Raw genomic sequence first — 57671 nt, 5'->3', positions numbered from 1 at the left:
ATAGCGCGGGCATGTTGCAGCATCTCTGGGCGGCAAACATAAACGTGTGGCTCGGCATCTTCCAGAAAGTAGGCGATTTCGCTGTCGGTATAGGCGGTATTCAGCGGTAAATACACCGCGCCGACCTGAAGGCAGGCAAGATACAGCATCACGATCTCAGGGCTTTTGTCGACCTGTACGGCCACTCGGTCGCCCGGTGAAACGCCCAGCTCAAGCAGGGTACTGGCCATTCTTCGACTGGTAGCGAGAACATCGCTGTACCGGTAGCGCTTGCCGTTGAGCGTATCCATCAGCACCTTATTGGGCTGACGTTCAAAATGCGGATAGAACTTGAGATAAAGATTGTGGTTCATGAAAGGGTCCTTTTTATTATCCAAAGCGCTCGCTGTTAGGCGTTCGCTTCACTGTTGAAATACTGGCCTGCCTGATTGGCTAAACGGCGAATGTCATTGGCACATACCACGCTATGGTTGCGGGTATAGGCTTCGTGGTTTTGCTCAATACGCTCCAACTGATAGAGGTAGTTAACCATCAGGCCGTGGGCCTGTTGCAGCCCTTTGGATGAGGTGTCACCCAACCAATTCAGCCGATGAAGGCTGGCACCATTGCCTAAATGAAAACGCGCGACCGGATTGAGCGGTTGGCCACTACGGTGCTTGGCCTCGGTTAAGTAATAGGCGGCCAGGCGCATGAACTCTTTATGCGCGGCGGCGGGCAGCTCGGTTGCTTCATGATCCTGTAAAAAGGTGCTTAGCGTCTCTGACAGTACCAGTGACTGCGAGGCTCGCTGCTCGGCGAGCCAGTCGGCGAAACCGGGTACCGGCGAAAGCGTGACAAAGTTCTTAAGCTGCGGCAGCTCGCGGCTAAGTTCCTGTACGACTTGCTTGATCAAAAAGTTGCCGAACGACACCCCTTTAAGTCCTGCCTGACAGTTGCTGATGCTGTAGAACACCGCAGTGTCGGCTACCTCTAGCGGCACTTCTTCGCCATGTTCCAAAATACGCTGAACGTTGTCGGGGATGCCTTTGCAAAGCGCCACTTCCACAAAAATAAGCGGCTCGTCGCCGGTGGCCGGGTGGAAAAAGGCGTAACAGCGACGGTCGTCTGGATCAAGGCGGCGGCGCAGGTCGCGCCAGTCGCTGATGGCATGCACCGCCTCGTATTGAATGAGCTTTTCCAACACGGCGGCGGGCGTATTCCAATCGATGCTTTCCAGCACCAGAAACCCCCGGTTAAACCAGGAATTAAACAGATGCGAGAAGTCGCTGTTGAGCGCGGCAAGCTCTGGCGTATGGCGCAATTGCTTGAGCAAGTCGGCACGCATCTTGACCAGCTCGAAGGTGCCGCCTGGGCAAAGGTTCAAACGGCGCAATAAATCCTGACGACGCGGTTCACAAGCGTTAAACAGCTGTTCCAACGCGGCGTTATCCTCCGACGCACAGTACGCTTTATAGGCGCTATGGATGGCGCTAGGCTCAGCAGCATAGTCGCTGGCCAGCAGCGAAAAGAATGCCAGTCTCTCTTCAGGCGCCAACTGCTGATAATGAGTGAGCGCACGCTGGGCGGTCATTATCTGGGAGGCTTCACCGCCACGCTCCATCAGCGTTGCACAGGCTGATGAGAGAGCTTGCAGGTGCGCACCACTGCTTTGTGCGGTGTTAGACGCGTTACCCAAGAGGCGTGTACGCGTACTGATATTGGAGAGTAGCCCTTGAAGAAACGTCATGTTCACATTCATGCACATCGACCTCTGGATGGGCGGTCCCTTGGCAGGGCACGCTTGACGGCGTAGAGAAATTTATTAGGCGCCTTGTTATATATAACAAATAGAGGTTTAAAATATTTAGGTCAAGCATGGCAGGGGTAGACATAAGGTGAAGGCTTGGAGAAAAGCGCGTGAGAATAGCGGGTTAGCCAGCAAAAAAGGACAGGCAGAGAAGCCTAATAAGAGGGCTGCTGTACGAGTGAACACTGGTGAAGGAGAAGCGTTGTATCACCCGTGCAGCAGCATAAAAAGCAGACGCGTGTTAGTGGATTGCGATGTTATACAGGGTCGCGGTCAACATTAAGTGGCGACCATGCCTGGCGCACGGGCATGATTTCCAGGCGATTAATATTAATATGCGCGGGCAGCGTGGCGAGATAGTAGAGCTGCTCGGCAATATCTTCGGCCTGAAGCGGCGTAGTACCGCGATACAGAGCATCGGAGGCTTCCTGATTGCCTTTCGTGCGCACCAGGGTGAATTCGGTTTCCGCCAGGCCTGGGGCAAGGTCGGTAACCCGTACGCCAGTGCCTAATAAATCGCAGCGCAGGTTGTAGCTAAACTGCTGAACAAACGCTTTGGAGGCGCCGTATACATGGCCGCCAGGGTAAGGCCACTGGCCTGCTACAGAACCAAGATTCAAGATGCTGGCACCTTTACCATGCGCCAGTAGCAGTGGCATCGCGGCGTGAGTGACGTTGACCAGCCCGGTGATGTTGGTATCAATCATGGTATGCCAGTCGTTGAGGTCGACCTGCTGCGCAGGCTCGGGCGCCAGTGCCAAGCCTGCATTATTGATCAAGCAGGTGAGCGGCAAAAAGCGCTCGGGTAAATTGCTGATAGCGTTGGTGACCGCGTCGCTATCGCGTACATCCAGTGTCAGGGTTAATACCGGCACCTGCTGTGAAAGCTCGCTCTCAAGCGCTTTCAAGCGCTCTTCCCGGCGGCCTGTCACAATCAATGACCAGCCTGCTTTTGCAAAACGCATGGCGGCGGCCTTACCAAAGCCGGATGTTGCACCGGTAATTAAAACGCTGGGCATTGCGAAGACTCCTTTATTGGGCGGACACAATAGATTCAGCCCTAATGTAGCCTGTTTTGCTTGGCTTCTTGAAGGCTTAATGGCTATTTGCTTGATGCCAATAGATTAGCCCAACTGACGACGCCAGCGATTCTCGATGGTATCAAGCTCGGCCGGACCGTAGTGAGCGCTGCTTTGGCCTGAATAATGCCCCCAGAGCTGATCGCCTAAGTCGTAATGCCACCACTCACTAGGTAAGTTAGTAAACCCTTGGGCGGCCATAGTGTGGTAGAGCAAGCGCCTATGGCCCCGGGCTTGACGCTGCGATTCATTAAGGCTTCCCAGTTGTTCAAAATGATCCGTATGTGAAGCTGGCAGCGTCTCATCAAACAGTGTGCCCATATCTAACGGCACACCATCCAAGCCGCAGAGTGTGATGTCAACCGCCCCTCCTGTTAAGTGAGGGCTGGGAGCACTGCTATCCCGGCTAGGTATTGAGACAAACTCGCGGGTGCGGCATAAAAGCTCGCTATCGCTCAGCGTAGGTTCACGATGACGAATCGCCTCCTGTAGCGTTTCGAATAGATACTGTTGAACCCGCCAAGGGCGCCAGCCGTCTAGCACAATCAGCCCGATATCTTTGGGCAGGCTACGAGCAGCAGCTACCAGCGCGCGGTAGACACCTTCACGTACAAAGCATTCGTTCACGGCGCCGGGTATACCCAACCGGGCATAGGCGGGGAAGACGCGAACCGATGGCGAGGCCAGACTCATGGGAAGCAGGCGTTCTCCATTATCGGCAATTGGCAGGCGGCTCACCTGCTCCCAGTGAGGAGCAGGATGGCTTGGAATCGGCGACAAGGCCTTATCAGAGAGCAAATATGCAGACATTGTCTTATCCAAAAGAGGTGGGTAGCCACAGTGCTAGCGCAGGGAAAAAAATAATTAGCAACAGCACGGCGATAGCCGTTAGTACAAAGGGCCAGATTGTTCTGAATAATGAGACAATTTCCAGTCGGCTGACCGCGGCGGCTACGAAAACACAGGCACCCAAGGGCGGAGTGATTAAGGCGATTGTAATATTCAGTGTAATAATTACACCTAGGTGCACCGGGTCGATACCTGCCATCATGGCGACCGGTGCAAAGATAGGAGTTAGCAGCATCAGAGCTGATACCTCTTCCATGAACATGCCCGTCAGGAAGGTAATCACACTAAGCAGGAGTAATATCATGACAGCATTGTCGATATAGGGCGTAAGCAGAGAGACAAACTGCGCGGGCACCTGAGCGTAGGAAAGTAACCAACTGATGGTTGCTGAGGCGGCCATGATCAGAAAAATGGCGCTTGTAAGACGCGCAGTATCTGCTATTGCCTGCCAGCAGTGGCGCAGGTGTAAATTACCCAATACCACACCGCATAGCCCGACATAAAGCGCTGTAAGCGCTCCGGACTCGGTAGGCGTCACAAATCCTAGAACAATGCCTGCAACGATAATAAAAGGTGCCACTAGCGCTGGAAGGGCGACAATAAAGGCAATCAGCAGCTGATACAGTGACGGCAAATTGCCACTTTTAGGCAGTCTGTGACGCCAAGCGTACCAAGCATTCATGCTCATGAAGGCAATGCCTAGCAGAAGGCCCGGTATAATACCGGCTAGAAACAGATCCCCTACTGAGGTGTTGGTTAGCGATGCATACAGAATCATGAAGATGCTGGGTGGTATAATCGGACCGATTAACGAGCTGCCTGCTGTCAAACCGGCTGCAAACGCCCGTGAATAGCCTTCTTTCTCCATGGCCGGCACCAGCAACGAGCCGAGCGCAGAGGTGTCTGCCACGGCGGAGCCGTTAACGCCAGCGAAGAAAACGCTAGATACCACGTTGACATGCCCCATGCCTCCGCGCAGATGGCCGACCAATAGCCGCGCAAGGCCCATCAGGCGTTCTGTCAGGCCGCTAGCATTCATCAGATTACCTGCCAAGATGAATAGCGGAATCGCCATCAAGGAAAAAACGTTGATGCCACCAAAAAACTGCTGCGGCATCATACGTGGAATCATGGAGGGGTCGACAAACATAAAGCCAACCAGCGCTGTAACCAGCAGCGAAATAAATAGTGGTAAACCGAGTAGCACATGGACTAAAAAAACGCCCAGCATGGTAATAATCATGCCCTGTCCTCCACGGTTTTAAGCGGGGCGGGACCATAGAGCAGGATATGCCAAGCCAGCAGGGCAAACCCCAATGGCAAGGAAAGCAGAGGCACTGAGCGGCTGATACCTAGACCCGATGTAGTAAACATATTAACCGATAGCGCGTAGCGGTAGCTGACCCAAGTGCCACCGACGGCTAGAAATAGTGTAAGCAGCCACTGGTACAGGTTTAAAAGACGTGCCAATGGCGCCGGCAAGAGCCGTTCCAGCAGACCAACCCGCATATGTCCACCTTCAGACCATACGGCGCCAGCGGCGATCATTACGGTAGCAATAATCAAAAAGCGTGATAGCTCGTCGGTCCAGATGGGAGCACCGCCTGCGATATAGCGGGTAAAGACGCCGTATAGAATGGCGAGCACATTCACTGATAGTAGCAACCCAGCTAGGGTAAGCGTGACCGGGCGGCTAATGGCCAGTATATGGTGGCGAAGCGTGGTCAACATGATGATATTCCCGACAACACGAAAGGGAAGGGCCGACATTAATCGGCCCCGATAATTACGCGTCAAGCAGCTGGTTAATCGTTGAGCTCACCCATGTCGGCATCTTCAAGCGCCATATCTATCCAGTTTTGACCAATGCCACGCTCCGCCAGCCACGCCAGATAGGCGGGCTGACCCACGGTACGAAATGCTTCCAGATCCTCTTCTGAGGGGCGAATCACCTCCATGCCCTGCTCCTCAAGGTAGGCGATACGCGAGTCTACCTGGGACTCATTGGTTTCACGGGCATTCTGGTTGGCTTCGTTCACCGCTTCCATAAACGCCGAGCGTAACTCATCGTCCCAGCCAGCGATCATCGCGCTATTGCCCACCAGGAATTGGTCGGAGTATTGAATATTGGCAAGCGTCAGGTAGTCCTGCACTTCATAGAGACTAGCAAGCGCGATATACATCGGCGGATTCATCTGGCCGTTGGCAACACCAGTGCGCAGCGCCATGTAAGTTTCTGTCCAAGGGATAGGCGTGCCCGATGCGCCAAAGGACTCATAGAGGGCGACTTGGCTTGGGTCCATTGCTCTGAAGCGTAGGCCTTTGAAATCATCCGGATGGCTGATTGGCCGTTCACTGTTGGTAAACGCCAGAAACCCGCCCTCTTCTACAACGGCGAGCATGTCTATACCCGCTCGGTCTTGAAGAGTGTCGCTTAAGGCTAGCCAGTAATCACCTTCATCGAAAAATGTCCGGGCCGCATCGAAATCTTCAAACAGAAACGGAATGGAGCTCACAAATATCTCATCGACCAGAGGGGAGACGCCCGCAAACGATGCGATATTGAGCATGGGCGTATTCATTGTCTGCTCCATGCGTTCCTCTTCTCCGCCCAGCATGCTGTTCGGGAAAAGTTGCAGTTTGATCGCGTCGTTGGTTTTCTCTTCGACAAGCTCTTTTAGGTTGGTGGCAAATACGTGAACTGCATTTTTCTCAGGATCTGGAGCACCGTTATAGCTCAAGTTAATGCTCGTGGCGGCACACGCGTTTCCGATCAGCAGTACAGAACCAAGCATACATGCGCCCGTAAGTAATTTGGGCATAAAGTGAGACGTTAACATTAAGATCTCCTTGTTTATAATATAAACGGCAGTTATCAGGATGTATCTTGCTAGAGTGTTTTTATGATTGACGTAAGAAGACTAAGCATTGATGTGTTGACTATTCAATACTTAAAGTGTTGTCTTTAACGCAACAGGCGGGGCGCATTACTGGAAAAAAAACGCATGCCTTTATTAAGGTGTTTCACGCAGGCATGCCCGGCAACAGTGAGTTCTTGGCCTAGGAGGCTGACAATCTGTGCACGCGCATCATTCATCAATGAATATTTCATGGGCAGACTAGTAATTTCGTTACGCTCAATCTCATCAATAATGGTGAGTTCGGGCATGAAGGTGACACCAATGCCTGAGCGTACAAAGTTCTTGAGTACGGCTACCGAATTTGTATGGAGACGTGCCTCAAGGTGAACGCGCTCATGGTGGGCCACCATGTTGACCATTTGGCGCATCCCAAAAGGGTTATCCATAAGGCCTAGCGGCCAAGGGAGTAAATCGTTCAAGTTGATAGGGCGGTGCAACGTGCAAAGTGGATGGCCAGGAGGCACAATTAGATCCAGCGGCTGACAGGTTTCCACATGGCAGTAGAGTGCTGGGTCAACCGGGGGGGCGTAGAGTAGTGCAAGTTCTACTTCACGATCCTTAAGCAGTGATATTGCCTCATTGACACCGGCCATCCGGATCTCGACATTAATGCCATTAAACGTCGACATAAAGTCGCCCAGAGGCCTGGCGATCAAGTCAGCGATAAATCCCTCACCTACGGCGATACGTACATCTCCGCGCGTCAACCCTTGCAGTTCCATTAACTGTGATAAAACAGCCTCTTCCTGAGCCCGCTGGGTATGAAAATGGTGTACCAACAGTTGTCCGGCTTGGGTGGGATGCATGCCTCCGCCGTGGCGCTCGCACAGCTTGACGCCCAGCTCCTCTTCCAACGCCTTTATTTGCCGGCTAAGCGCCGACGCATCGACATCCAAGTAAGCTGCTGCACGGCGCAGCGAACCTCTGCGAATTACCTCGTTAAGATAGTTCAGAGCGCGCTGGTTGAGCATTGATAGTAGCCGTTAGAAAAATGAATTAGCAGCTTATCAGAGACTACAGTGGATAAAATGGTAACAGGGCAGCTTCCCCCTTTAGGAGCAATTCTCTCCTTGTAAACGAGCGCATTATTTTGCCCGTTGCTGGGTTTTAGCTGACAATGCCAACCAACACGATGGTTACGTTTGGGGACATTGCATGCAGGCAAACGGTTTTTTTGACAGGGTGGGGGAAACCATCGGCGATGTAATTCGTACAGTGGTTGAGTTCCTATTGGCTATTTTTACCAACTTCTTCGGTGCCCTTGAAGAGTTTGTCGATGGGCTCAGTCGTTCGCTGGGGATCAACGCGTCATTTTTTAGCCTTCTGGTGTTAATCATCGGGCTTTATCTATTGTGGGGTGGTGTGCGAGCGCTGCTGCGCGGGTCACTGTTTGGCGCCATTGTACGGATTTTGTTGGCGCTATTTATTCTTTCTTGGCTCATTATGTAATCAGTCTCAGTATTAAGATGCTTAAGTAAGCTTGCTAAGTATCTGTATTAATGGCGTTAATCGTTTCTCTCGTTAATGTTTTGAAACGTATTCATAACGCTATGACCATTTATCATTTGCCTATTTGGTGCAATTTGCCATCATTTCGCACTTCTTTAGTGCAATGAGAGCGAGATGAAAACGTATCTTGGCAAAATGCGGGGCGAACGTATTCAGCGCAATCGGGTAGGTTGGCAGGATGCTGTATGGTCATGGTTGGGCGCATTTACCGGTATGGCGGTGATTTGCTGGTTAAGCTCGGCATGGCTTTCCCAGCAGTTGCTGATTGTGGGTTCGTTTGGGGCAACGTCGGTACTGATCTATGCCGCACCGGAAAGTCCGTTTGCGCAGCCCAGCCATGTGCTGTTTGGCAGTGTCCTGTCAGCGTGTATTGGGGTGGGCTGTTACCAGCTTTTGGGGGCAACGCCTCTTTCCATGGCGCTTTCGGTGTCGCTTTCCATTCTGATTATGCAATTAACCCATACGGTGCATCCGCCCGGTGCTGCTGCGGCGCTTATTGCGGTAGGTGGCGGTGCCAGTGTGCATAATCTGGGCTGGTGGTACCCGCTGCTGCCCATCGGCATGGGCTGTGTGGTGATGCTGGCGATCGCAATTTTGGTTAATAACCTGGCACGCCATCGCCGCTATCCGCGCTATTGGTAGTGTCCGTACGATTGATAGTGCAACTAAAGGCGGTTTAACTGCTGCTCCAGCGCGAAAATATGCGCATCATCGACGTTTAAATACCGCAGTGCCTGGGCCAGGTTAACCAGGTAGTCACGGTTGGGGCCGCTAGGGCCAGACGCGTGAGCAATCTGGCGGGCCATATCATCAAGCGGCGCTGGGCCCAGAAAGGCGGGATTATCGTCGGTTGCCAGATACACCAGCCCTTGCGTTTGCGCTTGATCACCCTCGTTAGTGCTTGAGTCACTGTCCGTAAAATTGTCCGTAAAAAACAGGGGCGTTAACTCGCGCAAGTAGCCATTTTTCTCGCGATGATCCAATGGCGCTAACGTCTCGTGAGTAATGCGGTAGGCCATGCCGTGGCAAATAGCCCCTGGGACAGGCGTGAGAGTGACTACGCGACCAGGCGCTTCCAGCGTGCCACGATGATCATGGGAACCTTGCCAGAAGCGGCGTTCCCAACCGGTAATATAAGCACTGCGTTTTTCCAGGAAGGGAAAATCCGCTTTCCAGATCAGCGATCCGTACCCGAAAATCCAGATTTCCGCATCTGCATCGAAGCAGTGGCGCTGCTGGTTGATGGCAGTAGTATCGATCAACATGGGCCCCGTCACGTGGTTTAAAATGCCATGGTAACATGACCAGGCACTCTCCCCTGGAGCACTCATGCGCGCTATTTTTCTGGTCGATAATGGCTCATTACGCCCGGCCGCCACCCGCAATTTACGCCGTATAGCGGCCTTGCTCAGCCAACAAACAGGCGAGACGGTGTGCGCCGCGTCACTGCTCCACTCCCATAAAATCCCGGCTGATGAACTAGAGGGCACTCCCGCACTTACCCTTGGGCCTGCCGCCGAGCGCAGCGCGGAGCAAGGGGCTACCGAGATCATCGTTTTGCCGTTCTTTTTTGGGCCAAGTAAGGCCTTGACCGACTATCTACCCGAACGTATGGCGACCCTACAAGCGCGCTTTCCTCACGTGAGTGTGCGAGTCGCTCAGCCGTTGGTGGACGAACGGGGGGATAACGATCTGCGGCTGGCCAGGCTGTTGGCTGACAACGTACGCGAGCATCTTAACGATACGCGCCCCCGGGTTGCGCTTGTCGACCATGGCAGCCCTATTCCTGAAGTTACGGCCGTGCGCAATCGGCTGGCCGGGCAGTTGAGCGTGCTGTTAGCGGATGAGGTTGCTTGCGTGGCCGCAGCGTCCATGGAACGGCGTGAAGGTGAGGCGTATCGCTTTAACGAGCCGCTGTTGCAAAATCTGCTGGATAACCCCGATTTTCACGATGGGCCGGTCGTTCTGGCGATGCTGTTTCTCTCACCGGGCAGGCATGCAGGGGAAGAGGGTGATATTGCCGAGATTTGCCAGGACGCTCAACAGCGTCACCCTACGCTTAATGTTGTGACCACAAGGCTGGTCGGTGAACATTCCGGTATTGTCGATATTTTGCACTCTCGGCTATGCCAAGCGCTTGATGGGCAACGCTTTCTGCTGGAACTGCCCGCGCCCGATAGCACACTGCGTTAGGCGAAGGGTGTAACGTTGCCCAAGAGCGCGTAGAATCGCGAGCCTTTGTACGCGCAATTACTCCGCTAACCAGGGTCACCATCTTGATCGCAACCGCCAATATCACCATGCAGTTCGGGGCCAAGCCTCTGTTCGAGAACGTCTCCGTCAAATTCAACAACGGCAATCGCTACGGTCTGATTGGCGCTAACGGTTGCGGCAAGTCGACCTTTATGAAGATTCTGGGTGGCGAGCTTGAACCAACCTCTGGCCAGGTCATGCTGGATAACAGCACGCGGCTGGGCAAGCTGCGCCAGGACCAGTTCGCCTATGAGAATGAGCGGGTCATCGACACTGTGATCATGGGCAATACCGAGCTTTGGAAGGTTGCAGCGGAACGCGAACGCATCTACAGCCTGCCGGAAATGAGCGAAGAAGACGGTATGGCCGTGGCCGACCTGGAAGTGCGCTTCGCTGAGCTGGATGGCTACACTGCCGAATCCCGCGCCGGTGAACTGCTTCTGGGCCTGGGAATTCCCATTGAGCAGCATACCGGCCCAATGAGTGAAGTGGCTCCCGGTTGGAAGCTGCGCGTGCTGCTTGCCCAGGCACTGTTTTCTGACCCTGATGTACTGCTGCTCGACGAGCCTACCAACCACCTGGATATCAACACGATCCGGTGGCTGGAAGATATTCTGACGGCGCGTAACAGCACCATGATTATCATCTCTCACGACCGCCACTTCCTGAACAGCGTATGTACGCATATGGCGGACCTGGATTATGGTGAGATCACTCTGTTCCCGGGTAACTATGACGACTACATGACGGCAGCAACCGCTGCGCGTGAGCGTCAACATTCGGATAACGCCAAGAAAAAAGCCCAAATTGCCGAGCTTCAGCAGTTTGTTAGCCGCTTTTCGGCGAACGCCTCGAAAGCCAAGCAGGCCACCTCGCGGGCGCGCCAGATCGATAAAATCAAGCTCGAAGACATCAAGCCTTCCAGCCGGGTAAGTCCGTTTATCCGCTTTGACCAGAACAAGAAGATTCACCGTAATGCGGTCAACGTGGATGCGATCACCAAAGGCTACGATGACGGTGCGCCGCTGTTTGAGCGCTTCTCCATGTCCGTCGAAGCGGGTGAGCGTATTGCGATCATCGGCCCCAACGGTATCGGCAAAACGACCCTGCTGAAAACCTTGGCGGGCGATTTGCGCCCCGATAAAGGCGAAGTGAAGTGGACTGATGCGGCCGAAGTCGGCGTCTTTGCCCAGGATCATGCCGATGACTTTGCCGTCGATATGACGCTCTTCGAGTGGATGGGACAGTGGACCCAGGGGGGCGAGCAAGTCGTACGCGGTGCGCTGGGGCGCATGCTGTTCTCAAGCGACGATATTGGAAAGTCCATCAAGGTCATTTCCGGCGGTGAACAGGGGCGCATGCTGTTTGGCAAGTTAACCCTGACTAATCCTAACGTTCTGCTGATGGATGAGCCGACCAACCACCTGGATATGGAATCCATTGAGGCGCTAAACCTCGCGCTGGAAAACTATCCCGGTACGCTGATGTTTGTCAGCCACGACCGTGAGTTCGTGTCGTCGCTCGCCACACGTATTATCGATATGCAGCCCGATGGCATTGTCGACTTCAGCGGCAGCTATGACGATTACCTGCGTAGCCAGGGCGTGGTGTAAACAGCGCGCGATCATCAACGGCTAAGGCATTGAGCGTGAACTCATCAGCCGATAATGGAGGCATAGGTCGCTTCCGTTACCGGCTGGTGGTGGATATCCAATACATCCGCGTTTAAAAGGCTGCCTACTTCTTTGGCCAGCTCCACATACACGTACATCTGCTGATTGCGGCGTTTGTGCAGCGGTGGTTTAACGATCAAGCTGATACCCCGCACCGCTTCCGTGCCTTGCTCATCCCGGTACAAGTCGGGCAGCTCACCAGGCAAAAAAGCATTCGTGACGGTGATGGGGTTGGCAGGCTGTTGGCCGCTAATCAAGAACACATGCTTGAGCGAATCGTACTGGGCATTATGGCTTTTCAGCCACTCGGCCAAACGCTGGTCAGTACTCTCTCCCGGCTGATTAAAAAGAATAAACAGCGAATGCTGTTTAAACGTTTGGGCGGGCTTGGCCGCTGCTTCTGGCTCAACGGCAGGTTCAGGCGTTGGCGGGGTTGCGGCGGCTTTAGCCGCTATTTTGCGTGCAATAGCGCGGGCGCGCCGACGCTTATGCCAAGGCACCACAATGTAGATAAAAATAGCGGTAGCAATGCCAGCCAGTAGCAATGAGGCCACAGAAAGTAGTAATACAGTGGTGTTATTATTATCCATCGGCATTCAATCCAGTTTAAAAAGCAGCGGCAGTTATAGCGTTTAAAAGACGTGACCTAGTAATCAGAGCTTTTATAGTAACAGCGTTCTAACATGAATATATATGCAAAAAGCACCACACAAGTGGTGCTTTTTGCTGTTATGAACACGCATTTACGTCGGCGTATTAACCAATACGATCATAACCGTTATCCATAAACGGGTAATCGGTATAGCCTTTCTCGTCGCCACCGTAGAAGGTGGCGTGATCAGGCTCGTTCAATGGTGCGTTCTGATAAAAGCGCTCTGCCAGGTCGGGGTTGGCGATATACGGACGGCCAAAGGCGGCGGCCTCAGCGTTGCCTGAACCGAGCAGGGCCTCGGCACGTTCGGCGTTATAGTTACCGCAGTAGATCAGGCTGCCGCTAAAGCGCTCACGCACCTGCTCGCGAAAACCGTCAGGGAACTGAATGTCGCCACCGGCCCAGTTGGGCTCGTTAAGATGCAAATAGGCAAGGCCACGCTTGGAAAGCTGATCCGCCATATAGAACGCCATCGCTTCAGGCTCATCGTCGGTTAATCCAAACAGCTCGATAAACGGCGTCATGCGAATGCCAACTCGGTCAGCGCCAAATACGTCAACAACGGCATCGACCACTTCCAGCGGGAAGCGCGCACGGTTTTCGATAGAGCCACCGTATTGGTCGGTACGCTGGTTAGTGCCGGTGGCCAGGAACTGATTCAACAAATAGGCGTTGGCCGCGTGCACTTCAACCATGTCGAAACCCGCACGCTTGGCACGCACCGCCGCCTGGCGATAGTCATCCACAATGCCGGGGATCTCGTCGGTTTCCAGCGCGCGCGGTGTGCTGGTGGGGTGCTGGCCTGCGCTACCGTCTTCAAACTCAACAAAACACTGGGCGCCTTCACCTTTAAGCGCACTGGGCGCGACCGGCTGTTCGCCATTGGGTTGCACCATCTCGTGGGAAACACGCCCAACGTGCCAAAGTTGCAGCGCAATTCGACCGCCTTTGGCATGCACCGTATTGACGATTTCCTTCCAGCCCGCTTCCTGCTCATCGGTCCAAATGCCTGGCGTGTAGACGTAACCACGGGCAGTGGGAGAGATATTGGTTGCTTCACTAATAATCAGGCCTGAACCAGCCCGTTGCCCATAGTAGGCTTGCTGCCGTTTGCCTGGCACGCTATCCGGTGTGCGTGCGCGTGTGAGCGGTGCCATGATGACGCGGTTAGGAATCGACAGACTACCAAGTTGGGTTGGGGTAAAAAGTGCTTCAAATGCCATTCAGCTAACTCCTGTTACGTGCACTGCTTTAAAGTGATGATACAATAGACCAGTTTACTAGTGAGCGCCAACCACTCTTCCTTGTGGTTTGTTATGAGGTCGCCAGGCATAAAACAAAACCCTAGCTTGATAAAGATGGGGGTTGGATGACTCATTGATGGCGCCGTTGATTAACAGCGTACCGGGCTAGTGACGTGCCTAAGTAACGATGTACCTGAGCGCGATGAACTCAATCTCGCTGCCAAGGCCAGCGCCGTTTAGGAGGTATGACGATTAGCTGAAGGGCATTGTTGAGCGGCAGCATAATCGCGGCTAACTGCCGGTGGCAGATAGCGCTATTGAGTACACCAGGGCACTGTTTTAGCAGTAGCTCGCACTGTTGAGCGGCGAGAAAAATTTGCTCAACTACTTGAGGGGCAAACAGCGGTTTGGCCTCTTTGCAGCAGCGGTTAAGTTCTCCGGCCAGCATCGAAAGCATTCCAGTATCCAGCCAGCAGGGCAGCGGGTCGTCCAGCCGTCCTGCAATTGAGTGCTGAATCGCCTCGAACGAGGTTCGTAAGAACCCAAGGGTTTGGCGAAGCTGTCGCTGCTCACTGGTCATGTCATTTGCCTGCACTTCGTCAACAAGTCGTCGATAAGAGAAAGAGAGTGTTTCTCATTTTCATCTATCGAGACGATAGCGCCAGTTAATGAAGGTGTCAATAAATGGTATGTGCCTTATCGTACCCGCCTAGAAACGACCGCGTTTACAGGCTTAACAAGTACACCCCTTGGGCAAAATAGAAAATGCCAATACCGGTCACAATCCAGCGTGTCCATGTACGGAAGTTGGCATCGGTAAGGCGATGTAACACATGTGTGCCTACTTGGGTGCCCAGGATAGCCAGCGGTGCAGCCAGCAGTACCATGCCCCAATCCCCAGCACCTAGTGCCAGCGCAGCACTCAGGTAGAAGAGAATTTTAATACTATGCGCGACCACCTGAATCATTGCTTTAGTGGCCACCACTTCACGGCGGTCCATTCGAGAGCGTACAAAGAAGATATCGATCAGCGGCCCGGACACTCCGGCGGCAATGGTTAACCCACCCGATGCCATGCCGCAAAGCAGCGCGTGGCTCGTTCGGTTGGCGTTGAGGTGGAACCAGCGTTTGGGCATCCACACCAGAATGGGCATCAAGCCAATTAACAGTGACACCGTGGCGGCATTGGCGCTATAGCCAAGCAACACCAGTAGCCCGGCGGCGCTTATTACGCCTAGCGTCATAAGCGCGACCGTTCGCCAGACAATAAAGCGTCGTGATAACCATGCCCGCGACCCGTTAGCGGTAAGCTGGATGGCCCCATGCACCGCCATGGCGCTGGCCGCCGGGAACGCGAGCAGCAGAAACCACATCAGTACCAGCCCGCCCGCCATGCCGAAGATACCCGATAACATCGAGGTGAAAAAAACTACAAAAACAAAGAACGAACCGATGAGTAGGGACATGTTAAAACTGCTTAGCTACGGCAAAAGGGCCAGACCTGATAAAAACGGCGGCATTGAAATTCGGCTTCACAGGCATTGAGCTGGGATTGATAACGGTTTGTGCGAGCGACGATCTGCCGTGCTGCGTTGATTACCTGAGGCTTGCTCTGGTACGTGCCACGTCGATACCCCCCTGCGCCCTCGTGGTAGGCGTAATAGAGATGCTCAGGATTGGTTAATGAAATGCCTGCTTGCTGCTGAGATCGGTGGTTGTACCAGCCGATGAAGTCGGTGGCGTGCTTCATGCTGGTGCGCCGCGCAAACAAGCTACCTGCCTGCTCCTGGTACTCTCCCCATACCGGGTCCTGCGCTTGGGCATACCCTTTTGCCGAAGAGGGGCGGGGGCCGGGGATAAAGCCCAGGTAATACTTGCGGTCAGGACGAATGTGGCTTTTAAAGGAAGACTCCTGCTGAATAAACGCCATTTGTGTCGCAATGGACGTTCCCCACTTCTCCTGAGAGTCGCGTGCGTAGTCGTACCAAGTGGGCTGTTCGCGGAAAATTTCGCAGATATTGCTCTGGTCTTGTGGTGGGTTGGGGGCAAAGGTCGCACAGCCAGAGAGCAACAACATACACGCTAACCCTACCGCGTTGCGCAGAGTTAGCAGTGAAGATGAAAGCGTAGCGTTAGAATTATCAACAGGGCGGAGCATGCAGAGTTCCTTGTGGATAACAGCGTCATTGATAACAGGGCTATTGATAATCGTGTTATTGATAGCCGCCAACACTAATACTGTTTAAGGGCTAGAGTTTATACGTACTAAAATCAGATTGTTATTGGTCGTTAGCGTAACAGGATTTCCAAACAGCGGCGCAGCCGCTGAGCCTCCCGTGCCAGCGTTTCGCCTGACAACATACCCACGCCCATTACCAGGCCCGTACGAAGATCATGCCTGGCACACACAGGGCTTAGCGGGCGCACAATTAAATGCTCCTTAAGTAACGCCTGAGCAAGCTGCACGTCGTTGATAAAGGACTCAAACTCTATGCACAGACTAATTGCACTGCTGGGTGGCGAAATACGCCGTACAAAGGGGAGCGTGCGTAGCTGGTCGTGCACCACCTGCTGTCGGCCAAGATAATCGCGCTGAATACGGCGGCACCAAGCATCCAGGTCACCATCGAAAATAAATTGGGCAAGCACGGCTTGATCCAGCATGCGTCCCTCACGAAACAGCTCGCTGCGCAGGCGATTCATGGGCCCTGATAACTGGCGGGGGACCACCAAATAGCCCAGCCGTAGTCCCGGGAACATCATTTTGGAAAAAGAGCCAACCAGAAAGTGACGCTCAGACTGTGGATCAAACAGCAGATTGGTATGGTCGTCGCGGCTGAACTCGTAATCATCTTCAATGATGTACGCAGGCGCTAACGCATCACATAGGCGCTGCTTGTCGTGGGCACTGGTAGGCACACTGAGCGGATAGTGGTGGGAGCCGGTGAGATAAGTAAGCTGCACAGGGCCAGACGTTGCGGGCAGGCTATGGCCTTGGCCGGGCTGCCACGGCAACATTTCAATATTTAACCCTGCAGCGGTAAATACGTTGCGAGCTCCCCAGTAGCAGGGCGATTCCATTATCACGGTATCTCCCACATCCGCCAAGGCCACGGCGCACAGTTCAATGCCGTTGTGCGTTCCGTCGGTAATAATAATCTGATCAATGTCGCAGCGAATATTGCGCCAGCGCTCCAAAAAATCGCGTATCGCACGCTTTAACGGCCCGTAGCCGCCGGTCGAGTAGGAGAGCAGCAAGGCGTTTTGCGGCACGGTCACACTGGCATACAGCTGGCGCCACTTACGCATGGGGAACTGGGCGATATCCGGGATGCCGGGCACAAAAGCCCCGCTTTGGATAAGGCTGGCGCCTGGGCTGTGGAGCACTTTCTGCGCACGTTGGGAAAGCGGGCGTTCCTGATGAATAAGTACAGCAGGTTTCGTCGTTGGTTTTCGGGTCCAGGTGCCTTGGCCATGAGCCGTTTTAAGCAACGCTTCGTTGAGTAGCGTATTGATCGCTAATGCCAGCGTCTGACGGGCGACACCCAAGCCTTCCGCTAACTTGCGGTGAGCCGGCAAGCGCATCCCCGAAGGCCACTCCTGGGTAATCGCATAGCGCAGTGCCTGTTCGATACGCACCTGCTTGCTCAGCCGTTCAGGTTGAAGTGCATAAAGATGCACAAGTTGGTGCACGACCTGTTCACGCTCCATTAAAAGCCCCTTTGCCGCCTTCAAAAGCCCTAATAGTGCCGGCTTTCAAACGATTAACGCGAGTCGATTGCGCACCAATATGGTGCAAGCTAAAAGTGGTCTAGTTAAACACAAAAGTGGTGTATACGCGTTCTGCGTCCAGCCTGCTAGCGTGTTTAGATACCGTTTAAACGGTATCAGGATACTGCGCCATAGAGCGCCAACGACAACATCCAATAACCTGCAGGACTCTTGCCATGAACACTCCCTCTTCTGAACAGGATAAGCTCGTCCGGGTACTCGCCCGTGGTGATGTATTGGCACTCGCCTTTGGCGCCATGATTGGCTGGGGCTGGATCGTTCTTACCGGCACGGCAATTCAATCGGCTGGCAGCCTGGGTGCTATTTTAGCCTTTATCGTGGGCGGTTTAGCCATTGTACTCGTGGGTCTGACCTACGCCGAACTTGCCTCCGCCATGCCCAAAGTGGGCGGTGAGCACGTTTACAGCTATCGTGCCCTGGGCCATTTGCCCTCCTTTTTATGCACCTGGGCGATCATTCTTGGCTACTTAAGCGTGGTGGCGTTGGAAGCCGTCGCACTGCCCTCGGTTATCGAACACCTAGCGCCTAATTACGCCGTTGGGCACCTGTGGACGATTGCCGGCTGGGAAGTAAAAGCCACCTGGGTGGCCGTAGGTGTAGGCGGCTCACTCGCCATGATGCTGATCAACTACTTTGGCGTTACGACCGCCTCGCTGGTACAGAAGGTGGTTACCGGCATGATTCTCCTGGCGGGCGTGATGTTTGTGACTGGTGCCTTGTTTGAAGGTGAAACCATCAACATGCTGCCGCTTTTTGCCCATGGCGATAACGGCACCGTAGCTGGAATCATTGCGGTGCTGGTCATGGTGCCCTTCCTGTTTGTGGGTTTTGACGTGATTCCCCAGGCCGCAGAAGAGATCAATCTTCCTTATAAGGCCATCGGCAAGGTGCTGATGCTCTCGGTCATTCTGGCGGTCGTGTGGTATGCGCTGATCATTCTGGCGACCAGCCTTGCGCTTGACAGTTCTGAGCTTGCCGCAAGCTCCTTAAGTGTACCGGACGCCATGGGCGCGCTATTTAACGCTCCCTGGGCCAGCAATCTGATGGTCATGGCCGGTATCGCGGGCATCATTACCAGTTGGAACGCGTTCTACATTGGCGGCTCGCGGGCCATCTATGCGCTGGCTAAAGCCGGCATGCTGCCGGCCCCCTTTGGCAAGCTGCATCCACGCTATAAAACGCCTACCAACGCTATCTTTCTGATGGGCTTTCTTTCCTGCATCGCGCCATTCTTCGGCCGCCCGGCGCTAGTGTGGATCGTTAACGCCGGAGGTCTAGGCATCGTGATCGCGTACCTCTTTGTAGCCATCTCCTTTATGGTGCTGCGCGTTCGCGAGCCGGATATGCCGCGACCGTTCCGTATCCGTCACGGCAAGCTTTGCGGCACCCTGGCCATCATTCTGTCCTTCGGCATGGCCTGTCTCTACCTGCCGGGCAGCCCGGCCGCGTTGAGTGGTGCAGAGTGGAGCATCTTCGCTGGCTGGTCGGTACTGGGCATCGCGCTGTATATCCATGCGCTCTTCACCTATGGCCGCGCCTATAGCGACCGACACATGATGGCGGATCTGTAAGCCGTCCTACGACATTCACAGGAGCATTGCATGAGCTTTATCGAACAGTGGTTGCACGAAGCCGTCCCCGCCCTAGTAGGCGGCGAGTGGCGCAAGAGCACAGAGACCTTTGCCGTGGATAATCCTGCCACCGGCGAAACCATCGCCCGTGTGGCAGAGCTTGGCGCGGAAGATACCCGTGATGCGGTCGCCGCTGCTTATGAAGCAGGTAGCGCTTGGCGCGCCACCCCGGTCAAGCAGCGCTCAGCCCTGCTGCGTCGCTGGTTCGAACTGATCATCGAGCACGCCGATGATCTCGCCCGCTTGATGACGCTTGAGCAGGGCAAGCCGCTGGTAGAGGCCAAGGGTGAAGTCACCTACGGCGCCTCGTTTATCGAGTTTTTCGCTGAAGAAGCCAAGCGCATGGCCGGGGAAACCCTGCCTAGCCACGGCGCCGACAAGCGCTTGTTAGTACTGCGTGAGCCGGTCGGCGTTGTTGCTGCGATCACGCCGTGGAACTTCCCGCTGGCAATGATTACCCGCAAGTGCGCCCCGGCTCTTGCCGCCGGCTGCACCGTGGTGATTAAGCCCGCTGAAGCGACGCCCTTAACCGCACTGGCGGCGGCTTATCTGGCGCTGGAAGCGGGCCTGCCCGCGGGCACCATCAACGTGGTGACCGCCTCCAAACCCGCAGAAGTCGGCGAAGTGCTGACCACCGACCCACGCGTGCGTAAGGTGTCGTTTACCGGCTCCACGCCGGTGGGCAAGCGTCTGCTGGCCCAGTGCGCCAGCACCGTGAAGAAGACCGCCATGGAGCTGGGCGGCAACGCGCCGTTTATCGTGTTTGACGATGCCGACGTGGACGCTGCGGTGGACGGTGCTATCGCTTCCAAGTTCCGCAATGCCGGGCAAACCTGCGTGTGCACCAACCGTTTTCTGGTCCAGGACGGCATTTACGATGCGTTTATCAGTAAGCTCACCGAGCGCGTGAAAGCGTTGAAAGTAGGCGATGGCCTGGCAGACGGCAGCGTGATTGGTCCGCTGATCAATCAGGCCGCGGTCGATAAAGTGCAGCACCACGTGGACGACGCCATGCAGAATGGCGCCCGCCTTATGTGCGGCGGCGAGCCTCATGCAGCCGGCGAGCGCTTCTTTACGCCTACGGTACTTGCCGATGTGACGACCGCCATGGCCGTGGCCGATGAAGAAACGTTTGGCCCCGTCGCGCCCGTGTTCCGGTTTACGCGCGATGAAGAGGCCATCCAGATGGCCAACGATACGCCGTTCGGCTTGGCAGCCTACTTTTACGCCACCGACTATCGCCGTATCTGGCGCACCATGGAAGCGCTTGAGTACGGTATGGTTGGCGTTAATGAAGGCTTGATCTCGACCGAGCTGGCGCCGTTTGGCGGCGTGAAGGAGTCTGGCCTTGGCCGTGAAGGCTCCCATCACGGTCTCGATGAATTTACTGAATTGAAATACGTCTGCGTCGGCGGCTTATAAGGGGAATGAACATGACTAATCACGAACTGAACGAACTCAAAAACCGCTATGTGGCCAACGGCGCAGCGACCCCGAATACGGCCTTTGCCGAGCGTGCTGAAAACGCCGAGCTTTGGGATGCCGACGGTAACCGCTGGATAGACTTCGCGGGCGGCATCGGCGTGCTCAACCTGGGTCATCGCCATCCGAAAATCGTTGCCGCGGTTGAAGCGCAGTTGCACAAGGTCATGCACACCAGCGCTGCGGTCATCTCCTACGCGCCTTATGTGCAGTTGTGTCAGAAGTTGTGTGAACTGACCCCGGTACGTGGCCCCGAGCGTAAAGCCATGCTGGTCAACACCGGTGCCGAAGCGCTGGAAAACGCCGTGAAGATTGCCCGCGCCGCCACTGGCCGCACCGGCATCATCACTTTCGATGGTGCCTTCCACGGCCGCACCATGATGACGCTGGCCATGACCGGCAAGGTGCTGCCCTACAAGAACGACTTTGGCCCGATGCCGGGCGACGTATTCCGCGCCCCGTTCCCGAATCCGCTGCACGGCATCAGTGAAGAGGCGTCACTCGATGGCATTCGCACGCTGTTCAAGACCGATATCGCCCCGCACCGCACGGCGGCCATCGTGATCGAGCCGGTACAGGGCGAAGGCGGTTTCTATATTGCTTCACCCGAGTACCTACAGGCGCTGCGCGCGCTGTGCGACGAGCACGGCATTCTGTTGATTGCCGATGAAGTGCAGTCTGGCTTTGCGCGCACCGGCAAGTTGTTTGCGCTGGAGCACAGCGGTATCGAAGCGGATATTCTGACCACCGCCAAGAGCCTGGCCAACGGCATGCCGCTGTCTGCTGTCGTGGGTTCGGCCAAAGTAATGGATGCCTCCGGCCCCAACTCGCTGGGCGGCACCTACAGCGGTAACCCGCTCTCTTGCGCCGCGGCGCTGGCGGTGATCGAAGTGATCGAGGAAGAGAATATCCTTGAGCGCAGCGCGCAGATGGGTCGCCTGTTGGCTGAACGTTTTGGCGTATGGGAAGAGCGCTTTCCCGCCGTGGCGCACGGCCGCCAGCTGGGCGCCATGGCGGCATTCGAGCTTTTGGATAGTAACGGAAAGCCCGACACCGACTTGACCGGCGCACTCTGCGCCAAGGCGCGCAAGAATGGCCTGATTCTGCTTTCCTGCGGCTTCTACGGCAACAGCATCCGTATTCTGGTACCGTTGACTGTGTCAAGTGAGGTGCTGGAAGAGGGCTTGAGCATCATCGAGCAGTCGCTGGAAGCGCTTGGCTAATACGCCGCGTTAGGCATGCATCTATAGCCCGCCCCCGCCAACAGCATTCGCTTGCTGGGGGGGGGGCGGGCTAGGGCATCAACAGACGACAGCCAATCCGCTGGCTGCCACCTGCCGACCAGGCAACGAGAAGGTTAATCCAGAACTTCAGGCTTGTTGGCATCTGCTGGTGTTGGCAGATAATAGAGCGTGGGCACTATCAGCAGCGCAAGCAGTTTTCTTCACAAGCCTAAGCTGTTCGTTACTTGATGGTGACGTTACCATCAAGTTGTCGCCGCGTAACTAACTTGGCAGGACCAACCCAGCAGGAGAGTTGTCATGTATATCGCAATGAACCGTTTTCAGATTGCCCCAGGCCGCGAAGAGGATTTTTTGGAGGTGTGGCGTAAGCGTGATTCGCACTTGAGCGACGTGCCCGGTTTCAAGCAGTTCAACATGTTGCAGGGCGCAAGCCAGGAAGAGCACACCGTGTTTATTTCCCACAGCGTATGGGAGTCGGAAGCGGCTTTCCGCGCCTGGACCCAGTCAGAGGCGTTTCGTAAGGCTCATGCGGGCGCCAAGTCACCGGAAGGTATCTACCTGGGGCCGCCCAAATTTGAAGGGTATGAGGTCGTGCTTTAAGCACGGGGCAAGCGGCTTGGCCTCTTTAATAGAGCGCTAGGCCGAGTGAGAGCAGTACACTGTAAATCAGCGTCGATAGCGCGGTTTTTTTCAGCATGCCGGTAAGCGTTTCACCGTCGGTAGTGTGGTGTAGCGTTCTGGCAGCGTCTGCTAACGGTTTGGCAACCAGCAGGCAGCTCCAGCTAAGCCAGGGGGCGGGCAGTGCGACCAGATAAATCACGGTGAGCAGTAGCGCCATTGCCAGCAATATCCAGTGGTAGGTAATGGCGTTAGCGCGGCCCAAGCGCACCGCCAAAGTGATCTTGCCGTTGCGCGTGTCACTTTCGATATCGCGCACGTTATTCACGTTCAATACAGCGGTTGCCAGTAACCCGCAAGCGGCCGCGGGCAGTAGTGTAAGCCCGTCCAGTTGTTGTGCATGCAGGTAGTACGTGCCGAGCACCCCTAACAAGCCGAAGAAGATAAAGACCGCAATATCTCCCAGCCCCCGGTAGCCATACGGCGTGCCGCCCAGCCCTACGGTATACGTGACCGCGGCCAGCAGCGCGGCAGCACCCAGAAGAATAAAGATGAGAATGGACGCCCACTGATTGCCAAAAGCCGTCAGCAGTAGCAACAGTCCACACAGGGCGGCAACGACCGCCATCACCACCATTCCACCGCGCATAGCGCGAGGGCTCAGTAACCCTGACGAGACAGCGCGAACCGGGCCTATGCGCTGGTGATCATCCGCCCCCGTCGCCGCATCGCCGTAATCATTGGCCAGGTTTGAAAGCACTTGCAGGGCAATCGCCGTTAGCAGGGCAAGGAGTAGCACGCTCGGATTAAACCCTTGTGCGTGCGCCGCAAGGCCTGAGCCAAGCAGGATAGAGGCACATGCCAAAGGCAGCGTACGAGGCCGGGCCGCTAATAACCAAACCTGGAACGGGCGGTGCTTGTCGGGTTGATCCATTGCTTCGGTGTCCTGGTCGTGATGACGTTAAATGACTAAAAGGGCGTGCGTAGCTATGTATTATTAAGTGCTAAAAAGTAGACCTGCGTCAAAAGAAGCAGCGGTGTCTTATCACAAACTATTGTTAATCCCTCTTAACAGGAGTTAATTTGATGATCGGCGACTTATTTAGACAAAGCAAATATGCAGCGCTTGTTTGGCTAGCCTTCCGGCTTTATCTTGGGATTACCTGGCTCAGTTTGGGAATCGGCAAACTGACGGGCGGTTTTGATGCGCAAGGGTTCCTGAGTAACGCGGTGGCGAACCCTGTAATGCGGGAAGGGAGCATGGTGTATCCCAACTACGTTGCTTTTTTGGAGCATTTTGCGCTGCCCTATGCGGGTATGTTTAATGTGGTGATCCCGCTGGGGGAGATACTCGTGGGGTTGGGTTTGATCGTGGGGGGGCTGACCTCTTTTGCAGGCTTCTTCGCTATTGTGATGAATATGTCGTTTCTAATGGCGGGTACGGTCTCCACCAACCCGTGGATGATTGCGTTAACCTTTTTCTTACTGGTAGCGGGCGCGAACGCTGGCCATTTTGGGGGAGACCGTTGGGTCTTACCCTATATCAAACAGAGGCTGGGCATTACGCGCCGCACCCGATTTATCTGAGACGCGGGGCCACTGATTGTCTGAACACATGCGCTGGGTAACAGGCAGCAGCGTCGCTTACGGGTTGGCGCATATGAACAGCCAGAGCGCTGTCGCTGAGCTTATGGACCGGCTTGATGCATTGTCTGTGCCGTCCATCCAAGGGGTTATACGCCTGAGCGTGCCTTGCCGCGTTGATAGCCTGATGGGATGGTTGGACGCGCAAACGGTTTTTCCGCGCGGCTACTGGAAAGCGCGAGACGCTGGCGCACCGGAGTACGCGACGCTAGGCATGGTGAGCGTCACCGATTCGCTTGAGACACTACAGGCCGACCTTGCCAAACTCGCAACCTTGCCTGGTGAGCAGCCGGACTATTTCGGCGGCATGGCGTTTGATGCTACGTCGCCCGGCTGGGAAAATTTCAAAAATTGCTGTTTTATATTGCCGCGTGTTGAACTTAAGCGCTCACAACAGGGGGCGCTACTGACGCTCAATTTGCGCTTTGACGACCGTTGTGGCGACCTTGAAATAGCCGAAGCACGCGTCTTTTTAGCCAGTCTCCAGCAAGAACAACCGCTGCCCCCTCTGCGTCCGCATGCCTATTTACGTTATGACTCCCCTGCCCAGCAGGCGTGGTCAGCGTGGGTGTCCCAAGTGGCCCACGCTGATCAGCTGTGCCATACGCCCAAAGTGGTGTTATCGCGAGAGACGCGTTTGGTTATCGCGGATGACGCATCGAAAACGCCATCGCCCTGGGCGCTGCTGGGCTGCTGGCAGGCAGAGGCGGCGGCGTGCTTTCAACTGGGCATTCAGTGGGATTCAGAGACCGCCTTTATCGGTTGCCCACCGGAGCGCCTTTATCAGCGAGAAGGTACGCAGCTGGTAACCGAGGCGCTAGCGGGTACCACCCATCGTGGCGCTGATGCACGAAAGGACCAATACCTTGCCGAGGCACTGTTGGTAGATACGAAAAACAGCCTGGAAAACCAGTGCGTTTATGAGGATATTCTTACCCGGCTTGAGCCCTTGTCTCGCGATGTTCAAGCCGGGGAGACCCATGTTCTTAAGCTGCGCTCTGTGCAGCATATCCGCCGCCTTATTCATGCCGAATTGCATCACACGGTGACGGACCAGGCGCTGCTTGCCAGTTTGCCGCCTACTCCAGCGGTAGGCGGTGTTCCTCGTGCATCGGCGCTGGCGTTTATCCGGCAGCACGAACATCACCAGCGGGGTTGGTATGCGGGTGTATTTGGCCGGGTGAGCCTGGCCAGTACGGAGCTTGCGGTGGCGATCCGATGCGCTCATATCGGCGCTAATGAGATTCGCCTTTATGCCGGTGCGGGCATTGTCGCGGGCTCTCAGCCTGATGCAGAGTGGCGTGAGCTGGACAACAAAATTGCCGACATTATGTCGCTGCTCAACATGGGGTAATACCAATGACCGCGAACGCCATGCCGCGCGGCTTTTCGCTTCAGCACGCTACCTTTAACCATGTGTGGGCCGCATTGCTGCTTGAGGAGCTTTACCGCTTGGGCATGCGCGACGTTGTGCTGGCGCCGGGCTCACGCTCGTCGCCGCTCACCATGGCGGCCAGCGAGCATGCCGGGCTTCGCTGCCACTGCCATTTTGACGAGCGTGGCCTGGCCTTTATGGCACTGGGTCTTGCGCGCGGAAGTGGCCGCCCGGTAGCGGTTATCACCACCTCGGGCACGGCGGTTGCCAATCTGTATCCTGCCGTCGTAGAAGCCAAGCTAATGGGTGTGCCGCTGGTAGTGCTCTCAGCCGACCGCCCTATTGAGTTACTGGATAACGGCAGTAACCAGGCCATCGACCAGCGCGACATCTTCGCTCGTCATACCGTGATGCATCACGATCTTCCGCCCCCTGGCCCTGAACTGAGCGCCGCGTTTCTACTCAGCACCGTTGATCAAACTATTGATCAACAGCAGCGTACGCCAGGCCCTGTGCATTTTAACTGCCGCTACCGTGAGCCTCTTTACCCTGGCGACCAGAGAGAGGATGCCACGGATTATCTGGCGCCTCTCGGAAGCTGGCTGACCTCTTCAGTGCCGTGGAGCCAGTGGGTATCCAGTACGCAAGCGCCCGCGTTTTCTACCGAGTGGGCGGATTTTTCGTGTCAGCGAGGCGTTATCGTGGCGGGATGTATAGATGACCCGCACCAGGCGCAGCAGGTGGTGACGTTATCCCGTCGATTAGGCTGGCCTCTGTTGGCGGATCTACAAAGCCAGGTACGTTTTGACCGCCAAAACGTGATCCATTTTGACCTGGCGCTGCACGATCCTCATTTTGTCGAGGAGTTGGAGCGGGCCGATGTGTTGCTGCAATTTGGCGGGCGTCTTATCTCCAAGCGCCTGACGCAGTTTATTGCTCGTCATTCCTGGCAGGATGTTTGGCTGGTGGACTCGCGCCCCCAGCGGCTCGACCCTGATTACAGCGTTAAGCGCCGCTTCATTTGCCCGCCCGAGGCAGTGGTGGCCGCGCTTGAACGTGAGACCGAGCGCACCCCTTGGCACCGGCTTAACCAGTGCCAACAGCGCATCAGCGATATCGTGAATCAACGCTGTAATACCTTTTCAGAGCTGGGCATTTGTCATCGGTTGTTGCAGCAGGCAAACGGGCAGCTGTTTGTGGGTAACAGTATGCCCGCAAGGCTGATGAACATGCTGGGCGCGTACCGCACAGCACCTTTGCGGGTGTTCACCAACCGCGGAGCTTCCGGTATCGATGGGCTGATCGCCACGGCCTACGGCGCCAGCGCTACCAGCGACCAGCCCACCACGCTGATTGTGGGCGATATCAGCGCGCTGCATGACCTTAATAGCCTGGCGCTGCTGAAGCAGGCCGTTCAGCCGCTGGTGGTGATCATCCTCAATAATGATGGCGGCAGCATCTTTCATATGCTGCCAGTGCCCAAGGAAGGTGCGCTACTTGAGCGTTATTTCCGTCAGCCACACGGTTTGAGTTTTGAGTACGCGGCGCAAATGTTTGGGCTTGCCTACGCCGCACCTGGCTCGCTGGAGAGCTTCGATGCGGCCTATGCCCGAGCCCTGGAAAGGGGCGTTACACTGATTGAGCTTAACGTGCCACATCAGCAGGTTGCAGACGATCTTGTGGCACTGGCGGCAACGCTAGGTAGGCGCGATAACCATGAAGGCTGAATATGAAGCGCACGCCCAGCCACGCCCAACGCTGGTTATGCTGCACGGCTTGTTAGGTGATCGCCACGATTGGGCGGAGGTCATCGCCGCGTTGAAAGATGTGCCGTGCCTGGCGTTGGATTTACCGGGCCACGGCCAAAATCACCAGGTGGCGGTCGACTCTTTCTCCGCTTTTCACCACTGGCTAACCGGTACGTTGGCCGCGCAGGATATTCACCGCTACTGCTTGCTGGGCTACTCGCTGGGAGGCCGTTTGGCGCTTGATCACGCCCGCCGCCAACCTGCGGGGCTTGAGGCGCTTTGGCTGGAGAGCGCTCATCCAGGCTTGCCCGAAAGCGAGCGCGATGAGCGTATGGCTCATGATGCACGCTGGGCACAACGCTTTGCGCAGGAACCTCTTGAACGCGTGCTTACCGACTGGTATCGGCAGCCCGTCTTTGCTGACCTTACACATGCGCAGCGAGCGCGGCAGATTGAACGGCGGTTGGCCAATCATGGCCCGTCCGTGGCGACAATGCTGCGAAGCACGTCGCTCGGCAGGCAGTCCTCTCAGTGGCCGTGGCTGGCTGAAACGTCACTTCCCATTGGTTACTTTTCAGGTCGGCAGGATACTAAATTTCACACACTTGCCGCCCGCTTGGCTAACATAGCCCCTCGCGTGCACCCTATCGCGCTGGAAGGCGGGCACAACCTGCATACAGAGCAAGCAAAAAGCATCGCCGAACCGATTAGCCGATGGTATCAACGCCTCGGCTAAACGGCTCGCTCACCTGGAGTCAGTTAATCAACAGCAGCCACGGCAAACCGATAGCCAGCCAGGCCACTAAGAACAGCAGACCAAAAATAGCCCCAAGCCGCCAATAAAGGGCGCTTGGCAGATAGCCGCTGCCATAGTAAACCGGGCTTGGGCCGGTGCCGTAGGGGGTGATAATGCCCATAAAGCCCAGCGTGGGGAGCAGCAGGAGGATAAACATCTGCATATCCAGCCCTGCAATACCGGAAGCCGCCGCCAGCATCACCGGCAACAGGGCGGTAACGTGGGCCGTGACGCTGGCAAACAGGTAGTGCAGGAGATAGAAGATCACCGTGAGCGCCACCATCGCCATGACGGGATTAAAGTGGCTGATTTGTTCACCCACCACGCCACCAAACCAGTTGACGAATCCGACCTGGCTTAGCCCGCCTGCCAGCGCCACCAGCGTTGCAAACCACACAAAGGTATTCCAGGCGGCTCGATTGTCGAGGATATCGTTCCAGCTCACGATGCCGGTCAGCAACATGCAGCAAATCACCACCAGGCCTACCAGGGAGGCGGACACAACATCGCCCGCAAAAATCCACAGCAGTAGCGCAGAGACGACCATGATGACCAGCAGTATCTCGTTGCGAGTAAGCGCCCCCAGTTTGTTCAGCTCATCCCGCGCCCAGTTGGACACTTCTTCACCGGCTTTCACTTCTGGCGCGCAGAGCCAGTAACAGAGCAGAGGGACCAGCAACAGCAGCAGAATGCCAGCGGGCGCTACGGCGATAAACCACTGCCCCCAGTTAATATGAATACCGGTAGCGCTTTCTGTCAGAGCAATGGCCAACAGGTTGGGGGCAAGCGCGGTTAGAAACAGCGAGCTGGTCACACAGGTAGAGGTGATCGCTGTCCACATCAGAAAACTGCCCATGCGCTTCATGCTGGGGTCATTGGGCTGGGAGTCGTAAAGCGGCGGCAGATTGCGAATGACCGGATAAATGGTGCCCCCGCTACGCGCCGTGTTGGAAGGTGTAAAAGGCGCTAGCACCGCATCGGCGATCATTACCGCGTAGCCCAACGTTAATGTGCGCTTGCCCATGGCCTTGACCAGCCAAAGTGATATGCGCCTACCTAGCCCGGTTTTTTCATACCCCAGCGCGAACATAAACGCGCCAAAAATCAGCCATACTGTCGAGTTGGTGAAGCCCGAAACTGCCCATGAAAAGGCCTGGTTGGCAGCATTAAAGCCTTCGGTCGCTAGCTGTTCGGGTGAAAACAGCACCCAGCGGGAGAGCAGCGCCACCAGGGTCACGCCGATTAACCCAATGACCGCGCCTGGCAAGGGTTCAAAAATCAGCCCCACCACACAGCCCAAAAAAATAGCGAAGAAGTACCAGGCGTGAGGGGCAACTCCCTCAGGCGTGGGTATCAACGCAACGATAATGGCCACTACAAGCGGCGCCAACAACTTCCAGTCAAATGCCGATTGCACACTACTGTTCATATCAAGCTGCCCCTCTTTTGGGCTGCGAAAGCAGCCGAATCTCTTCACTGCTATCGTGGTTGATTTTCATCTGCTTGCGGTTACATACGTTGCAGAGAATGGCGATAGCGACTAATAGTTAAAAATTGTAGTTGGAATTCTTTATTAAAATTAATAAATGAGAAATTAAACGTAACTACTCTTGTTAAAGCATCGCCTGTCTTAAAGGTGTATTTCTTGATATGCGTCAATAGAGCTTGGCATGCGGGGATAGCACGTACCTGGAGTGTGATAAGTTCAACCAAAAGACACCGCATCGAAGCGTGTCGCCACTACCGCCTTTGGCCTGGCTACAGAAAGGGAGCATCATGCAGCATCGAGATTTCGATATCGTGATTGTGGGTGGAGGCGGCGCAGGCTTGCGTGCCGCTATCGCCGCGGCAGAAAGCGCTAAGGCACAGGGCATTTCTCAAAGCATCGCTCTGATTTCCAAGGTCTATCCTATGCGCTCCCATACCGTTGCCGCTGAGGGCGGTGCGGCGGCAGTAACCAGCGAGGAGGATACGTATCAGGCGCATTTTGACGACACTGTGTCGGGTGGCGACTGGCTGGTTGAGCAAGGCGTGGTGGATTATTTTGTGCATCATGCCTACCAAGAGTTGGTGCAGATGGAGCGCTGGGGCTGCCCCTGGAGCCGCAAGGAGGATGGTAATGTGCAGGTACGCCGCTTTGGCGGCATGAAAACCGCACGTACCTGGTTTGCCGCCGATAAAACCGGCTTTCACATGCTGCATACCCTGTTTCAAACCTCGCTCAGATATTCCCAAATTGAGCGCTTCGATGAGTATTTTGTCCTTGATCTTGCCGTGCACGAAGGGGCCGTTATTGGCGTCATTGCCCTTCAAGTGGCCACCGGCGAGCTTATTCTGCTGCGCGCCAAAGCCGTGATATTGGCAACAGGAGGTGCCGGGCGCCTGTTTCGCTTTAATACCAACGCAGGGATCGTGACTGGCGACGGGATGGCGATGGCCTATCGCCACGGTGTGGCGCTTAGGGACATGGAGTTTGTTCAGTATCACCCCACGGGCCTTCCCGGCTCCGGCATTTTAATTACCGAAGCGTGTCGTGGCGAAGGGGGTATTTTGCTCAACAAGGATGGCTACCGCTACCTTCAGGATTACGGGCTGGGCCCGGAAACCCCACTGGGCAAGCCGGAAAACAAGTACATGGAGCTGGGCCCTCGCGATAAGCTCTCACAGGCCTTTTGGCAGGAGCAGCAGGCGGGCCGCACTGGCACCTTTGGCGATAGCGATGTGGTCTATCTTGACCTGCGCCACTTGGGCGAAGCCTACCTTCTTGAGCGCCTGCCCTTTATCTGCGAGCTGGCTAAATCCTACATTAACGTTGACCCGGTCAAAGAGCCGATCCCTATCCGCCCGGCGGTGCACTACACCATGGGCGGTATTGAAACCAATCCCTACTGTGAAACGTCGGTTGCCGGGCTTTATGCGGCGGGTGAATGTGCCTCTGTTGGGCTGCATGGTGCTAATCGCTTAGGCTCCAACTCGCTCACTGAGCTGCTGGTGTTTGGCCGTTTAGCAGGGGAGCAGGCAAGCCAGCGCGCGGCGCAAACCGAGTGGGCAGACACGCACCTTCTGGAAACCCAAGCTGCCCATCAGCAGGCAAAACTAGCGCATCTTTGTGATGGTGAGGGCAGCGGCGAGACGTGGGTGACGCTTAAGCATGCCATGGTGCAGGCCATGGAGAGTGGCTGCGGTATTTATCGTACCGAAGAGGGTATGCGGCAGTCGTTGGGGACGATTCGTGAACTGCGGGCGCGCTATCAGAAGATTCGTGTCAACGACACCAGCAAAATATTCAACACAGAGTTGCTTGAGTGCATTGAGCTTGGCTACGGGCTGGATATTGCCGAGGCATCTTGCCTTGGTGCACTGGAGCGGCGTGAGTCCCGTGGCGCTCACCAGCGCTTGGATGACGGTATGCAAACGCGCGATGACATTAACTACCTCAAGCACAGCCAGGTGTTTTATCAAGGCGATGCACACGCTCGGTTGGCATGGCAGGAAGTAGACGTGCGTTTTTCCGCGCCCGCAGAACGTACCTATGGGGATGCGTCCAAGGGAGGCAAGGCATGAGTACTCAGCAGGTATCCACCCGGCGCATCAGCGTCAAACGCTATTTACCCGACAACTCTACCGAGCCCTATTGGCAGGAGTATGAGCTGCCAGTCGACGACAGCACCTCATTGTTGGATGCGTTGAATCACATCAAAGAGCAGCTCGACAGCACTCTGAGCTACCGTTGGTCGTGTCGCATGGCGATCTGTGGCTCCTGTGGCGTTATGGTGAATGGCGTCCCCAAGCTTGGCTGTAAGACCTTCCTGCGCGACTTCGACGATGAGATCCGCATTGAACCATTGGCGCACTTTCCCGTGCAGCGCGACCTGGTGGTTGATATGGAGATATTCCTCGATCACCTGGCCGCCGTTAAGCCCTATCTGATAGACGACAACCCGGTAAAGCCTTTTGACCCGAAGGCGCCAGAAACCTATCGCCAGTCGCCCCGGCAGCTTGCCCGTTACAAGCAGTTCGCTAACTGTATCAACTGTGGGCTTTGTTACTCCGCTTGCCCGCAGTTTGGGCTTAATCCTGAGTTTATTGGCCCAGGAGCCATTGCGCTGGGGCATCGCTATAACCTGGATAGCCGTGACCACGGTAGCACGCAGCGAATGGACGAATTGAACCGTCATGAAGGCGTATGGAGCTGCACCTTTGTGGGCTTTTGCTCAAAGGTGTGTCCCAAACACGTTGACCCAGCGGCGGCTATCAATCAGAGCAAAGTGGCGTCCGCTAAGCACACGCTAATTGCGCTGTTTAAGGGCTAGGAGAAAGGGTATGGATAAGTCGACATCGCAACGCTTTGTGCCGTTAAAACGTAACTGGTGGCTGAAACTCCGCTTTTTTAAACTCTATATGCTGCGTGAAGCGACGGTGTTACCGCTGGTTTTTTTCCTACTCTGCCTACTGGCGGGCATGGTCGCGCTGCTCCAGGGCCCAGATAGCTGGCAACGATGGATCGCCTTTATGGGATCTCCCATCGTTTTGCTGCTCAACCTTTTGGCGCTAGCCGCCAGCCTGTTTCACGCGGTGACCTTTTTTGTGCTGTTTCCTCGCGTTATGCCGCTGCGCATCGGTAACTACCAACTACCGGATAAGGCGATTGTGGCGGGACAGTGGGCGGGCGTTCTGGCCGTACTGCTGTTGTTCATCTGGCTGTTTGGGAGGGCGTCTGTATGACTAAACCAACCATGAATGCGTCAGGCGCGGGCAGTCAGCGCACGAATCAGCTTCCCCACCACCAGGCCTACGATGAGTCGCTATGGTGGGGACTATTCAGTGCAGGCGGCGTCTGTTTTGCCGTGTTACTGCCCTCTGCCATCCTGTTTTTTGCCGTGCTGCTTCCCTTGGGCTGGCTACCTGCCGACGCGCTCAGCCATGAGCGGGCATCGCGACTGCTATTCAGCGTGCCAGGCTTTCTGTTTGTTGGCGCGGCGGTCTGTTTGCCGCTTTTTCATGCCGCCCATCGCCTGCGCCACGGAATGTTTGACCTTATTTTGGGCCGCGACACCACCAATAAAAAGCTGATGTATGGCGCTGCGGCGCTGTTAAGCCTTCTGGCACTAGGGCTGGCCGTGGCAGGTATGTTGCGCTAAGCCCGAAAGACGCCAATACCTAATGAATCAGGGAACTTTGAATGATCCACGGACTTACAGAAGCGGAACTCTATCAACCGGTTGAGTGGCAGGACCACTCCGGCGACTACCAGGATATTCGGTATCATGTCTCTAAAGAGGGCATTGCACGCATTACCATCAACCGCCCAGAGGTGCGTAACGCCTTTCGCCCCTTGACGGTTAGCGAAATGATTCAGGCGCTTGGTCGCGCACGTCACGATAGTCGCGTCGGCGCGATTTTGCTCACCGGCGCAGGCGATAAAGCGTTCTGCTCCGGCGGTGATCAGCGCATTCGCGGTGACTATGGCGGCTACCAGGATGAGCAGGGTGCTCATCACCTGAACGTGCTGGATTTTCAGCGTGATATTCGTACCTGCCCCAAGCCGGTTGTCGCCATGGTGGCAGGCTACGCGATTGGTGGTGGGCATGTGTTGCATCTTATGTGTGACCTGACCATTGCGGCGGATAACGCGGTTTTTGGCCAGACCGGACCCAAAGTAGGCTCTTTCGACGGCGGCTACGGTGCCTCGTATATGGCGCGCATTGTGGGTCAGAAAAAAGCCCGCGAAATCTGGTTTTTGTGCCGCCAGTACAGCGCTGCGCAAGCGCTGGAGATGGGCCTGGTCAACCACGTGGTGCCGCTGGATGAGCTTGAAAAAGAGAGCGTGCGCTGGTGCCGGGAGATGCTGCAGCACAGCCCAATGGCGCTACGCTGTTTGAAAGCGGCACTGAATGCCGACTGCGATGGCCAGGCCGGGCTGCAGGAACTAGCGGGTAACGCCACTATGCTCTATTACATGACCGATGAAGGCCAGGAGGGGCGTAACGCGTTTAATGAGAAGCGGCCCCCGGATTTCTCACGTTATCCGCGTAACCCTTAATGCCATTAGCGCTTTACCGCTACGCGCTGCCACTTCGCCAGCCGCTGCTGTTTAACGGCCAGCGGATCACGCAGCGAGAAGGGCTGCTGGTGTCGATTAACGGGCAGTGGGGTGACATTGCGCCACTGCCTGGTTTTTCAGCAGAAACCTTAACCGATGCCGAGACCGAAAGCAGGGCCTGCCTAACCGCCTTGAAGCGCGGTGAAGAAGCAGTGCCCACGCTCCCCTCGGTACAGTTCGGGTTCGACTGTGCACAGCACGTTTGGCCCCCACATTGTCCCGCCGCGTTAGCGCCTTACCCACTATTACAAGGCGAGCCCGTATCGCTGATCGCGATGCTGGATAGCGCGTTAGACAACATACGCAAGGGCGGGCAGCCGCCACCTTCGCGCCTCAAACTCAAGGTAGCGCGTTACGCAATGAGCGACGAGCTAGCGCTGATCGCCAATCTGGCTGAAAAGCTGCCCGCTACCCAACTGATTCTGGATGCCAACGGCGGCTGGACAAGGGAAGAGGCCACGCGGTTTTGTCGACAGCTACCGCGTGAACAGATCGACTACCTGGAAGAGCCCTGCTCCACGTTTGCTGACACCATTGCCGTGGCCGATGCAGCGGGTGTGAAGATTGCGCTGGATGAAACGTTGTCACGTAACGCGCCCTGGTATTCCCATCCTCATATTGCCGCCCTGGTGATTAAGCCTACATTGATAGGCGCATTAAGCGCTTGCGAGGCACTTGTACAGCGGGCGCGGACAGATAATCTGCGGGTGGTTATTTCCTCAAGTTTCGAGTCTGACCTTGGCTTGGGTTTGCTGGCTCGGCTGGCCTGCCAATGGGCGCCCGAAGAACCACCGGGGCTGGATACCGGAAACTGGCTGGCTGAACGGGTAACCACCACGGCAGGTGATGTCGTTGCCGGGCGCTTGACGTGCCTCTATCAAGATATGCAGGAATAACCAGGAGCGTGCCGCGTGATGCAACCTTGCCCCATTAACTATTGGGCCACTGAAACTCCGCAGCATATTGCGCTACACAGTGGCTCAGTGACGCTTACCTATCGAATGCTCGATAGGCGTATCGCCGCGTTGGCGCGACAGCTGGCGCAAAAGGGGGTTCAGCCTGGGGACAAATTAATGGCCCCGGCCAAAGGCGCATTGGCCTCGTTATTATTGGCCTGGGCTTGTCTGCGTGTCGGGGTGGTTTTCTGCCCGCTTAACCCGGCCTTTCCAGGCACCCATCAGCACGCGCTTGCCCAGCGCCTGCAGGCCAGCCGCATTTGTTATACGGAAGGCGAGCAGGGTGACGCGCAGGTAACGTCATCGGCTCCAGCGCCGATTACCCTCGATTTTTCCGAAGAGTTAATGACCGAACAAGCGGTGCAGCTGAATGCCGATCAGCGCTGTAACACGATTTTTACCTCGGGTTCCAGCGGCATGCCTAAGGCGGTACTGCACCGGCTGGGGAATCATTTGGCCTCGGCCAGAGGCTCGGCGACCTTAATTCCGGTTGATCAACAAAGCGGCTGGCTGTTGTCGCTACCGCTGTTTCATATTGGCGGCTACGCGATTCCCTTTCGCGTATTTCTCGCAGGTGGCCGGGTCATTCTGGATGATGGTGATGCGCCGCTGGCTGCACGCCTGGAACAACAGCCTATTACGCACCTTTCACTGGTACCCACTCAGCTCTGGCGCTTATTACAAGCGGGCTTTGACCCCGCCAGGACACAGCTGCGCGAACTGCTGTTGGGCGGCGCGGCAATCCCCGCACCGCTGGTGGCACACATGACCTCGCTGGGGCTGGCGCCAAAAGTTAGTTATGGGCTATCTGAAATGGCAAGCCAGGTCTGTACCGGTGCTCCCTCGGCACCAGGTGTTGTCGGCAAGCCACTTCCGGGGCGCGATGTTCGGATCATCAACAATGAAATACAGGTGCGGGGCGATACCCTGTTTAGCGGCTATTTAAATAACGGTGCGCTGGACCCAACCCTAAATGATGAGGGTTGGTTTGCCACTCGGGACAAGGGGTATTTCAATTCTGCGGGGGAACTGGTGGTTGAAGGGCGGCTGGATAACGGCTTTATCTCCGGCGGTGAGAACATTCAGCCGGAAAGCATCGAACAGCGGTTGGTGGATCACCCTAGCGTCGCCCAAGCGCTGGTGGTTGCTGTGCCACACCCCGAGTGGGGTGAGCGCCCCGTTGCCTTTATTGATTGGCAGGCGCAAAGCGGCGAAGATCAGGCCCTGGCCCGTTGGGTGCGCGAGGCGCTGCCGGGCTTTATGGTGCCCGATGCATGGTTGGCGTGGCCCTCGGTGAAAGGGCTAAAGCCCTCACGCACGCACTTTGCCAAACTGGCCCAAGAGCAGTTGGCGGTGATATAAAACGCATCCATTAACGTTCGTTGGCTATGTGAGTTTCCATTCTCGACTCGCCTTCTGAGAAGGTGGATCTCTTTATTTTTGATAAGGACATTTATGAGCTCTTCTCAAGCGTCGGATACGCGGCGCGCAGGCGTATTTTTAGGGGCGGCGCTTGCTTTCATGATCACCATGGTGGGCACCACGCTGCCCACGCCGCTTTATCCGATCTATCAGCATGAATTTGGTTTTTCGGATCTGATGATTACCGTCATCTTTGCGGCGTATGCGGTGGGGGTCATTTCAGCGTTATTGATTACCGGGCAATGGTCTGATCAGCTAGGGCGTAAGCCGCTGCTGCTTGCCGGGCTTTTCCTGTCAGCGGTAAGCGATATCGTATTTTGGCAAGCCGATGGGTTAGGCATGTTGCTTACCGGCCGCGTACTTTCGGGGCTTTCGGCGGGTATCTTTACGGGTACTGCCACCGTGGCTGTCATGGAGCTGGCACCACGTTCCTGGGGGCGCTCCAGCACGTTGGTTGCTACCGCCGCCAATATGGTCGGGTTAGGTGTCGGGCCGGTACTTGCGGGGGCGCTGGCCGTGCTGTTTGCGGCACCGTTGGTGCTGCCGTTTGCTATTCACTTCGCGTTAGCGTTGGTAGCGGTGGTGTGTATCTGGCGAGCGCCTGAAACGGTTACGCGCCCAGCGAATATCAAGCTTCGCGTTCAAACACCTAAAATCCCTTCTGAGGTGCGCAGCGTTTTTATACCCGCGGCTATCGCAGCGTTTGCTGGTTTTATGGTGTTCGGTTTTTATACCGCAGCAACCCCCGCCTTCCTGGGCCAGCAAATGGGCTACACCAATCATGCACTGATAGGGTGTGTGGCAGGGCTGCCGTTTATCGCCTCGACTGTTGGGCAAATGGGTCAGGGGCGGCTGCCTGAGCCTGGAAGATTGCCGATTGGGTGTGCTGTGCTGCTTGTCGGTGTGCTCATCATTGCGTGGGGGATTGCTTACGAGCAACTGCTGGGTTTCATACTGGGCGCCATTGTTGCGGGCATTGGTCAGGGCATTACCTTCCGGGCGGGCATGGGCGCGATATCGGCGGCCAGCTCCCCTCAGCACAAAGCGGCAACGGTATCGTCTTTTTTCGTTGTTGCCTATGTGGCGATCTCGCTGCCCGTCGTCGGTATCGGCCTACTGGGGATAGTAGCCGGCCAACAAATCACCGCGCTAACGTTTGATCTCATCGTAGCGCTGCTGTGCTGCGTGGCGTTGGTGCTGCTATTGAAGCCACACCGTCTTGGCCGTGGAGCTACTCGCGACGCTGGCCGATGAGCGGTACCGACGTATCAAACTTATGCCGCTTGCGCTGTGCTTTTTGGGTCTCTGCCATAGCGTTATAGAGGATACGCTGCTGATCTTAATGCTGGGTAGGATAACGATGCTTGGATCAATCAGTGAACGATTAGTTGGCTTTCAAGCCGCTTGTTAATCTCTCAAGTAAAGCTCCCCCTTGCCCACCAGTACAGCACTGCCGCCTACCTGAACCAGGCCGTTATACCGGGTGGTTTCAATAACGCTGGCGCGGCCCATTTCAACGCCTTGATAGAGTGTCCAGTGCGTCGTTTCGTTAAGGGTTGCCAAATACCCGGTTAATGCCGCTGCGGCACTGCCGGTTGCGGGGTCTTCGCAAAGGCCATGTTCTCTGGAGAACATGCGGCTTCGAAGCGTAGCTTTTGAGCGATCAGCCGTTTCTGTTGCGTAAAGATATATTTGCTCCGCCCCGCTCGGGGCAACGGTCTCTGCCCATATGGTTGCTGAAATGTGTATGTTTTTTAGGGCTGCGGGGGCGCTCAGCTCGATCAGATGAAACGCCAGCCCGCAGGATGATATAACCGGCGTGCCGATAACCTGATGGGGTTGCAAGCCGAGCAGTGCCGCCGCCGATTGCTGGTCCAGTGTACTTGGCGTCATGCTGGCGGGCCTTGCGGCCGTAAACACGGCTTTCTCACCTGAGTAGCGAATGGGTAACTCGCCTACAGGCGGGTGAAGCACCAGCGTTTGCGTGCGGTTTACCAAGCCAAGCTCGGCTAGAAGCTGCGCGGTGCCGACGGTTGGGTGGCCGGCAAACGGTAGTTCCTGGGTGGGCGTAAAGATCCGCATCGGGTAGTGGTTTGGCTCAATAGGCGCACTTAAGAACACCGTTTCGGCAAGATTAAGCTCATTGGCGATTGCCTGCATGGTGGCTGTTGTCAGCCCGTCGGTGTTTAAAAAGACGGCTAGCTGATTGCCCGAAAAAGGCTGATCGGTAAATACGTCCAGCAGATAATATTCAGCGGTTTTCATATCGTTCTCCTTCTCATAATGTGTGCTTCCAAAAGGATTTACGACCCTCCTTTTGTGCCTGGGCACGGGTGATACCAATATCTCTTAGCAGCCGGTCAGCAACTGGCGGCGGCGGCTACGTTCGCGGTGGGCGCATATTTGAGAACGTAGCTGAGCCAATGAATCATCCAATACGCACTACTAACGAGCGCCCTTCACGAGTAACCCGCCGTTGGCGAATGTATATGCCATAAGAGAGGTCGCTCTTCATAAAAACGATGCATACTTATACCTTTGACCGAGGCTTGGTGCGATTTTTATAGATTTCTGCAACGTTCTGATTTTACTGTTCTTTAAGAATATCTTTCTGATCAAAAATTGACCTAAATCGCTGGTGGATTTTCTACTGCCTATTTTTATCTTGCAGAACAGTCATCTACAATTAGACCGTTCCCCACAGGCGTGGGGATGAATCGAGTGACCGCTTATGAAAGTGGTCGGATTCTGGCCGTTCCCCACAGGCGTGGGGATGAATCGAGCTACCAGCTCGTAAATAAGTGGAAGCAGGGCCGTTCCCCACAGGCGTGGGGATGAATCGTTTTTGCCGAAGGTGGCCTGCACCATGTCACTCCGTTCCCCACAGGCGTGGGGATGAATCGTGTAAAAGCTCGCCCTTGCCTTGGTGATCATCCCGTTCCCCACAGGCGTGGGGATGAATCGCTCATGCAGCGACACGGGGTCGACGCTGTTGCCCGTTCCCCACAGGCGTGGGGATGAATCGTCCGTCGAAATAGAATACTCCGCCGTATTCAACCGTTCCCCACAGGCGTGGGGATGAATCGCATTAATGAAGGGGTGCTTTTAATCTCTAAACCCGTTCCCCACAGGCGTGGGGATGAATCGCCTGGGGCAAGTACAACGACAAGCTGCGCGAACCGTTCCCCACAGGCGTGGGGATGAATCGCGCATGACCGGTGTGCTTTGGTTGTCACCGCGCCGTTCCCCACAGGCGTGGGGATGAATCGCACGGCACAAAGCGCTGGCGGTGGCCGTCGTTCCGTTCCCCACAGGCGTGGGGATGAATCGATATGCGTCTACTGGTGCCGGTGGAAGAGGCCCCGTTCCCCACAGGCGTGGGGATGAATCGCGAACGTTCAACGCCTCGCCAGATATAGCCAACCGTTCCCCACAGGCGTGGGGATGAATCGAATACGGGGATCTTCTTCTCTTCACTTCGGCGCCGTTCCCCACAGGCGTGGGGATGAATCGCCGACAACCACGCGGATTCCAGCGAAAGGGACCCGTTCCCCACAGGCGTGGGGATGAATCGATGGAGAAGAGGAGTGGCTGAAGGATATGCTGCCGTTCCCCACAGGCGTGGGGATGAATCGCCTATCTGACAGCGATATAGCATTCAGCCCACCCGTTCCCCACAGGCGTGGGGATGAATCGCCTGCGTCCTTGTAGTCGCCGGTGGCCATGGCCCGTTCCCCACAGGCGTGGGGATGAATCGAGTTTGGTGAGTTGCTGCAGTACTCCCAGCCACCGTTCCCCACAGGCGTGGGGATGAATCGTCTGGTAGTCACTCCAAGCAACAAGGGGAATACCGTTCCCCACAGGCGTGGGGATGAATCGCGTTCGGCGATTTTCCTCCAATGCCACCTTCACCGTTCCCCACAGGCGTGGGGATGAATCGGCAGCCACAAGACTGGTGTATGAAAGGGACTGCCGTTCCCCACAGGCGTGGGGATGAATCAGTTAGTCGCTAAATGCAAATTGTAGCTATAGCCCGTTCCCCACAGGCGTGGGGATGAATCGACAGCGGCGGCAATGAAGCGGCAGGGGGCGAACCGTTCCCCACAGGCGTGGGGATGAATCGCGCTCTTCTTTAGTTATCACGCTCTCTTCAATCCGTTCCCCACAGGCGTGGGGATGAATCGCCAGCCTCCCCGGCAGGGGGTGAGGAACAAGGCCGTTCCCCACAGGCGTGGGGATGAATCGCGTATAAACCCCAGCGAGGGAAGCGCTGAAGACCGTTCCCCACAGGCGTGGGGATGAATCGCTTGCCCGCTTCTATCAAGTGCTGTTTAGGCCCCGTTCCCCACAGGCGTGGGGATGAATCGCGCTGGTCGCCCGCGTTGACGCGCTGCCCCCACCCGTTCCCCACAGGCGTGGGGATGAATCGATCGTGGGGAATCAGGCCGGTACACTTCGCGGCCGTTCCCCACAGGCGTGGGGATGAATCGCACGTTACGGCTGTTGCTCTTGCGCTTGTGCACCGTTCCCCACAGGCGTGGGGATGAATCGGATGCGGTCAATTGCGGCTCAGTTATGGCGACCCGTTCCCCACAGGCGTGGGGATGAATCGCATGTCGGCGGCCATTTGCTCGATGGTCTCGCCCGTTCCCCACAGGCGTGGGGATGAATCGCATAGCCGTGAGCTGACTGACAAAATCCCCGACCCGTTCCCCACAGACGTGGGGATGAACCGGCCAGCGCGCTAAAGTCACGACGACTCAATAGCCGTTCCCCACAGGCGTGGGGATGAACCGAAATTGCCCGCGCCACTGGTCGCTCACCTGAAACCGTTCCCCACAGGCGTGGGGATGAACCGATATTTCGCTCTTTTTCATTCAGCTTTGTCAACCGTTCCCCACAGGCGTGGGGATGAACCGGCGATATTTGCACCGGCCACGGCTCATGCTCTCCGTTCCCCACAGGCGTGGGGATGAACCGATGCAGTGATTGAGGGTAATAAGTTCCGCGATCCGTTCCCCACAGGCGTGGGGATGAACCGGCACTACCCATAAAAGCGCCCACCGTTTTACGCCGTTCCCCACAGGCGTGGGGATGAACCGGGTAAAGACGATGACAGTACCACTGCTTGAACCCGTTCCCCACAGGCGTGGGGATGAACCGTTTGCGCGGTTCGCGGCTGGTCTCTTGAAGAGCCGTTCTCCACAGGCGTGGGGATGAACCGGGCCTGCTGTTACTGCTGGCTGAGTATGAAGCCCGTTCCCCACAGGCGTGGGGATGAACCGTATATATAAAAAGGAGGGGTATAAGGGGTGTACCCATAATGCCTATTCATTGTTGTATCGCGTAGCGTTACGCGCTACAGTGTATGCAGGTTCGACGGCAAGGGAGGCAAAGCGATGCGATGATAAAGAAAATCAAACACAAAGGCCTGAAACGGCTTTATGAGCGGGGGGAGCCCCAAGGAGTACAGCCTAACCATGTAGACGATTTAAGAGACATACTGGCAGTACTGGATGCCGCAACCAAGCCAAACGATATGGATTTACCAGGTTTTGATTTCCATGGCTTGAAAGGTGATAAGAAGGGCTTTTTTTCAGTGCATGTAAACGGTAATTGGGTAGTGATATTTACGTTTGATGGGGAGGATGCACACCTTGTTGACTATTTAGACTACCACTGACGGCGGCGCTCCTCGATAACCGACACGATACGGTTATCAAGGGCCACCGGATGGTTTCGCCACTTGAGCGGTAGCCACGATTGCACAGCCTCTAAATATACAGATTAAAAATATTGTGCATGACGATGACGATTATGATGAGGATAACGTGATGACGATGATGAATCCGCCGCACCCAGGCAGCTTGTTACGCCGCCGGATCGTGCCCGCGCTGGGGCTGAATGTCACTGATTTTTCCAAGAAACTAGGTATGTCCCGCACAGCGGTATCCCGCGTTTTGCATGAGCATGCCAGCATTTCCCCTGATTTTGCGGTTAGGCTTGAGCATGGCGGTATTGGTAACGCTAAGCACTGGATGACCATGCAGACCAACTACGACCTATGGCAAGCCGAGCATAAAGAGCAAAATCATATTGAAAGAATCGCTGCTGTTTGAATTAGTAAGTTACTAATTCACCAGTCTAAAGCTCAACGGATCGTGCCGTTGGGCTTTTTTGCTTGGGAACTAGATAATGGCGAATGACAATGAACTTGCAATCGATTTCGACCATGGGCAGATAGCGTATGAGGCCTGTTCACTAGCCAAAGTCATGGTAGAAGAAAGAGAACGGCTGGGGAATCATCGAGATTAATATCACGCCCTACCTGGGTAAAACCGAAAAGGTGAATGTGACGCTGCCAGGCCACGTCATCCGCCAGATCGACAAGTACGTTACTACGCACGGTATTAAAAGCCGCTCTCGACCAGGAGCGGTTTTTTCATGGTGACGCAACGCGTTCACCCATTAGTCGTTTGGGACCTTCCTTTCAACTTCCAGACACGCTATCGTCGGTTTTGGTTATTTCGCTAATTTTACTGAGCTAGCGTGGCTGCCATCCAGATCAAGGGAGAATGTTTTGACCATGCCGACTCGATCTTCACGTCTGCCGGCCTATCACCGTTATGCTGGCAAGGCCCTGCCGGGGCAGTCAGAAGATGCTTGCCATTTGCTGGCTTGGCATAGCCTGGATGTAGCGGCCGTTGGTTGGCACCTGCTTGCGCCGGAGCGGCCGCTGACGAAGCAGCTGGCGGCGCAGCTGGGTATTGAGCCCGAGCCATTGCGGCGGCTAATGGTGTTTTTATTGGGGCTTCATGACCTCGGCAAGTTCTCCCGCGCCTTTCAGGAGGTGCTGAAGCTCGCGCTCGATGGTATGGCCCCACCGCAAGGCAAACCCTACAAGCAGCGTCACGACCGTTTGGGCGTGCTGCTCTGGGATGCCTGCTGGAACACCTGGCGCAAGGACGGCGCATTGCGCTGGCCAGAAGACAGCACGGCGACCAAACGCAAGCTGTTGGCGCCCATGGATCACCTGCTGGCGCCATTCTTCGGCCACCATGGTTACCCCGTAGAGACCGGTCAGCTCGCTCTTGCGGACTTCTTCGTCGACGACGGCGAGCTTGCCGATGCGGCCGCCGCCGGTGATTTCGTCGCCGACTGGGCCGCGTTGATAGGACCTGACTGGCCGATCAAAAAACTGCTGGATGAAGAGTGGCTGGCGCGTTTCAAAACGCTAAGCTGGACGGTAGCCGGATGGGCGACGCTCAGCGACTGGCTGGGCTCGAACCGGGACTATTTTCCCTATTGCCAGCAGGCCATGGCGCTGGCCGACTACTGGCCGCGAGCGCGCAAGCAGGCCGAAACGGTGCTGGACGCCACCGGCTTTGCATGCCCGCCGGAGCCCGTGCCCTACGCCGGGCTGGCACAGTGGTTTTCAGGCAAGGTGACGCCGACCCCGCTGCAGCAGAAGGCGGAAGACTTGCCGCTTCAAGCTGGGCCGCAGCTGTTCATCCTCGAAGACGTGACCGGCGCGGGCAAGACTGAAGCCGCCTGTATTCTGACCCAGCGACTGCTGGCCGATGGCCACGGCGAAGGGCTCTATTTCGCGCTGCCTACCATGGCAACCTCCAACGCCATGTACACCCGCCTAGGGGATCTTCATCACCGCTTCTACAGCGCTGCCTCAAGGCCCTCGCTGGTACTAGCCCACGGCGCGCGGGCGCTTAATGAAGCGTTTGAGCAAACCATCGTACAGCCCGACCACGACGACTATGACGCGATAGACGCCAGCGCCTCGACCCAGTGCAACCGCTGGCTGGCAGACTCGAACAAGAAGGCGTTGCTGGCCGATGTGGGTGTGGGCACCATCGACCAGGCGCTGATGGGCGGACTGCCGTTTCGTCACCAATCGCTGCGCCTGCTGGGCTTGGCGCGCAAGGTGCTAATTATCGATGAAGTTCACGCCTTCGATCACTACATGCAGACCCTGCTGCACCAACTGCTGGCCCATCACGCCCGCCAAGGAGGCAGCGCCATTCTGCTGACGGCCACGCTCCCCCGCGCCATGCGCGAGGCGCTGACGGCCGCGTGGTGCCACGGCCTGGGCGTTGAAACCAGCCCGCTTGAGGCACATGACTACCCATTGCTGACCCACTGCGGAAAGAGCGCTACCCACGAAGTGCCCGTCAAGACGCGCCCGGAAGTCGCACGCCGTGTGGACATCGCGTGGCTGGAAAGTGAGGACGAGGCTATCGAGCGTGTACTGGCCGCCGTGAAAGCGGGGGAGTGCATCGTCTGGGTGCGCAACACCGTCGATGATGCGATCCGCGCCTATCAAACGTTACGCGAGCGCCACCCCGATCCGGAGCGGTGCCTGCTCTTCCACGCCCGCTTTGCCATGGTGGACCGCCAGCGGATCGAGTCCGAGGTCATTCGTCGCTTCGGCAAGGATTCCACGCCGCCTTTGAGAAGTGGACAAGTGATTGTCACCACCCAAGTCTTCCAGGAAAGCCTGGACTGTGATGCCGACCAGATGGTCAGCGACATCGCGCCCATCGACCTCTTGATACAGCGCGCCGGGCGGCTGCAGCGCCACCAGCGCGGCGAACGCCCCGCGCCCGTGCTGCAGGTACTCGCCCCCGCGTGGAGCGATATCCCCGGCGCTGATTGGCTGAGCCAGGCGCATCGCGGCACCCAAGCCGTTTACAAGGACACCTCGCTGATCTGGCTGACCCAGCGCGTGCTGCTCGAGCAGGGCGCCATCACCATGCCGGGTGAGGCGCGTACCTTGATCGAAGGCGTTTACGCTGCCTCGACGGATGACCTCCCCGAAGCGTTTGATCTGGCGCACTTCGAGCGCACCGGTATGGATAAGCAGGCGATCTCGATGGCTACCCATAACGCCCTGAATCTGGAAGACGGCTACCGCCTCGATGGCGATTTCGACCCGTGGCAGGAGGAGCGCGAGACGGGCACCCGGCTCAGCGACGAGCAAAGTGTCGAGGTCGTGTTGCTCAAGCGTCGTGGAGATGAACTGGTGCTCTGGGTAGAAGATCACCGGCATGCCGACCGGCTGAGCCGATGTCGCCTGAGGGAGAGCCAGGTCAAGAAACTGACACCACTGCCGGGGCACTATACCGAGCAGTGGGAAGCGCTACAGCAACGCCATCGCGGCCTGCGCTTCGTTACGCCCTGGTTGTCGGAAGAGGATGAGGTATGTAGTTACGATGAGCAGTGGGGAGTGAGCTTTGAGTAGCAGATATTTCAGAGAGATCCCCGCACCTGCGGGGAATGGTCGTACATTTCTTGCTCCAGCGTCGAAATACGCTGTTTATCCCCGCGCCTGCGGGGAACGGGCAGTGTCATTGATGTGCACTGGTTCATCACCACGAAAGTGGTGAACACGAAAGGCATTGTCCCCGACTTGACAGTAAGAACCAAGTAGAAGCACTATTAGCTTGTCCTTAAAGTTTATGCAAATATCATTGATATGCACCTTAAATATAAAGGACACAGAACGGCGACGAATCACCGAACTGCGCTTGTTGCTCGCAACTGCAGGCTAATGTGTTTGGTGTTAACGCACAAGCGGTCGTCGCCTCCTAACAGTATTAAATGCCAAGGAGGCATTATGTTTTTTCGCTTCTATCTGCACTTCGGTAATGGCCGAGTTATCGACACCAAGAGCTTTCGCGTTGTCGAGCCGACGGAATCCAAACCTAGTAACCAGTTGGAAAAACTGAACTAAGCACAGGGCTGGCTCTATAGATGAGCCAGCCCATTTTCTTGATTTGAGGGATGCCCATGAATCTACTGATTGATCCTTGGCTACCTTTCCGTTTTGCAGACGGAAGCGTTTGCTATCGCCCACCCTCGGCCCTCGCCGACCCGAATGTGCTCGACCTGGCTCTGCCCCGCGCCGACTTTCAGGGCGCCGCTTGGCAATTTCTGATCGCGCTGCTGCAGACGGCGATGACGCCCAAAAATACCGATGCTTGGCTGGATCGTTACCAGACGCCGCCCAGCGTGGCTGAGCTCGACAATCTGTTGGCCCCCTTTGCCTCCGCCTTCGAGCTGGATGGCGACGGTCCGCGCTTCATGCAGGATCTGGACCCGCTGGACGACGTCAAGGAAGCGCCGGTTGCGGGCCTTTTGATCGACTCCCCCGGCGCCAACGGCATTAAGAACAATACCGATTTCTTCGTTAAACGCGGCCGAGTAGAGACTGCTTGCCCCGAGTGCGCGGCGCTGGCGCTTTATACCATGCAGATCAACGCGCCCGCCGGTGGTGCCGGCATTCGCGTGGGCCTGCGCGGCGGCGGGCCGCTGACCACGCTGATTCTGCCCGAAGACGAGAGCAAGCCGCTGTGGGCGCGACTCTGGCCCAACGTCATGCCCGCCGACGCCGTGGGCCAGCCGGGGCAGGCCTGGCGCGCTCCCAAAGCCGATGATTCCGATCTGTTCTTCTGGATGGCCGATACCCGCGTCAGCGACAAGAAAGGCACAGAGGTGTTGCCCGAGCAGGTTCATCCGCTGCACGCCTTCTGGTCGATGCCCCGGCGCTACCGACTGCTATTCGACGAAACGCCGGGTGAGTGCGACCTTTGCGGCCACGAGGCAAAGCACCCGGTGCGCCGCCTGCGCGCCAAGAAGCAGGGCGCCAACTACGACGGCCCTTGGCGCCACCCGCTCACCCCCTACCGCCGCCTCAACCCAAAAAAGGACGGGGAACTGCCGCTTTCCAGCAAAGGCCAGCCCGGCGGGCTTGGCTACCGCCACTGGCCGGGGCTGGTGCTGGAAGATGAAGTCGGCAGCGGTGCACTGCCGGCCCGTGTGGTCACCCACCACCTGAAAAAGTACGAGCTGCTGGAAGCAGCGCGAGAAGACGGCGAAGCGTTCGATGCGCTGTTCAAGCGTGCCCGGCTCTGGGTCTTCGGCTATGACATGGACAACATGAAGCCGCGCGGCTGGTACAGCGTGGCGATGCCGCTGGTGGGCGTGCCCGAGGGGCAGCAGGAAACGCTGCGCGGCTGGGCCAAGCGCTTCGTCGACTTGGCTTCGGATATCAGCTGGACGCTGCGCAATCAGCTCAAGCGCGCCTGGTTCAAGCGTCCGGAAGATGCCAAGGGCGATATGAGTCAGATCGATGCTCAGTTTTTCGAGGCGACGCAGCTGGCCTTTTTCACTGCCCTGCGCGAGATGGGCGAGGTGCTGCGGGGGGATGGTCTGAGCGATGACACGCTCGAACTCTCACCCGAGACCTACCGCCAGTGGTATGTGTCGCTCAAAAAAGAAGCCATGGCGCTGTTCGACGCCCAAGCCATCAGCGGCCCGCTGGAAGGTATGAAGATGCAGCAGCTCGACCGCATCACCAGCGCGCGGCGCTATCTGCGGGCGTACCTGAATGGTAATGGCAAGAAAGTCCAAGCGTTTGCTAACGACGGTGGTTTTGACCTAAAAGCGCCCATGGCGGAACGTAATGAGGAGAGCCCAGCATGAGTGAAGTAGACCAACAAACGTCGCCGCCAGCGACAGAGGGCGAGGCCAACGCGAGTGCCACGGTAGAGCGCTATCTGTATGCTCTCGACAGACAGGAAGCCTATGAGCTGCGCCTGTGGTGGCGACGGCTGGTGATGGACGATCAGGAACTCAAGCGCTACACCAAACTGCGGCCTTTCCCACGCGGCGTGCGCGCCGTGCTACGCCGCTGCGACAGCGTCGAGACGGTCATGCTGACCGAGGCGTTTCGCCATCTCTGGCAGGCGCTCGAGACCAAAGCATGGGAAGACACCCCGAGCGATGCCAACAGCCGCAAGCGCGATCAGCGCATTACGACGTGGGCCGCCATCGCTGCCGTTGCAAGCGAGTTGCGCGCCGAGACGTTCGATGCCCCGCTGGGCAAACGCCTGGGCGAGAAGCGCCCCAATACCGGGGATACTCCGCGAATGAGTGATCTGCGCTTTCAGCAGCTGCTTGATTGCCATACCTCAGAAGAGCTGATTCGCCGCTTCCGCCGGGCGCTTAAACTTGCGGATAACGCCGGTGTCAGCGTTGTCCGCTTGGCCGATATGGTCGCGCTCTGGGCGCGCGAACAGCGCGGCCAGTACCGGGCTGAGGCCACTCAGCGTTTCGCCTTCGTTATGAGCGACGCCTACTTCCAAGCGCGAGCACTGAAACCGGCCGCGGGCGACTGAACGGAAGCTGTCACTTATCAACAACCACTTTTTCGGCATTCGGCACATTTTTTATTCAGGGAACCCATCATGAGCCACTTTATCCAGCTTCACTTGTTGACCTCCTACCCGCCTTCCAACCTCAACCGCGACGACCTGGGCCGCCCCAAAACGGCGTTCATGGGCGGCGCCCGGCGGCTGCGTGTGTCTTCGCAAAGCCTCAAGCGTAACTGGCGCACTTCCGACCTGTTCGAAGCGGCGGTGGATGGCCACAAGGGCACGCGCACCAAGCGCTTGGGGGGAGAGGTTTTCAAGCGTATGCGAGCTGCTGGCGCCGACGAAAAGCTGGCAGGTAACAGCGCGGAGAAGATCGCCGGCGTCTTCGGCAAACTGCGCAAGGTCGACAAGGGCGAAAAGCACGAGTACGAAATCGAGCAGTTGGTCCACGTAGGGCCTGAAGAAGTGGCTGCGCTGGAAGCGCTTGCCGATACCCTGGTCGCAGAGAAGCGCGAGCCAACCGACGACGAACTCAAGGGCCTGCTTGCCCGGCGCCCCACCGCCGTTGATGTGGCGCTGTTTGGGCGGATGCTTGCCGCAGCACCGAGCTACAACGTCGAAGCGGCCTGCCAGGTCGCCCATGCCATTACCGTGCACGCCGCTGAGGTCGAGGACGATTACTTTACCGCCGTCGATGATCTCAATTCAGGCGATGAAGACCGCGGTGCGGCACATATCGGCGAGGCCGGGTTCGCCGCCGGGCTGTTCTACCTCTACCTCTGTATCGACCGGGACCTGCTGGTCGAGAACCTCCAAGGCAATACAGAACTGGCCGACCGCGCTATCGGCGCGCTGGTCGAGTCCGCCGTGAAGATCTCGCCCAAGGGCAAGCAGAACAGTTTCGGCTCCCGCGCTCACGCCAGCTACGTCTTGGCCGAAAAGGGCGACCAGCAGCCGCGTTCGCTGTCGGTATCGTTTCTGCAGCCTGTCATGAGCGAAGGTCAGGGCGTCGAAGCGATCAGAAAACTGGAAACCCAAGCCCAAGCGTTCGATGACGCTTACGGTGCGGGGGCCGATCGTCGCTTTATCCTCTCGGCGACGCCGGAATATGACAGCACCAAGTTGGAAGGCAATGTCGTCAAAGGCAGCCTCCAAGAGCTGCTGACCTTCCTCAAGGGCGACGACTAAGCGGAGGCGATATGCCACACCATCTGGTTTTTCGCCTCTATGCGCCCATGGCGAGCTGGGGCGAGGCCGCCGTTGGCGAGACGCGGCCAACGGCCACCTACCCAAGCCGTAGCGCCATTCTGGGGCTGATCGGGGCGGCGCTCGGCATCAAGCGCGACGACGATGACGGTCAGCGCCGCCTGCGCGAAGGGCTTCAGGTAGCGGTCAAACAGCGCTCGCCGGGGCTTTTAATGCGCGACTATCACACCGTGCAGATGCCGTCTTCGCAATCAAAGGTGGCCCACCGTTCGCGCCGCGAGGAACTGTCGGTGGCCAAGGAGGCGCTCAACACCATTCTCTCCTCAAGAGATTACCGCTGCGATGGACTGTGGAGCGTAGCGGTGCGTCTCACAGCTAAGGCCACTTGGTCGCTCGATGAACTCAAGGCAGCGCTGGAAAAGCCCCGCTTTCCGCTCTATCTCGGCCGCAAGGCGTGTCCTCTAGCCGCGCCACTGGTGCCGACCGTGGTCGAGGCCAGCCACTGGCGCCAGGCGCTGGATCACTGTTTTGAAAGCGCATTGGACCCGGCGCGCACTTGGCTGGCGCTGGTGGGGAATGAGGAGAAGGATGCGCGCCTGCTGCGCCTGCCTGACGAGATACTTTACGCGTGGGAAGGCGAGGCCGCCGCGCTCGACGGCAGTGCAGAGGCTTCTGAGGCCAGCGAGGTGTGGGACGAGCCGCTGAATCGGCGTCGCTGGCAGTTCGGCCCTCGCCTGGAAAACCGGCGCATCGAAACGCTGAAAGGAGAGCGCTAATGTATCTTTCAAGTGTCAGGCTGGATCTCAACTGTCTTAACCGCGCCGAGCTTTTCGACGTGCTGGAAGGCGGCGCCTATACCGCCCATCAATTGCTCTGGCGGCTGTTTCCCGATGTGCCCCCAGGCGGGCGGCCGTTCATCTTTCGTCAGGAAATGGAAGAAGACGCCAATGGCAAGAGTGCCGGGCTGCCGCGCTTTTATGTCTATTCGACCCAAGCTCCGGAAACCATGGATGGGTTTGAGGTGCAGTGCAAGGCGTTCTCGCCTCAGCTCGTTGCAGGTGAACGACTGGCCTTTCGTCTGCGTGCTAACCCTACCATCGCAAAACCGGTGGGCGAGGGCCGTCGCTCTCGCCGCGCCGATGTGTTGATGGATGCGCGCTACCCCTTCCCCAAAGGGGAGCGCACGAGCCAGGCCTGCGTCGAGGCGATGGACGCTGCGGCGCGCCAGTGGCTCAAAAGCCGTGCTGAAAGCTTCGGTTTCACGCTGCCGGTCAAGCCAGAAGTAGGTGCTTATCGCCAGCACGCGCTGAGCAAGAAAGAGGGCGGGCAACCTATCCGCTACTCTAGCGTGGATTACGAAGGCCTGTTGGAGGTGGTCGATCCCGAGCGTCTCGGTCACGCTCTGCAGCAAGGCATCGGCCGCGCTAGGGCATTTGGCTGCGGAATGCTGCTGCTACGTCGCGTACCGGAGTGACTCATGAGCTTCATTCCCCTCAAACCCATTCCTCTCAAGGATCGCATGTCGATGATCTTCGTCGGCATGGGCCAGATCGACGTGCGCGACGGCGCGTTCGTCGTCATCGACGAGGTCAACGGCGAGCGCATGCATATTCCCGTGGGCTCGGTGGCCTGCCTGCTGTTGGAACCTGGAACTCGGGTTTCTCACGCGGCGATCAAGCTGGCGTCGGTAGTGGGTACACTGTTGATCTGGGTGGGCGATGCAGGCGTGCGCCTTTACAGCGCCGGGCAGCCAGGTGGCGCCCGCTCTGACAAGCTGCTTTATCAGGCCCAGCTGGCGCTGGATGAAAGCCTGCGGCTCAAGGTGGTACGCAAGATGTTCGAGCTGCGCTTTGGCGAGGAGCCGCCTTCCCGGCGTAGTGTCGAACAGCTACGTGGCATTGAAGGCGCGCGAGTACGCAAGACCTACCAGATGCTTGCCAAGCAGTATGGCCTGAAATGGCAGGGGCGGCGCTACGATCCGAAGCAGTGGGACGCCTCGGACGTGGCCAACCAGTGCCTCTCGGCCGCCACCGCCTGCCTCTACGGCATTACCGAAGCAGCGATTCTGGCCGCGGGCTATGCCCCGGCTATTGGCTTTCTGCATACCGGCAAGCCATTGAGCTTCGTCTACGACATCGCCGATATCGTCAAATTCGAGACCGTGGTCCCGGCCGCCTTCCGTGTCGCCGCCAAGAGCCCGCCGATGCCGGAACGCGAGGTGCGCATTGCCTGCCGCGATGCCTTCAAGCAGACCCGGCTGCTCCAGCGCATCATTCCCATGATCGAAGAGGTGCTGGCGGCAGGCGAGATCGAACCGCCACCACCCCCGGCCGATGCCGTGCCGCCGGCCATCCCCGAGCCGGCATCGATAGGCGATAGCGGCCACAGGAGTCATTAACATGGCCATGCTCGTCGTCGTCACCGAAGCCGTGCCACCCCGCTTGCGTGGGCGGCTCGCCGTCTGGCTGCTGGAGATTCGCGCCGGTGTCTATGTAGGGGATGTCAGTAAGCGTATCCGCGAAATGATCTGGGAGCAGATCGAGGTATTGGCCGAGGAGGGCGGCAACGTCGCCATGGCCTGGGCCAGCAATCACGAATCCGGTTTCGAGTTTCAGACCTTCGGCGATAACCGCCGCGTCCCCATCGACCATGACGGACTACGCTTGGTGCGTTTTTTGCCGCCTAAGGATAAGTGACTGTTTTTAATGCTCTTTAATAATATAGAGCTGTTCAAAAAATGATCAAAATCACCGGTGTATTTTCTGCTGGCGATTTTTCTTTTTGAAAACAATTGACTACAATTAGACCGTTCCCCGCAGGCGCGGGGATGAACCGCACTTGCTGTGGGCCGACCAGCACGGCGTAGGCCGTTCCCCGCAGGCGCGGGGATGAACCGGCTTCATGGGTTCGCTGCACGATTCAGCACGGCCGTTCCCCGCAGGCGCGGGGATGAACCGCCGAGCTTGAGCGCCTACGCCAAGAGGCAGCCCCGTTCCCCGCAGGCGCGGGGATGAACCGCGATTCCCATCGCACGGTCTACGAGCCACTGGCCGTTCCCCGCAGGCGCGGGGATGAACCGTAAATCAGTTTGGTCGTAACCGGAGAGTATCTCCGTTCCCCGCAGGCGCGGGGATGAACCGTAAGAGATGCGCCTGACGCAAAAGGGAATTTTCCGTTCCCCGCAGGCGCGGGGATGAACCGCATTGGCAGGCAATAATCAGGTTAACCAGACACCGTTCCCCGCAGGCGCGGGGATGAACCGACACCATCTGCCGTTGAATCAAACTGTAAGTTCCGTTCCCCGCAGGCGCGGGGATGAACCGCGCAGATAGACCCGCTCGCTGGCGACGTTAATCCGTTCCCCGCAGGCGCGGGGATGAACCGTGATCGAAGTTATAGCACAGGCGTTAGTACAGCCGTTCCCCGCAGGCGCGGGGATGAACCGGCCAGTGCCTGCTCGGTGACGCCTGCAGTGGTCCGTTCCCCGCAGGCGCGGGGATGAACCGTGGTTTACTACTTCCTTTACGTTTGATTGTAGCCGTTCCCCGCAGGCGCGGGGATGAACCGCGGCTGGTGTTAGGAAATGGCGATGGGTGCATCCGTTCCCCGCAGGCGCGGGGATGAACCGCGCTACTTGATCGGGGTCAACAAAGATAAGCCCCGTTCCCCGCAGGCGCGGGGATGAACCGATGCACCACGCGACCCACCAATGACATGCACTCCGTTCCCCGCAGGCGCGGGGATGAACCGGCTGCCTAATCGTTTCTGAAGAGTTGCGCAACCCGTTCCCCGCAGGCGCGGGGATGAACCGCTGAACCAGGGCTTTGGTCGGGGCTCGCGTGACCGTTCCCCGCAGGCGCGGGGATGAACCGCCATGTCCTGACCGGGTGGCATTGTTGCATTGCCGTTCCCCGCAGGCGCGGGGATGAACCGGTGATGAAAAGGTCATCTACGCCCCGGTGTCGCCGTTCCCCGCAGGCGCGGGGATGAACCGCATGGAGGTGCCAAGCGATGCTGGAGAGTCGGCCGTTCCCCGCAGGCGCGGGGATGAACCGGCAGACGTGAATCAAATGTTACACGGGTCAATCCGTTCCCCGCAGGCGCGGGGATGAACCGCAAACTCAATCGCTAATTGATAAATACGACAGCCGTTCCCCGCAGGCGCGGGGATGAACCGTGCTGGGCCCGCATCCCGGCGGTGATCCCTCACCGTTCCCCGCAGGCGCGGGGATGAACCGATTTTGACGTTAACAAGACTGACCGAACGTTACCGTTCCCCGCAGGCGCGGGGATGAACCGCGCGTTTTGATGTGTCAGTACCGTGTAGCGTACCGTTCCCCGCAGGCGCGGGGATGAACCGCTTCTGCATGGCGGCAACGGTTGCCCCGACTACCGTTCCCCGCAGGCGCGGGGATGAACCGCATTGTTGACGCTCAAAATACAGCGCACCGTACCGTTCCCCGCAGGCGCGGGGATGAACCGTTTCAAGTTGAATTTTTGCTTGCCGGTTTTGTCCGTTCCCCGCAGGCGCGGGGATGAACCGCCTTTTAATATTGACGGTGTGATACCTGGTCACCGTTCCCCGCAGGCGCGGGGATGAACCGGCGAGGTGTTGCTTGGGCCAGACTGAACACCGCCGTTCCCCGCAGGCGCGGGGATGAACCGCAAGTCAAGAATACCGGACACGTAATGGACCACCGTTCCCCGCAGGCGCGGGGATGAACCGCAGGTAAAGGTTGGCTATTTCCCACACTCAACCCGTTCCCCGCAGGCGCGGGGATGAACCGCGATTGCATATGCGGCGGCGTTGGAATTAGGTCCGTTCCCCGCAGGCGCGGGGATGAACCGGCATCTCGTAGTGCCCCCATATGCTGTGCTTTCCGTTCCCCGCAGGCGCGGGGATGAACCGCACGAGCAGTTGGCCAAGATCGAGGCGCTGCTCCGTTCCCCGCAGGCGCGGGGATGAACCGTAAAGAGCTGGCTAGTGATTAAGTTTGAAAATCCGTTCCCCGCAGGCGCGGGGATGAACCGCCAATGATCAGACTGATTACCAAGTAGGCAAGCCGTTCCCCGCAGGCGCGGGGATGAACCGTCGCGGCGTACCGGCCTGACCTGGGCGGAGGCCCGTTCCCCGCAGGCGCGGGGATGAACCGCACGCCGGTTCTCGGCAACCTGAGTTTCGTGTCCGTTCCCCGCAGGCGCGGGGATGAACCGCTACCCAGGCGGTTGTTCGCAGAACGGCGGCCCCGTTCCCCGCAGGCGCGGGGATGAACCGAAATAACGCTAGCCCCCTACGGTGGTTACTTACCGTTCCCCGCAGGCGCGGGGATGAACCGCGATGGCCCTTTTCTTAGTTATGCATTGACCCCCGTTCCCCGCAGGCGCGGGGATGAACCGCCATGGCATCGCGGTGCGCCTGGGTAATAGGCCCGTTCCCCGCAGGCGCGGGGATGAACCGCTGTGTCTTCTTCGAAGAGTCCGTCCATCCAGCCGTTCCCCGCAGGCGCGGGGATGAACCGGTTTCGCTGCTGGCCATGGTTGTCGCGATAGCCCGTTCCCCGCAGGCGCGGGGATGAACCGGATGATCAACCGGCAGTAGCGTACCGGCCCAACCGTTCCCCGCAGGCGCGGGGATGAACCTAGCGATGTATTCACGCTCGCCTCCTTAATTGCCCGTTCCCCGCAGGCGCGGGGATGAACCGGGCTTTGCCGACTTCCGCGCCGAGCTTGAGCACCGTTCCCCGCAGGCGCGGGGATGAACCGGTGGCGGAAAGGTAGCCGCTTGCCCAGCAGCCCCGTTCCCCGCAGGCGCGGGGATGAACCGCGCGAAATGCTGCCCGAGTTTGAAGCCTACGTCCGTTCCCCGCAGGCGCGGGGATGAACCGCGAGGCGGTGCCGGCGGCGGTGGCGGTGCTGGCCGTTCCCCGCAGGCGCGGGGATGAACCGCCCGGCAGTAACGCTGACGGCAGCGGCAATAACCGTTCCCCGCAGGCGCGGGGATGAACCGCCTTGTCCTGGCAGAGCCTGGCCGCTGCCCGCCCGTTCCCCGCAGGCGCGGGGATGAACCGCGAAGGACGACGCCCAGGCACTCTATGGCGACCCGTTCCCCGCAGGCGCGGGGATGAACCGCCTGCTGTACCGCTTCTAAAACGCGACCAAAACCGTTCCCCGCAGGCGCGGGGATGAACCGCCTGCTGTACCGCTTCTAAAACGCGACCAAAACCGTTCCCCGCAGGCGCGGGGATGAACCGCATGATGGTAGAGGCTTTAGTGGCAACGGCTTCCGTTCCCCGCAGGCGCGGGGATGAACCGCCGGGCTTTACGCGCTCACGCTCTGCCGTATCCCGTTCCCCGCAGGCGCGGGGATGAACCGCGCGAAGAGGTGATGCGCCAGGAGTTTGAACGCCGTTCCCCGCAGGCGCGGGGATGAACCGCGGCAACGCCATCCACTTCATCAGCCACCAGACCGTTCCCCGCAGGCGCGGGGATGAACCGGGCTTCAGTCAACGCTTCATGCTTGCCGAACTCCGTTCCCCGCAGGCGCGGGGATGAACCGCCATCCGCACTTGCCCAGGCTGTAACGATCAGCCGTTCCCCGCAGGCGCGGGGATGAACCGCTCACCAAGCGCCTGCTCACTGGTAATTGCCGCCGTTCCCCGCAGGCGCGGGGATGAACCGATGGCGTTGATGATGTAGTCGCCACTATTGATCCGTTCCCCGCAGGCGCGGGGATGAACCTGATGCGGTAGCCGTTATCTGTACGCGGATCATCCGTTCCCCGCAGGCGCGGGGATGAACCGGCGCCAGAGTCTTTCGATCCACCGATCAGGGGCCGTTCCCCGCAGGCGCGGGGATGAACCGTTTACCGGCATTATCCCTACTGGCATTTACCACCGTTCCCCGCAGGCGCGGGGATGAACCGTTGAAATACTTGTTGATGACGATGGAAACCCACCGTTCCCCGCAGGCGCGGGGATGAACCGTCATGCAGATTTGCACGCGCTTTACGCCGCCTCCGTTCCCCGCAGGCGCGGGGATGAACCGAATTAAAACGCAACAATATAGGCGTGCAGCGTCCGTTCCCCGCAGGCGCGGGGATGAACCGGTGATTCACGCTTTCCGTAAAGTCAGCCTGGACCGTTCCCCGCAGGCGCGGGGATGAACCGGCATGCCCTACGTCTGCATCTACCAGCTTGCGCCGTTCCCCGCAGGCGCGGGGATGAACCGCACCAGAGGTAGGGGGCAAGTGCCCCAGTCTCCCGTTCCCCGCAGGCGCGGGGATGAACCTCAACTCTTGCAGCTGCTCCAGGCTTTCCGCTTCCGTTCCCCGCAGGCGCGGGGATGAACCGTTTAGGCATCTTTCAATGTGCCGAGCCAGACGCCGTTCCCCGCAGGCGCGGGGATGAACCGGCATCAGCCATACGTCCGTCATAGTTGTGCTTCCGTTCCCCGCAGGCGCGGGGATGAACCGGCACGCTGCCGCCTGAGCTAGATGGCAATACTCCGTTCCCCGCAGGC

Annotated in this window: 50 protein-coding genes and 2 CRISPR repeat arrays (2 of these 52 only partly in view); of the genes, 31 read left to right on the top strand and 19 right to left on the bottom strand. The window is 57.4% G+C overall.

Going from position 1 to position 57671, the window contains the following annotated elements:
- The 8 genes from ACT3R4_RS03430 to ACT3R4_RS03395 all read right to left on the bottom strand — a co-directional run.
- Positions 1-353, bottom strand: the beginning of a protein-coding gene (locus ACT3R4_RS03430) for a malonate--CoA ligase (RefSeq protein ID WP_441677357.1). 1183 nt of this gene lie to the left of the window's left edge; 353 of the gene's 1536 nt are visible here — the first part of the coding sequence; the start codon lies at positions 351-353; its stop codon lies off the left edge, out of view.
- A gap of 35 nt (positions 354-388) precedes the next feature.
- Positions 389-1726 carry a malonyl-CoA decarboxylase gene (locus ACT3R4_RS03425; RefSeq protein WP_441677358.1) on the bottom strand — a complete coding sequence of 446 codons (1338 nt, stop codon included), beginning with the start codon at positions 1724-1726 and terminating at the stop codon, positions 389-391.
- A 317-nt stretch (positions 1727-2043) separates the two neighbouring features.
- Positions 2044-2805, bottom strand: a complete 762-nt coding sequence (locus tag ACT3R4_RS03420) for an SDR family NAD(P)-dependent oxidoreductase (protein WP_441677360.1) — start codon at positions 2803-2805, stop codon at positions 2044-2046.
- A gap of 105 nt (positions 2806-2910) precedes the next feature.
- Complete coding sequence (locus ACT3R4_RS03415) at positions 2911-3675, bottom strand: M15 family metallopeptidase (protein WP_441677362.1); 765 nt, start codon at positions 3673-3675, stop codon at positions 2911-2913.
- A 4-nt stretch (positions 3676-3679) separates the two neighbouring features.
- A complete protein-coding gene (locus ACT3R4_RS03410; RefSeq protein ID WP_441677364.1) occupies positions 3680-4957 on the bottom strand; it encodes a TRAP transporter large permease in 1278 nt (425 codons plus the stop codon).
- Positions 4954-5445 (bottom strand): TRAP transporter small permease, encoded by a 492-nt coding sequence (locus ACT3R4_RS03405; RefSeq protein ID WP_441677366.1) that lies wholly within the window; start codon positions 5443-5445, stop codon positions 4954-4956. Before ACT3R4_RS03405 ends, ACT3R4_RS03410 begins: the two co-directional genes overlap by 4 nt.
- Positions 5446-5519: 74 nt before the next feature.
- Positions 5520-6554 (bottom strand): TRAP transporter substrate-binding protein DctP, encoded by a 1035-nt coding sequence (gene dctP / locus ACT3R4_RS03400; protein ID WP_441677368.1) that lies wholly within the window; start codon positions 6552-6554, stop codon positions 5520-5522.
- A gap of 125 nt (positions 6555-6679) precedes the next feature.
- Complete coding sequence (locus ACT3R4_RS03395; RefSeq protein ID WP_441677370.1) at positions 6680-7606, bottom strand: LysR family transcriptional regulator; 927 nt, start codon at positions 7604-7606, stop codon at positions 6680-6682.
- Between the two features lie 184 nt (positions 7607-7790).
- Here ACT3R4_RS03395 and ACT3R4_RS03390 point away from each other — a divergent pair, with 184 nt between their 5' ends.
- Together ACT3R4_RS03390 and ACT3R4_RS03385 are read left to right on the top strand one after the other, a co-directional pair.
- A complete protein-coding gene (locus tag ACT3R4_RS03390; protein ID WP_087110915.1) occupies positions 7791-8084 on the top strand; it encodes a hypothetical protein in 294 nt (97 codons plus the stop codon).
- Positions 8085-8258: 174 nt separating this feature from the next.
- Positions 8259-8786: an HPP family protein gene (locus ACT3R4_RS03385; protein ID WP_441677372.1), complete on the top strand. Its 528-nt coding sequence runs from the start codon at positions 8259-8261 to the stop codon at positions 8784-8786.
- Positions 8787-8809: 23 nt separating this feature from the next.
- Here the strand turns inward: ACT3R4_RS03385 and ACT3R4_RS03380 are convergent, their stop codons facing one another.
- Complete coding sequence (locus ACT3R4_RS03380) at positions 8810-9409, bottom strand: gamma-glutamylcyclotransferase (protein ID WP_441677374.1); 600 nt, start codon at positions 9407-9409, stop codon at positions 8810-8812.
- 64 nt (positions 9410-9473) lie between these two features.
- On the opposite strand from ACT3R4_RS03380, the gene ACT3R4_RS03375 reads away from it, so the two are divergent.
- Both ACT3R4_RS03375 and ACT3R4_RS03370 read left to right on the top strand, forming a co-directional pair.
- Entirely contained in the window at positions 9474-10337 is an 864-nt protein-coding gene (locus tag ACT3R4_RS03375) for a sirohydrochlorin chelatase (RefSeq protein ID WP_441677376.1), read from the top strand.
- Between the two features lie 83 nt (positions 10338-10420).
- Entirely contained in the window at positions 10421-12010 is a 1590-nt protein-coding gene (locus ACT3R4_RS03370) for an ABC-F family ATPase (RefSeq protein WP_441677378.1), read from the top strand.
- 44 nt (positions 12011-12054) lie between these two features.
- Here the strand turns inward: ACT3R4_RS03370 and ACT3R4_RS03365 are convergent, their stop codons facing one another.
- From ACT3R4_RS03365 to ACT3R4_RS03340, 6 genes are all read right to left on the bottom strand, one after another.
- Entirely contained in the window at positions 12055-12660 is a 606-nt protein-coding gene (locus tag ACT3R4_RS03365; RefSeq protein WP_441677380.1) for a cell division protein ZipA C-terminal FtsZ-binding domain-containing protein, read from the bottom strand.
- A gap of 166 nt (positions 12661-12826) precedes the next feature.
- A complete protein-coding gene (locus ACT3R4_RS03360) occupies positions 12827-13945 on the bottom strand; it encodes an alkene reductase (RefSeq protein WP_441677382.1) in 1119 nt (372 codons plus the stop codon).
- A gap of 229 nt (positions 13946-14174) precedes the next feature.
- Positions 14175-14546, bottom strand: a complete 372-nt coding sequence (locus ACT3R4_RS03355) for a hypothetical protein (RefSeq protein ID WP_172117878.1) — start codon at positions 14544-14546, stop codon at positions 14175-14177.
- Between the two features lie 145 nt (positions 14547-14691).
- On the bottom strand, positions 14692-15432 hold the full coding sequence (locus ACT3R4_RS03350; protein ID WP_441677384.1) for a TSUP family transporter: 741 nt from the start codon (positions 15430-15432) through the stop codon (positions 14692-14694).
- 11 nt (positions 15433-15443) lie between these two features.
- The gene (locus ACT3R4_RS03345) at positions 15444-16124 is read right to left on the bottom strand and encodes a transglycosylase SLT domain-containing protein (protein ID WP_441677386.1); all 681 of its coding nucleotides are present in this window, start codon (positions 16122-16124) and stop codon (positions 15444-15446) included.
- A gap of 131 nt (positions 16125-16255) precedes the next feature.
- Positions 16256-17677 carry an aminotransferase-like domain-containing protein gene (locus tag ACT3R4_RS03340; RefSeq protein WP_441677388.1) on the bottom strand — a complete coding sequence of 474 codons (1422 nt, stop codon included), beginning with the start codon at positions 17675-17677 and terminating at the stop codon, positions 16256-16258.
- Between the two features lie 236 nt (positions 17678-17913).
- On the opposite strand from ACT3R4_RS03340, the gene ACT3R4_RS03335 reads away from it, so the two are divergent.
- From ACT3R4_RS03335 to ACT3R4_RS03320, 4 genes are all read left to right on the top strand, one after another.
- Positions 17914-19329 carry an APC family permease gene (locus ACT3R4_RS03335; protein ID WP_441677390.1) on the top strand — a complete coding sequence of 472 codons (1416 nt, stop codon included), beginning with the start codon at positions 17914-17916 and terminating at the stop codon, positions 19327-19329.
- A 30-nt stretch (positions 19330-19359) separates the two neighbouring features.
- A complete protein-coding gene (locus ACT3R4_RS03330) occupies positions 19360-20811 on the top strand; it encodes an NAD-dependent succinate-semialdehyde dehydrogenase (protein WP_441677392.1) in 1452 nt (483 codons plus the stop codon).
- Between the two features lie 11 nt (positions 20812-20822).
- Positions 20823-22094 carry a 4-aminobutyrate--2-oxoglutarate transaminase gene (gabT, locus tag ACT3R4_RS03325; RefSeq protein ID WP_441677393.1) on the top strand — a complete coding sequence of 424 codons (1272 nt, stop codon included), beginning with the start codon at positions 20823-20825 and terminating at the stop codon, positions 22092-22094.
- A gap of 318 nt (positions 22095-22412) precedes the next feature.
- Positions 22413-22715 carry a heme-degrading protein HmuQ gene (locus ACT3R4_RS03320; RefSeq protein WP_172117880.1) on the top strand — a complete coding sequence of 101 codons (303 nt, stop codon included), beginning with the start codon at positions 22413-22415 and terminating at the stop codon, positions 22713-22715.
- 25 nt (positions 22716-22740) lie between these two features.
- On the opposite strand, the gene ACT3R4_RS03315 is transcribed toward ACT3R4_RS03320, so the two are convergent.
- Complete coding sequence (locus ACT3R4_RS03315; RefSeq protein ID WP_441677396.1) at positions 22741-23667, bottom strand: 1,4-dihydroxy-2-naphthoate polyprenyltransferase; 927 nt, start codon at positions 23665-23667, stop codon at positions 22741-22743.
- 152 nt (positions 23668-23819) lie between these two features.
- Here ACT3R4_RS03315 and ACT3R4_RS03310 point away from each other — a divergent pair, with 152 nt between their 5' ends.
- From ACT3R4_RS03310 to menH, 4 genes are read left to right on the top strand one after another with little or no spacing between them, the layout of a single operon-like run.
- Complete coding sequence (locus ACT3R4_RS03310; protein WP_441677398.1) at positions 23820-24320, top strand: DoxX family membrane protein; 501 nt, start codon at positions 23820-23822, stop codon at positions 24318-24320.
- 16 nt (positions 24321-24336) lie between these two features.
- Complete coding sequence (locus tag ACT3R4_RS03305; protein WP_441677400.1) at positions 24337-25731, top strand: isochorismate synthase; 1395 nt, start codon at positions 24337-24339, stop codon at positions 25729-25731.
- Positions 25732-25736: 5 nt separating this feature from the next.
- A complete protein-coding gene (gene menD, locus ACT3R4_RS03300) occupies positions 25737-27479 on the top strand; it encodes a 2-succinyl-5-enolpyruvyl-6-hydroxy-3-cyclohexene-1-carboxylic-acid synthase (RefSeq protein WP_441677402.1) in 1743 nt (580 codons plus the stop codon).
- The gene (gene menH / locus ACT3R4_RS03295; RefSeq protein WP_441677404.1) at positions 27469-28236 is read left to right on the top strand and encodes a 2-succinyl-6-hydroxy-2,4-cyclohexadiene-1-carboxylate synthase; all 768 of its coding nucleotides are present in this window, start codon (positions 27469-27471) and stop codon (positions 28234-28236) included. The genes menD and menH overlap by 11 nt, the downstream gene beginning before the upstream one ends.
- 19 nt (positions 28237-28255) lie before the next feature.
- On the opposite strand, the gene ACT3R4_RS03290 is transcribed toward menH, so the two are convergent.
- Positions 28256-29725: an anion permease gene (locus ACT3R4_RS03290; protein WP_193054214.1), complete on the bottom strand. Its 1470-nt coding sequence runs from the start codon at positions 29723-29725 to the stop codon at positions 28256-28258.
- A gap of 347 nt (positions 29726-30072) precedes the next feature.
- Between ACT3R4_RS03290 and frdA the strand changes: the two genes are divergently transcribed.
- The 8 genes from frdA (at position 30073) to ACT3R4_RS03250 (ending at position 38031) form a co-directional block, all read left to right on the top strand.
- Entirely contained in the window at positions 30073-31860 is a 1788-nt protein-coding gene (gene frdA / locus ACT3R4_RS03285) for a fumarate reductase (quinol) flavoprotein subunit (protein ID WP_441677406.1), read from the top strand.
- Positions 31857-32609 (top strand): succinate dehydrogenase/fumarate reductase iron-sulfur subunit, encoded by a 753-nt coding sequence (locus ACT3R4_RS03280; RefSeq protein WP_441677408.1) that lies wholly within the window; start codon positions 31857-31859, stop codon positions 32607-32609. Before frdA ends, ACT3R4_RS03280 begins: the two co-directional genes overlap by 4 nt.
- Before the next feature lie 10 nt (positions 32610-32619).
- Positions 32620-33021: a fumarate reductase subunit C gene (locus tag ACT3R4_RS03275; protein WP_441677410.1), complete on the top strand. Its 402-nt coding sequence runs from the start codon at positions 32620-32622 to the stop codon at positions 33019-33021.
- Complete coding sequence (gene frdD, locus ACT3R4_RS03270) at positions 33018-33437, top strand: fumarate reductase subunit FrdD (protein ID WP_441677412.1); 420 nt, start codon at positions 33018-33020, stop codon at positions 33435-33437. The genes ACT3R4_RS03275 and frdD overlap by 4 nt, the downstream gene beginning before the upstream one ends.
- A 41-nt stretch (positions 33438-33478) precedes the next feature.
- Positions 33479-34339, top strand: a complete 861-nt coding sequence (gene menB, locus ACT3R4_RS03265) for a 1,4-dihydroxy-2-naphthoyl-CoA synthase (RefSeq protein WP_441677414.1) — start codon at positions 33479-33481, stop codon at positions 34337-34339.
- Positions 34339-35295 (top strand): o-succinylbenzoate synthase, encoded by a 957-nt coding sequence (gene menC / locus ACT3R4_RS03260; RefSeq protein WP_441677416.1) that lies wholly within the window; start codon positions 34339-34341, stop codon positions 35293-35295. Before menB ends, menC begins: the two co-directional genes overlap by 1 nt.
- An 18-nt stretch (positions 35296-35313) precedes the next feature.
- Entirely contained in the window at positions 35314-36717 is a 1404-nt protein-coding gene (gene menE, locus ACT3R4_RS03255) for an o-succinylbenzoate--CoA ligase (RefSeq protein WP_441677418.1), read from the top strand.
- Between the two features lie 93 nt (positions 36718-36810).
- Entirely contained in the window at positions 36811-38031 is a 1221-nt protein-coding gene (locus tag ACT3R4_RS03250) for an MFS transporter (protein WP_441677420.1), read from the top strand.
- 153 nt (positions 38032-38184) lie between these two features.
- Here the strand turns inward: ACT3R4_RS03250 and ACT3R4_RS03245 are convergent, their stop codons facing one another.
- Both ACT3R4_RS03245 and ACT3R4_RS03240 read right to left on the bottom strand, forming a co-directional pair.
- Positions 38185-39042 (bottom strand): PhzF family phenazine biosynthesis protein, encoded by an 858-nt coding sequence (locus tag ACT3R4_RS03245; RefSeq protein ID WP_441677422.1) that lies wholly within the window; start codon positions 39040-39042, stop codon positions 38185-38187.
- Between the two features lie 13 nt (positions 39043-39055).
- On the bottom strand, positions 39056-39121 hold the full coding sequence (locus ACT3R4_RS03240) for a hypothetical protein (RefSeq protein WP_444621621.1): 66 nt from the start codon (positions 39119-39121) through the stop codon (positions 39056-39058).
- A 347-nt stretch (positions 39122-39468) separates the two neighbouring features.
- Positions 39469-42062: a CRISPR direct-repeat array (repeat unit 29 nt; unit sequence CCGTTCCCCACAGGCGTGGGGATGAATCG).
- A gap of 119 nt (positions 42063-42181) precedes the next feature.
- Here ACT3R4_RS03240 and ACT3R4_RS03235 point away from each other — a divergent pair.
- From ACT3R4_RS03235 to cas2e, 11 genes are all read left to right on the top strand, one after another.
- Positions 42182-42460, top strand: a complete 279-nt coding sequence (locus tag ACT3R4_RS03235) for a type II toxin-antitoxin system RelE/ParE family toxin (RefSeq protein ID WP_441677424.1) — start codon at positions 42182-42184, stop codon at positions 42458-42460.
- Between the two features lie 151 nt (positions 42461-42611).
- Positions 42612-42896: a HigA family addiction module antitoxin gene (locus tag ACT3R4_RS03230; protein WP_225735997.1), complete on the top strand. Its 285-nt coding sequence runs from the start codon at positions 42612-42614 to the stop codon at positions 42894-42896.
- A gap of 182 nt (positions 42897-43078) precedes the next feature.
- On the top strand, positions 43079-43228 hold the full coding sequence (locus tag ACT3R4_RS03225; RefSeq protein WP_441677591.1) for a type II toxin-antitoxin system HicB family antitoxin: 150 nt from the start codon (positions 43079-43081) through the stop codon (positions 43226-43228).
- A 135-nt stretch (positions 43229-43363) separates the two neighbouring features.
- A complete protein-coding gene (gene cas3, locus ACT3R4_RS03220) occupies positions 43364-46033 on the top strand; it encodes a CRISPR-associated helicase Cas3' (RefSeq protein ID WP_441677593.1) in 2670 nt (889 codons plus the stop codon).
- A gap of 548 nt (positions 46034-46581) precedes the next feature.
- On the top strand, positions 46582-48276 hold the full coding sequence (casA, locus tag ACT3R4_RS03215; protein WP_441677426.1) for a type I-E CRISPR-associated protein Cse1/CasA: 1695 nt from the start codon (positions 46582-46584) through the stop codon (positions 48274-48276).
- Positions 48273-48971, top strand: a complete 699-nt coding sequence (casB, locus tag ACT3R4_RS03210) for a type I-E CRISPR-associated protein Cse2/CasB (protein WP_441677428.1) — start codon at positions 48273-48275, stop codon at positions 48969-48971. Before casA ends, casB begins: the two co-directional genes overlap by 4 nt.
- A gap of 69 nt (positions 48972-49040) precedes the next feature.
- Positions 49041-50135, top strand: coding sequence for a type I-E CRISPR-associated protein Cas7/Cse4/CasC (cas7e, locus tag ACT3R4_RS03205; RefSeq protein WP_441677430.1), 1095 nt, complete (start codon positions 49041-49043; stop codon positions 50133-50135).
- Positions 50136-50146: 11 nt separating this feature from the next.
- Complete coding sequence (gene cas5e, locus ACT3R4_RS03200; protein ID WP_441677432.1) at positions 50147-50929, top strand: type I-E CRISPR-associated protein Cas5/CasD; 783 nt, start codon at positions 50147-50149, stop codon at positions 50927-50929.
- Positions 50929-51627: a type I-E CRISPR-associated protein Cas6/Cse3/CasE gene (cas6e, locus tag ACT3R4_RS03195; RefSeq protein ID WP_441677434.1), complete on the top strand. Its 699-nt coding sequence runs from the start codon at positions 50929-50931 to the stop codon at positions 51625-51627. The genes cas5e and cas6e overlap by 1 nt, the downstream gene beginning before the upstream one ends.
- A gap of 3 nt (positions 51628-51630) precedes the next feature.
- Entirely contained in the window at positions 51631-52551 is a 921-nt protein-coding gene (gene cas1e, locus ACT3R4_RS03190) for a type I-E CRISPR-associated endonuclease Cas1e (protein WP_441677436.1), read from the top strand.
- Position 52552: 1 nt separating this feature from the next.
- Positions 52553-52849, top strand: a complete 297-nt coding sequence (cas2e, locus tag ACT3R4_RS03185) for a type I-E CRISPR-associated endoribonuclease Cas2e (protein WP_193056677.1) — start codon at positions 52553-52555, stop codon at positions 52847-52849.
- A gap of 110 nt (positions 52850-52959) precedes the next feature.
- Positions 52960-57671: direct repeats of the CRISPR family, unit length 29 nt; unit sequence CCGTTCCCCGCAGGCGCGGGGATGAACCG (it continues 75 nt past the right edge of the window).

Origin of the sequence: Halomonas sp. AOP7-E1-9 (assembly GCF_052376035.1) — a bacterium.
Taxonomy (GTDB): Bacteria; Pseudomonadota; Gammaproteobacteria; order Pseudomonadales; family Halomonadaceae; genus Vreelandella; species Vreelandella citrativorans.
This window is presented reverse-complemented; position numbering and strand designations above follow the sequence as displayed.

Excerpts from the sequence above, each read along its gene's own strand:
- cas3 (WP_441677593.1), top strand. The coding sequence starts at position 43,364 with ATGCCGACTCGATCTTCACGTCTGCCGGCCTATCACCGTTATGCTGGC.
- ACT3R4_RS03410 (WP_441677364.1), bottom strand. The coding sequence starts at position 4,957 with ATGATTATTACCATGCTGGGCGTTTTTTTAGTCCATGTGCTACTCGGT.
- menE (WP_441677418.1), top strand. The coding sequence starts at position 35,314 with ATGCAACCTTGCCCCATTAACTATTGGGCCACTGAAACTCCGCAGCAT.
- ACT3R4_RS03235 (WP_441677424.1), top strand. The coding sequence starts at position 42,182 with ATGATAAAGAAAATCAAACACAAAGGCCTGAAACGGCTTTATGAGCGG.
- ACT3R4_RS03365 (WP_441677380.1), bottom strand. The coding sequence starts at position 12,660 with ATGGATAATAATAACACCACTGTATTACTACTTTCTGTGGCCTCATTG.
- ACT3R4_RS03340 (WP_441677388.1), bottom strand. The coding sequence starts at position 17,677 with ATGGAGCGTGAACAGGTCGTGCACCAACTTGTGCATCTTTATGCACTT.
- gabT (WP_441677393.1), top strand. The coding sequence starts at position 20,823 with ATGACTAATCACGAACTGAACGAACTCAAAAACCGCTATGTGGCCAAC.
- ACT3R4_RS03275 (WP_441677410.1), top strand. The coding sequence starts at position 32,620 with ATGGATAAGTCGACATCGCAACGCTTTGTGCCGTTAAAACGTAACTGG.
- ACT3R4_RS03330 (WP_441677392.1), top strand. The coding sequence starts at position 19,360 with ATGAGCTTTATCGAACAGTGGTTGCACGAAGCCGTCCCCGCCCTAGTA.
- casA (WP_441677426.1), top strand. The coding sequence starts at position 46,582 with ATGAATCTACTGATTGATCCTTGGCTACCTTTCCGTTTTGCAGACGGA.
- ACT3R4_RS03385 (WP_441677372.1), top strand. The coding sequence starts at position 8,259 with ATGAAAACGTATCTTGGCAAAATGCGGGGCGAACGTATTCAGCGCAAT.
- ACT3R4_RS03390 (WP_087110915.1), top strand. The coding sequence starts at position 7,791 with ATGCAGGCAAACGGTTTTTTTGACAGGGTGGGGGAAACCATCGGCGAT.
- ACT3R4_RS03245 (WP_441677422.1), bottom strand. The coding sequence starts at position 39,042 with ATGAAAACCGCTGAATATTATCTGCTGGACGTATTTACCGATCAGCCT.
- cas5e (WP_441677432.1), top strand. The coding sequence starts at position 50,147 with ATGCCACACCATCTGGTTTTTCGCCTCTATGCGCCCATGGCGAGCTGG.
- ACT3R4_RS03250 (WP_441677420.1), top strand. The coding sequence starts at position 36,811 with ATGAGCTCTTCTCAAGCGTCGGATACGCGGCGCGCAGGCGTATTTTTA.
- ACT3R4_RS03290 (WP_193054214.1), bottom strand. The coding sequence starts at position 29,725 with ATGAACAGTAGTGTGCAATCGGCATTTGACTGGAAGTTGTTGGCGCCG.
- frdA (WP_441677406.1), top strand. The coding sequence starts at position 30,073 with ATGCAGCATCGAGATTTCGATATCGTGATTGTGGGTGGAGGCGGCGCA.
- ACT3R4_RS03350 (WP_441677384.1), bottom strand. The coding sequence starts at position 15,432 with ATGTCCCTACTCATCGGTTCGTTCTTTGTTTTTGTAGTTTTTTTCACC.
- ACT3R4_RS03310 (WP_441677398.1), top strand. The coding sequence starts at position 23,820 with ATGATCGGCGACTTATTTAGACAAAGCAAATATGCAGCGCTTGTTTGG.
- ACT3R4_RS03380 (WP_441677374.1), bottom strand. The coding sequence starts at position 9,409 with ATGTTGATCGATACTACTGCCATCAACCAGCAGCGCCACTGCTTCGAT.
- ACT3R4_RS03335 (WP_441677390.1), top strand. The coding sequence starts at position 17,914 with ATGAACACTCCCTCTTCTGAACAGGATAAGCTCGTCCGGGTACTCGCC.
- ACT3R4_RS03420 (WP_441677360.1), bottom strand. The coding sequence starts at position 2,805 with ATGCCCAGCGTTTTAATTACCGGTGCAACATCCGGCTTTGGTAAGGCC.
- ACT3R4_RS03320 (WP_172117880.1), top strand. The coding sequence starts at position 22,413 with ATGTATATCGCAATGAACCGTTTTCAGATTGCCCCAGGCCGCGAAGAG.
- ACT3R4_RS03315 (WP_441677396.1), bottom strand. The coding sequence starts at position 23,667 with ATGGATCAACCCGACAAGCACCGCCCGTTCCAGGTTTGGTTATTAGCG.
- ACT3R4_RS03230 (WP_225735997.1), top strand. The coding sequence starts at position 42,612 with ATGACGATGATGAATCCGCCGCACCCAGGCAGCTTGTTACGCCGCCGG.
- ACT3R4_RS03355 (WP_172117878.1), bottom strand. The coding sequence starts at position 14,546 with ATGACCAGTGAGCAGCGACAGCTTCGCCAAACCCTTGGGTTCTTACGA.
- ACT3R4_RS03415 (WP_441677362.1), bottom strand. The coding sequence starts at position 3,675 with ATGTCTGCATATTTGCTCTCTGATAAGGCCTTGTCGCCGATTCCAAGC.
- menD (WP_441677402.1), top strand. The coding sequence starts at position 25,737 with ATGACCGCGAACGCCATGCCGCGCGGCTTTTCGCTTCAGCACGCTACC.
- frdD (WP_441677412.1), top strand. The coding sequence starts at position 33,018 with ATGACTAAACCAACCATGAATGCGTCAGGCGCGGGCAGTCAGCGCACG.
- cas6e (WP_441677434.1), top strand. The coding sequence starts at position 50,929 with ATGTATCTTTCAAGTGTCAGGCTGGATCTCAACTGTCTTAACCGCGCC.
- cas7e (WP_441677430.1), top strand. The coding sequence starts at position 49,041 with ATGAGCCACTTTATCCAGCTTCACTTGTTGACCTCCTACCCGCCTTCC.
- ACT3R4_RS03425 (WP_441677358.1), bottom strand. The coding sequence starts at position 1,726 with ATGACGTTTCTTCAAGGGCTACTCTCCAATATCAGTACGCGTACACGC.
- menB (WP_441677414.1), top strand. The coding sequence starts at position 33,479 with ATGATCCACGGACTTACAGAAGCGGAACTCTATCAACCGGTTGAGTGG.
- ACT3R4_RS03345 (WP_441677386.1), bottom strand. The coding sequence starts at position 16,124 with ATGCTCCGCCCTGTTGATAATTCTAACGCTACGCTTTCATCTTCACTG.
- ACT3R4_RS03280 (WP_441677408.1), top strand. The coding sequence starts at position 31,857 with ATGAGTACTCAGCAGGTATCCACCCGGCGCATCAGCGTCAAACGCTAT.
- dctP (WP_441677368.1), bottom strand. The coding sequence starts at position 6,554 with ATGTTAACGTCTCACTTTATGCCCAAATTACTTACGGGCGCATGTATG.
- ACT3R4_RS03405 (WP_441677366.1), bottom strand. The coding sequence starts at position 5,445 with ATGTTGACCACGCTTCGCCACCATATACTGGCCATTAGCCGCCCGGTC.
- ACT3R4_RS03395 (WP_441677370.1), bottom strand. The coding sequence starts at position 7,606 with ATGCTCAACCAGCGCGCTCTGAACTATCTTAACGAGGTAATTCGCAGA.
- cas2e (WP_193056677.1), top strand. The coding sequence starts at position 52,553 with ATGGCCATGCTCGTCGTCGTCACCGAAGCCGTGCCACCCCGCTTGCGT.
- ACT3R4_RS03375 (WP_441677376.1), top strand. The coding sequence starts at position 9,474 with ATGCGCGCTATTTTTCTGGTCGATAATGGCTCATTACGCCCGGCCGCC.
- cas1e (WP_441677436.1), top strand. The coding sequence starts at position 51,631 with ATGAGCTTCATTCCCCTCAAACCCATTCCTCTCAAGGATCGCATGTCG.
- ACT3R4_RS03360 (WP_441677382.1), bottom strand. The coding sequence starts at position 13,945 with ATGGCATTTGAAGCACTTTTTACCCCAACCCAACTTGGTAGTCTGTCG.
- menC (WP_441677416.1), top strand. The coding sequence starts at position 34,339 with ATGCCATTAGCGCTTTACCGCTACGCGCTGCCACTTCGCCAGCCGCTG.
- menH (WP_441677404.1), top strand. The coding sequence starts at position 27,469 with ATGAAGGCTGAATATGAAGCGCACGCCCAGCCACGCCCAACGCTGGTT.
- casB (WP_441677428.1), top strand. The coding sequence starts at position 48,273 with ATGAGTGAAGTAGACCAACAAACGTCGCCGCCAGCGACAGAGGGCGAG.